The sequence below is a fragment of the Cytobacillus sp. ABV4_503 genome, from assembly GCF_056158445.1.
In genome coordinates, this window is sequence record NZ_JBSWTH010000001.1 from 2,530,534 (window position 1) to 2,588,204 (window position 57,671).

At 42.9% G+C, this 57,671-nt stretch carries 59 protein-coding genes (1 of these 59 running past the window's edge); 8 read left to right on the forward strand and 51 right to left on the reverse strand.

The window, feature by feature from the left end; genetic code table 11:
- Positions 1-1,209 carry the 3' portion of an amidohydrolase gene (locus ACXAD1_RS12680; protein WP_474910202.1) on the forward strand. The gene continues 225 nt to the left of window position 1, outside the view, so only the last 1,209 of its 1,434 coding nucleotides appear in the window; its start codon lies beyond the left edge, outside the window; the stop codon is at positions 1,207-1,209.
- Between the two features lie 290 nt (positions 1,210-1,499).
- Here ACXAD1_RS12680 and ACXAD1_RS12685 read toward each other — a convergent pair whose 3' ends face one another.
- From ACXAD1_RS12685 to blaOXA, 5 genes are all read right to left on the reverse strand, one after another.
- Positions 1,500-1,904: a RidA family protein gene (locus tag ACXAD1_RS12685; RefSeq protein WP_474910203.1), complete on the reverse strand. Its 405-nt coding sequence runs from the start codon at positions 1,902-1,904 to the stop codon at positions 1,500-1,502.
- 333 nt (positions 1,905-2,237) lie between these two features.
- A complete protein-coding gene (locus ACXAD1_RS12690; RefSeq protein ID WP_474910204.1) occupies positions 2,238-4,475 on the reverse strand; it encodes an alkaline phosphatase D family protein in 2,238 nt (745 codons plus the stop codon).
- A gap of 620 nt (positions 4,476-5,095) precedes the next feature.
- Positions 5,096-5,668 (reverse strand): glycerol-3-phosphate responsive antiterminator, encoded by a 573-nt coding sequence (locus tag ACXAD1_RS12695; protein WP_474910205.1) that lies wholly within the window; start codon positions 5,666-5,668, stop codon positions 5,096-5,098.
- 247 nt (positions 5,669-5,915) lie between these two features.
- The gene (locus ACXAD1_RS12700) at positions 5,916-6,935 is read right to left on the reverse strand and encodes an SDR family oxidoreductase (RefSeq protein WP_474910206.1); all 1,020 of its coding nucleotides are present in this window, start codon (positions 6,933-6,935) and stop codon (positions 5,916-5,918) included.
- A gap of 198 nt (positions 6,936-7,133) precedes the next feature.
- On the reverse strand, positions 7,134-7,931 hold the full coding sequence (gene blaOXA / locus ACXAD1_RS12705) for a class D beta-lactamase (protein ID WP_474910207.1): 798 nt from the start codon (positions 7,929-7,931) through the stop codon (positions 7,134-7,136).
- Positions 7,932-8,075: 144 nt separating this feature from the next.
- On the opposite strand from blaOXA, the gene ACXAD1_RS12710 reads away from it, so the two are divergent.
- On the forward strand, positions 8,076-9,422 hold the full coding sequence (locus ACXAD1_RS12710) for an aminotransferase-like domain-containing protein (RefSeq protein ID WP_474910208.1): 1,347 nt from the start codon (positions 8,076-8,078) through the stop codon (positions 9,420-9,422).
- A gap of 103 nt (positions 9,423-9,525) precedes the next feature.
- Complete coding sequence (locus tag ACXAD1_RS12715; protein WP_474910209.1) at positions 9,526-10,029, forward strand: hypothetical protein; 504 nt, start codon at positions 9,526-9,528, stop codon at positions 10,027-10,029.
- A gap of 114 nt (positions 10,030-10,143) precedes the next feature.
- Here ACXAD1_RS12715 and ACXAD1_RS12720 read toward each other — a convergent pair whose 3' ends face one another.
- The 18 genes from ACXAD1_RS12720 to ACXAD1_RS12805 all read right to left on the reverse strand — a co-directional run bounded on the left by ACXAD1_RS12720 (position 10,144) and on the right by ACXAD1_RS12805 (position 27,652).
- Positions 10,144-11,229 carry a YkvI family membrane protein gene (locus ACXAD1_RS12720; protein ID WP_474910210.1) on the reverse strand — a complete coding sequence of 362 codons (1,086 nt, stop codon included), beginning with the start codon at positions 11,227-11,229 and terminating at the stop codon, positions 10,144-10,146.
- 362 nt (positions 11,230-11,591) lie between these two features.
- Positions 11,592-12,698, reverse strand: coding sequence for an o-succinylbenzoate synthase (menC, locus tag ACXAD1_RS12725; protein WP_370223232.1), 1,107 nt, complete (start codon positions 12,696-12,698; stop codon positions 11,592-11,594).
- A gap of 21 nt (positions 12,699-12,719) precedes the next feature.
- On the reverse strand, positions 12,720-13,538 hold the full coding sequence (locus tag ACXAD1_RS12730) for a GNAT family N-acetyltransferase (RefSeq protein WP_206844426.1): 819 nt from the start codon (positions 13,536-13,538) through the stop codon (positions 12,720-12,722).
- Positions 13,539-13,540: 2 nt separating this feature from the next.
- A complete protein-coding gene (locus tag ACXAD1_RS12735; RefSeq protein ID WP_206844424.1) occupies positions 13,541-14,668 on the reverse strand; it encodes a M20 peptidase aminoacylase family protein in 1,128 nt (375 codons plus the stop codon).
- Complete coding sequence (locus tag ACXAD1_RS12740) at positions 14,665-15,528, reverse strand: MurR/RpiR family transcriptional regulator (RefSeq protein ID WP_206844422.1); 864 nt, start codon at positions 15,526-15,528, stop codon at positions 14,665-14,667. The genes ACXAD1_RS12735 and ACXAD1_RS12740 overlap by 4 nt, the downstream gene beginning before the upstream one ends.
- Before the next feature lie 172 nt (positions 15,529-15,700).
- The gene (locus ACXAD1_RS12745; protein WP_206844419.1) at positions 15,701-16,780 is read right to left on the reverse strand and encodes a Ger(x)C family spore germination protein; all 1,080 of its coding nucleotides are present in this window, start codon (positions 16,778-16,780) and stop codon (positions 15,701-15,703) included.
- Complete coding sequence (locus ACXAD1_RS12750; protein ID WP_474910211.1) at positions 16,777-17,865, reverse strand: GerAB/ArcD/ProY family transporter; 1,089 nt, start codon at positions 17,863-17,865, stop codon at positions 16,777-16,779. Before ACXAD1_RS12750 ends, ACXAD1_RS12745 begins: the two co-directional genes overlap by 4 nt.
- A 36-nt stretch (positions 17,866-17,901) precedes the next feature.
- Complete coding sequence (locus ACXAD1_RS12755) at positions 17,902-19,428, reverse strand: spore germination protein (protein WP_206844415.1); 1,527 nt, start codon at positions 19,426-19,428, stop codon at positions 17,902-17,904.
- A gap of 232 nt (positions 19,429-19,660) precedes the next feature.
- On the reverse strand, positions 19,661-19,810 hold the full coding sequence (gene rpmG / locus ACXAD1_RS12760; RefSeq protein WP_474910212.1) for a 50S ribosomal protein L33: 150 nt from the start codon (positions 19,808-19,810) through the stop codon (positions 19,661-19,663).
- A gap of 26 nt (positions 19,811-19,836) precedes the next feature.
- Positions 19,837-21,003 carry an FAD/NAD(P)-binding protein gene (locus tag ACXAD1_RS12765; RefSeq protein ID WP_474910213.1) on the reverse strand — a complete coding sequence of 389 codons (1,167 nt, stop codon included), beginning with the start codon at positions 21,001-21,003 and terminating at the stop codon, positions 19,837-19,839.
- A 60-nt stretch (positions 21,004-21,063) separates the two neighbouring features.
- The gene (locus tag ACXAD1_RS12770) at positions 21,064-21,429 is read right to left on the reverse strand and encodes a hypothetical protein (protein WP_474910214.1); all 366 of its coding nucleotides are present in this window, start codon (positions 21,427-21,429) and stop codon (positions 21,064-21,066) included.
- 33 nt (positions 21,430-21,462) lie between these two features.
- Positions 21,463-21,714, reverse strand: a complete 252-nt coding sequence (locus ACXAD1_RS12775; RefSeq protein WP_206844404.1) for a type B 50S ribosomal protein L31 — start codon at positions 21,712-21,714, stop codon at positions 21,463-21,465.
- Between the two features lie 23 nt (positions 21,715-21,737).
- Positions 21,738-22,007 (reverse strand): 30S ribosomal protein S14, encoded by a 270-nt coding sequence (gene rpsN, locus ACXAD1_RS12780; RefSeq protein ID WP_370223225.1) that lies wholly within the window; start codon positions 22,005-22,007, stop codon positions 21,738-21,740.
- Positions 22,008-22,528: 521 nt separating this feature from the next.
- Complete coding sequence (locus tag ACXAD1_RS12785; protein ID WP_474910215.1) at positions 22,529-23,014, reverse strand: peptide ABC transporter substrate-binding protein; 486 nt, start codon at positions 23,012-23,014, stop codon at positions 22,529-22,531.
- A 387-nt stretch (positions 23,015-23,401) separates the two neighbouring features.
- A complete protein-coding gene (locus tag ACXAD1_RS12790; protein ID WP_474910216.1) occupies positions 23,402-25,003 on the reverse strand; it encodes an ABC transporter permease in 1,602 nt (533 codons plus the stop codon).
- Positions 25,003-25,905 (reverse strand): ABC transporter ATP-binding protein, encoded by a 903-nt coding sequence (locus ACXAD1_RS12795; protein ID WP_474910217.1) that lies wholly within the window; start codon positions 25,903-25,905, stop codon positions 25,003-25,005. The genes ACXAD1_RS12790 and ACXAD1_RS12795 overlap by 1 nt, the downstream gene beginning before the upstream one ends.
- A 2-nt stretch (positions 25,906-25,907) precedes the next feature.
- Positions 25,908-26,510 carry a TetR/AcrR family transcriptional regulator gene (locus tag ACXAD1_RS12800; RefSeq protein WP_206844386.1) on the reverse strand — a complete coding sequence of 201 codons (603 nt, stop codon included), beginning with the start codon at positions 26,508-26,510 and terminating at the stop codon, positions 25,908-25,910.
- A 392-nt stretch (positions 26,511-26,902) separates the two neighbouring features.
- Entirely contained in the window at positions 26,903-27,652 is a 750-nt protein-coding gene (locus ACXAD1_RS12805; RefSeq protein WP_474910218.1) for a phosphotransferase family protein, read from the reverse strand.
- A gap of 190 nt (positions 27,653-27,842) precedes the next feature.
- Between ACXAD1_RS12805 and ACXAD1_RS12810 the strand changes: the two genes are divergently transcribed.
- On the forward strand, positions 27,843-28,961 hold the full coding sequence (locus ACXAD1_RS12810) for a YibE/F family protein (RefSeq protein ID WP_474910219.1): 1,119 nt from the start codon (positions 27,843-27,845) through the stop codon (positions 28,959-28,961).
- Entirely contained in the window at positions 28,958-29,734 is a 777-nt protein-coding gene (locus ACXAD1_RS12815; RefSeq protein WP_474910220.1) for a YibE/F family protein, read from the forward strand. The genes ACXAD1_RS12810 and ACXAD1_RS12815 overlap by 4 nt, the downstream gene beginning before the upstream one ends.
- Before the next feature lie 120 nt (positions 29,735-29,854).
- On the opposite strand, the gene ACXAD1_RS12820 is transcribed toward ACXAD1_RS12815, so the two are convergent.
- The gene (locus tag ACXAD1_RS12820) at positions 29,855-30,844 is read right to left on the reverse strand and encodes a DUF3231 family protein (protein WP_474910221.1); all 990 of its coding nucleotides are present in this window, start codon (positions 30,842-30,844) and stop codon (positions 29,855-29,857) included.
- Positions 30,845-31,086: 242 nt separating this feature from the next.
- Here ACXAD1_RS12820 and ACXAD1_RS12825 point away from each other — a divergent pair, with 242 nt between their 5' ends.
- The gene (locus tag ACXAD1_RS12825) at positions 31,087-31,578 is read left to right on the forward strand and encodes a CBO0543 family protein (protein ID WP_282172349.1); all 492 of its coding nucleotides are present in this window, start codon (positions 31,087-31,089) and stop codon (positions 31,576-31,578) included.
- 87 nt (positions 31,579-31,665) lie between these two features.
- Here ACXAD1_RS12825 and ACXAD1_RS12830 read toward each other — a convergent pair whose 3' ends face one another.
- The 6 genes from ACXAD1_RS12830 to ACXAD1_RS12855 all read right to left on the reverse strand — a co-directional run bounded on the left by ACXAD1_RS12830 (position 31,666) and on the right by ACXAD1_RS12855 (position 37,153).
- Positions 31,666-32,469 (reverse strand): DUF817 domain-containing protein, encoded by an 804-nt coding sequence (locus ACXAD1_RS12830; RefSeq protein WP_474910222.1) that lies wholly within the window; start codon positions 32,467-32,469, stop codon positions 31,666-31,668.
- 68 nt (positions 32,470-32,537) lie between these two features.
- Positions 32,538-32,747 carry a helix-turn-helix domain-containing protein gene (locus ACXAD1_RS12835; protein ID WP_048008671.1) on the reverse strand — a complete coding sequence of 70 codons (210 nt, stop codon included), beginning with the start codon at positions 32,745-32,747 and terminating at the stop codon, positions 32,538-32,540.
- A gap of 9 nt (positions 32,748-32,756) precedes the next feature.
- Positions 32,757-33,239: a DUF2975 domain-containing protein gene (locus ACXAD1_RS12840; RefSeq protein ID WP_206844373.1), complete on the reverse strand. Its 483-nt coding sequence runs from the start codon at positions 33,237-33,239 to the stop codon at positions 32,757-32,759.
- Between the two features lie 255 nt (positions 33,240-33,494).
- Positions 33,495-34,754, reverse strand: a complete 1,260-nt coding sequence (locus tag ACXAD1_RS12845) for a M20 family metallopeptidase (protein ID WP_244671288.1) — start codon at positions 34,752-34,754, stop codon at positions 33,495-33,497.
- A complete protein-coding gene (ggt, locus tag ACXAD1_RS12850; RefSeq protein WP_474910223.1) occupies positions 34,675-36,357 on the reverse strand; it encodes a gamma-glutamyltransferase in 1,683 nt (560 codons plus the stop codon). Before ggt ends, ACXAD1_RS12845 begins: the two co-directional genes overlap by 80 nt.
- 241 nt (positions 36,358-36,598) lie before the next feature.
- Positions 36,599-37,153 (reverse strand): DUF3231 family protein, encoded by a 555-nt coding sequence (locus ACXAD1_RS12855; protein ID WP_206844369.1) that lies wholly within the window; start codon positions 37,151-37,153, stop codon positions 36,599-36,601.
- Positions 37,154-37,246: 93 nt separating this feature from the next.
- Between ACXAD1_RS12855 and ACXAD1_RS12860 the strand changes: the two genes are divergently transcribed.
- The gene (locus ACXAD1_RS12860; protein ID WP_206844367.1) at positions 37,247-37,822 is read left to right on the forward strand and encodes a CBO0543 family protein; all 576 of its coding nucleotides are present in this window, start codon (positions 37,247-37,249) and stop codon (positions 37,820-37,822) included.
- A gap of 41 nt (positions 37,823-37,863) precedes the next feature.
- On the opposite strand, the gene ACXAD1_RS12865 is transcribed toward ACXAD1_RS12860, so the two are convergent.
- Positions 37,864-38,544, reverse strand: a complete 681-nt coding sequence (locus ACXAD1_RS12865) for a lysoplasmalogenase (protein ID WP_474910224.1) — start codon at positions 38,542-38,544, stop codon at positions 37,864-37,866.
- Between the two features lie 53 nt (positions 38,545-38,597).
- The gene (locus ACXAD1_RS12870; protein ID WP_474910225.1) at positions 38,598-39,164 is read right to left on the reverse strand and encodes an MOSC domain-containing protein; all 567 of its coding nucleotides are present in this window, start codon (positions 39,162-39,164) and stop codon (positions 38,598-38,600) included.
- A 210-nt stretch (positions 39,165-39,374) separates the two neighbouring features.
- Here ACXAD1_RS12870 and ACXAD1_RS12875 point away from each other — a divergent pair, with 210 nt between their 5' ends.
- Positions 39,375-39,959 carry a hypothetical protein gene (locus ACXAD1_RS12875; RefSeq protein WP_474910226.1) on the forward strand — a complete coding sequence of 195 codons (585 nt, stop codon included), beginning with the start codon at positions 39,375-39,377 and terminating at the stop codon, positions 39,957-39,959.
- 120 nt (positions 39,960-40,079) lie between these two features.
- Here the strand turns inward: ACXAD1_RS12875 and ACXAD1_RS12880 are convergent, their stop codons facing one another.
- The 19 genes from ACXAD1_RS12880 to cobJ all read right to left on the reverse strand — a co-directional run bounded on the left by ACXAD1_RS12880 (position 40,080) and on the right by cobJ (position 57,662).
- The gene (locus tag ACXAD1_RS12880; protein WP_206844359.1) at positions 40,080-40,574 is read right to left on the reverse strand and encodes a CBO0543 family protein; all 495 of its coding nucleotides are present in this window, start codon (positions 40,572-40,574) and stop codon (positions 40,080-40,082) included.
- A gap of 157 nt (positions 40,575-40,731) precedes the next feature.
- The gene (locus ACXAD1_RS12885) at positions 40,732-41,928 is read right to left on the reverse strand and encodes a CbiX/SirB N-terminal domain-containing protein (RefSeq protein WP_474910227.1); all 1,197 of its coding nucleotides are present in this window, start codon (positions 41,926-41,928) and stop codon (positions 40,732-40,734) included.
- 227 nt (positions 41,929-42,155) lie between these two features.
- A complete protein-coding gene (locus ACXAD1_RS12890; RefSeq protein WP_474911304.1) occupies positions 42,156-43,136 on the reverse strand; it encodes an ABC transporter substrate-binding protein in 981 nt (326 codons plus the stop codon).
- A 24-nt stretch (positions 43,137-43,160) separates the two neighbouring features.
- Positions 43,161-43,925 (reverse strand): ABC transporter ATP-binding protein, encoded by a 765-nt coding sequence (locus tag ACXAD1_RS12895; protein ID WP_474910228.1) that lies wholly within the window; start codon positions 43,923-43,925, stop codon positions 43,161-43,163.
- Between the two features lie 2 nt (positions 43,926-43,927).
- The gene (locus tag ACXAD1_RS12900; protein WP_206844349.1) at positions 43,928-44,968 is read right to left on the reverse strand and encodes a FecCD family ABC transporter permease; all 1,041 of its coding nucleotides are present in this window, start codon (positions 44,966-44,968) and stop codon (positions 43,928-43,930) included.
- Complete coding sequence (locus tag ACXAD1_RS12905; RefSeq protein ID WP_474910229.1) at positions 44,965-45,801, reverse strand: class I SAM-dependent methyltransferase; 837 nt, start codon at positions 45,799-45,801, stop codon at positions 44,965-44,967. The genes ACXAD1_RS12900 and ACXAD1_RS12905 overlap by 4 nt, the downstream gene beginning before the upstream one ends.
- Positions 45,802-45,866: 65 nt before the next feature.
- On the reverse strand, positions 45,867-46,406 hold the full coding sequence (locus ACXAD1_RS12910) for a cob(I)yrinic acid a,c-diamide adenosyltransferase (protein ID WP_206844344.1): 540 nt from the start codon (positions 46,404-46,406) through the stop codon (positions 45,867-45,869).
- A 13-nt stretch (positions 46,407-46,419) separates the two neighbouring features.
- Complete coding sequence (locus ACXAD1_RS12915; protein WP_474910230.1) at positions 46,420-46,974, reverse strand: nitroreductase family protein; 555 nt, start codon at positions 46,972-46,974, stop codon at positions 46,420-46,422.
- A complete protein-coding gene (gene cobA / locus ACXAD1_RS12920) occupies positions 46,968-47,729 on the reverse strand; it encodes a uroporphyrinogen-III C-methyltransferase (RefSeq protein WP_206844340.1) in 762 nt (253 codons plus the stop codon). The genes ACXAD1_RS12915 and cobA overlap by 7 nt, the downstream gene beginning before the upstream one ends.
- Entirely contained in the window at positions 47,726-48,355 is a 630-nt protein-coding gene (locus ACXAD1_RS12925) for a precorrin-2 dehydrogenase/sirohydrochlorin ferrochelatase family protein (protein WP_474910231.1), read from the reverse strand. The genes cobA and ACXAD1_RS12925 overlap by 4 nt, the downstream gene beginning before the upstream one ends.
- Positions 48,324-49,709 (reverse strand): cobyrinate a,c-diamide synthase, encoded by a 1,386-nt coding sequence (locus tag ACXAD1_RS12930; RefSeq protein WP_474910232.1) that lies wholly within the window; start codon positions 49,707-49,709, stop codon positions 48,324-48,326. The genes ACXAD1_RS12925 and ACXAD1_RS12930 overlap by 32 nt, the downstream gene beginning before the upstream one ends.
- The gene (locus tag ACXAD1_RS12935) at positions 49,706-50,842 is read right to left on the reverse strand and encodes a cobalt-precorrin 5A hydrolase (RefSeq protein ID WP_474910233.1); all 1,137 of its coding nucleotides are present in this window, start codon (positions 50,840-50,842) and stop codon (positions 49,706-49,708) included. Before ACXAD1_RS12935 ends, ACXAD1_RS12930 begins: the two co-directional genes overlap by 4 nt.
- Positions 50,835-51,617 carry a precorrin-4 C(11)-methyltransferase gene (cobM, locus tag ACXAD1_RS12940; protein ID WP_474910234.1) on the reverse strand — a complete coding sequence of 261 codons (783 nt, stop codon included), beginning with the start codon at positions 51,615-51,617 and terminating at the stop codon, positions 50,835-50,837. Before cobM ends, ACXAD1_RS12935 begins: the two co-directional genes overlap by 8 nt.
- Positions 51,614-52,318 carry a precorrin-2 C(20)-methyltransferase gene (gene cobI / locus ACXAD1_RS12945; RefSeq protein WP_206844331.1) on the reverse strand — a complete coding sequence of 235 codons (705 nt, stop codon included), beginning with the start codon at positions 52,316-52,318 and terminating at the stop codon, positions 51,614-51,616. The genes cobM and cobI overlap by 4 nt, the downstream gene beginning before the upstream one ends.
- The gene (gene cbiE, locus ACXAD1_RS12950; RefSeq protein WP_474911305.1) at positions 52,319-53,512 is read right to left on the reverse strand and encodes a precorrin-6y C5,15-methyltransferase (decarboxylating) subunit CbiE; all 1,194 of its coding nucleotides are present in this window, start codon (positions 53,510-53,512) and stop codon (positions 52,319-52,321) included. It abuts the gene before it with no gap.
- On the reverse strand, positions 53,487-54,623 hold the full coding sequence (locus ACXAD1_RS12955; protein WP_474911306.1) for a cobalt-precorrin-5B (C(1))-methyltransferase: 1,137 nt from the start codon (positions 54,621-54,623) through the stop codon (positions 53,487-53,489). Before ACXAD1_RS12955 ends, cbiE begins: the two co-directional genes overlap by 26 nt.
- A complete protein-coding gene (locus ACXAD1_RS12960) occupies positions 54,598-55,272 on the reverse strand; it encodes a precorrin-8X methylmutase (protein ID WP_370222422.1) in 675 nt (224 codons plus the stop codon). Before ACXAD1_RS12960 ends, ACXAD1_RS12955 begins: the two co-directional genes overlap by 26 nt.
- Positions 55,260-56,030 (reverse strand): precorrin-6A reductase, encoded by a 771-nt coding sequence (gene cobK / locus ACXAD1_RS12965; RefSeq protein WP_474910235.1) that lies wholly within the window; start codon positions 56,028-56,030, stop codon positions 55,260-55,262. The genes ACXAD1_RS12960 and cobK overlap by 13 nt, the downstream gene beginning before the upstream one ends.
- Before the next feature lie 9 nt (positions 56,031-56,039).
- Complete coding sequence (cobJ, locus tag ACXAD1_RS12970) at positions 56,040-57,662, reverse strand: precorrin-3B C(17)-methyltransferase (protein ID WP_474910236.1); 1,623 nt, start codon at positions 57,660-57,662, stop codon at positions 56,040-56,042.
- Positions 57,663-57,671: the final 9 nt, after the last annotated feature.

Here is a 57,671-nt window from a genome sequence, read left to right on the forward strand (position 1 = left end):
ATTCTTGGCGAATTCGATGCCCTGCCTGGATTATCACAGCAAGTCACTCCAAATCATTCCCCAGTAATTCAAAATGGACCGGGACATGGCTGTGGACACAACCTGCTCGGAACAGCAGGGGTAGAAGCTGTGATTGCACTAAAGGAAAGCATAGAATCAGAAATGCTGCCAGGAACCATTCGCTACTATGGATGCCCGGCAGAAGAACTGCTCTCAGGTAAAACATTTATGGCCAGGGCAGGTGTATTTGATGATCTGGATTGCGCCCTTACTTGGCATCCCGGGAATAACAATTTGACATCGAATTTCCGGACACAGGCCTTAACCGCCATTGAATTTTTCTTTTCCGGACGAACTTCCCATGCCGGTGCGGCCCCTCACCTTGGACGAAGTGCATTGGATGCAGTCGAGTTAATGAATGTCGGTGCCAACTATTTGCGCGAGCATGTGCCGGATGGGACGCGCATTCACTATCAAATAACGGACGGCGGAATGGCGCCAAATATTGTGCCGGATCATGCGAGTGTCTATTATTTCTTGCGCGGATCGGACCGTAAGCAAGTGGATGAATTGGAAGGAAGATTATTAAAAGTGGCCAAGGGCGCTGCGATGATGACAGAGACTTCTGTACGTTGGGAAATCAAATCGGGATGCTATGATACATTACCAAATGAAACGCTAAATGAGCTCATGTATACGCAATCAGATGCAGCAGGAACAATGGTGTTTACGCCTGAAGAAGAGAAATTCGCTGAAGAACTCCGCCAAACAATCGATCCTTCTGTTTTGGAAGCAGCGAAACAGCTATTCATTAGTGCAGGCGATAACAACGTACTTGATGGCGGCTTTTATCATCCCAGGAAACTTTTCGGGAAAACGATGGGAGGGTCTTCTGATGTAGGAGATGTATCTTGGATTGTTCCAATGGGACAAATCATGACTACATGCGCACCGCTTGGAGTTCAATTCCATACCTGGCAGGCCACTGCCTCTTTTGGGTCATCAATCGGCATAAAAGGAATGCATTATGCAGCAAAAATCATGGCCTTATCTGCCTACGAATTGCTGAAGGATCAAAATGGCATACTTGAAAAAGCAAAAGCTGAATTCACTGCAAGTAAAAGAGGAGCGACTTACAATCCTGGCATTCCTGCTGACGTCAAGCCGCCTGTTCCAAAAAAGGAGACTGATCCTATTCCGGCATTATGAAACACTGCTTATTTAGCTGATTAATAGCACCCAAGCTTTTCGGATTAATAGTTACTAAAAAAATTGAATGTGCATCCCATTTGAACATCAACTTAAAAAAATGAAATAAACCAGAGAAAGTGAAAAGGATCTGCCTGCTATGACAGGGTTGGGTCCTTTTCACTCTGGCCAAATGTTCCTCCGTAAACTAACAAATAAAGAACTTGCTGAAGTTCTTCAATTTTCAGTTTCTATCGGATAAAATGCAATTATTTTAAGATAAAAGTTAATTTTAACTTCTCCAATATACTCTACTGTTTAGATAATGCAGCAACCGCTTCTATCTCAACTAATTGGCCGCTATAACCCAAAACGGTGACACCTGACAATGTACTTGGAACATCATGAGAACCGAATTCTTCTCTAATTGCCTGCCATGCGGCCACCAAATCTGACTGGTCAGAAGATGCGACGAGGACTCTTGTATATGCCACATCCTTTAATTCAGCACCACATTCCTTTAAGGCAGCTTTCAGGTTATCAACACACAGTTTGGCCTGTTCTTCATATCTGATTCCCTCAGGCACTTTTCCCTCTTGGTCGAGCGGGCAGGCTCCTGCCATAAAATAAAGATCCATTCCAGCAGGGACATGGGAGGCGTAAGCATAGTCAACTGCAGGCAACATCGACGAATGTATTAACGAAATATTTTTCATTTCTAAAATTCCTTTCAAACCGTATTACCTATTTAAATTCTACCTATTTGCATGATTTCCTTTTTAGATAACTGTTATAGGGCTTCCTGACGGGTGGAAATATGGGATGTATATAGATATGATTTTAGTTTTTCCGTTCTCCAAATGTTTGAATGTCCAAATAAAGCTGTTGAAGAAACTGGTTTTCCTCCTTTGCGCTTTTTTTCTTTCAAAAGAGTCCCAGCACAATATATTTTCCTATTGTTAACTGTTTCACCTTTAGAGTTCCTGAAATCCCTTTGTATCTAGCAGGTGGCGGCAATGTGGAAGCCACCTGCAAATGACCTCACTATCCTACTTCATCATTAGGGAAACCAGTCTCCACCATCCATCTCCAAGCTCCCCCGTAATGGACAAGTCGATTTCTTTTCCGCTGCTGCCTCCATCTAAATCAAAATGGAGCCATTTGAATTGTCCCGGTGCCAGCGTTCCGCCTGTCTCAGCAAGCATCTTGTTATCTGAATGAATGATCGTGTTTGCTGAGGTATAAATGGCATCTCCTGTTAGGAAATAAATGCGATGAATACCCGCTGGAATCGCCAGCCTTAACGTTGCTGGAGCATCCCGGCCCACGATCATATCACGCTGCAGCTCATCCAGCTTATTTCGATCCCTCGCCGAATGGGAAGTTCCGATCCATCCATACCCCTTCACATTATCCCAAGTATCTTCTGGAACAAAGCGTTTAAAGGACGTATAGACAGGCGACGTTGAAACTCCGGCATCAAGAGCGAGCAGAAACTCGTCTCCAGCGGGGACAGAGACTGCCTGAACATCTCTTGGCCGGCCAAAAACAGTTGTTTTGCCGGCGTCCACCTCTACACGAAGTCTTTCTGCAGCTGGAACAGCTGCTGGAGGTGTTGCCATTACCTCAACCGTTAATGAAGATTGCGCTTCAATAAGCGCAGTCACACTCTCACTCTTCCAGCCCATAGGAACTGGAATGCTTACATGAACTTTCGCTGCTTTTTTCGTCCCATTGCTGAGGGAGACGGTAATAGGGCTTGGTTTTCCTGCTATCATCGTGTTCGCTTGAATGTCTGTTACATCCACTCCGCCTATTCGCATCGCCCCAGCCTTACCATTCTTTACTTCAAAGGAGGCGATGGTGCTTGCGGCAGCATCTGGATTACTAGGTGATGAGACAACTCGATAATCACTTTGCCATGATTTATGTGTGACGTGAAATCGTACATATCCACGATATTCACCATCAAAGAACTTGACATGCGGATTAACCGATAATGCTGCTTCAACCTGATCCTTCCAGCCACAACCAGAGCTAATCGACGTCCCGACAAACTCGGTAGCAAGTGTCTTGGATTTTGGATCATTGAAATCATCCTTTAAATCATTTACCCAGCTTGAATGCCAATCCCCGCCTAGAACAATTGGATTGGATGGTCGACGCTTCTTAATAAATTCGAAAAGGCGATCACGATCTGCCGAGTATCCATCCCACTGATCATGGTTAACACTAATTCCCTCACCTGGATCGTAGTCATATTGAGCCATCATTGTTTGCTGTGCCAGCACATTCCATTTTGCCTGTGAACGGTGAAGATTTCCGATGAGCCATAATCCTTGTTCAGATCCTACCATCGTTCTTTCCGGATTAGAAGCTTCAGGATCAAGCGGACCGCCTGGAAATCCTTTTCCTACTTGATTGTCACGGTATTGTCTTGTATCCAGCACACTGAATTCTGCAAGATCTCCATATGTAAATTTACGGTAAAGAAGCATATCTGGGCCATTCGGTTTGGAGCGGCGCCTTAGCGGCATATGCTCATAATAGGCCTGGAACGCAGCCGCACGCACTGCCAGAAAACGTTCACGCTCTCCTTCCGGATAGTTCGGATCAGAAATATCATTGGACCAATCATTATCTACCTCATGGTCATCAAACGTCACAATAAAGGGGAAAGCGCTATGCGCTGCCTGCAAATCTGGTGATGTTTTGTATTGTGCATGAAGGAGGCGATAATCTGCCAGTGTTTCAGTATCCCCTTTTTCATAAATATAGTCACCAAGGTGGAACACAACGTCCAGGTCCTCCTCAGCCATATTTTTGTAAGCGGCAAAGCGTCCACCTGCCCATGCTTGGCAGGAAGCAATTGCGAATGAGATACTCTTAAGATGTGAGCCTTCATCAGGTGCAGTTTTTGTTCTCCCCACGGGACTAATTTCATTACCAGCCTTGAAACGGTAATAATACTCTCTCCATGGCCTTAAGCCAAAGACTTCAGCATGCACTGAATGACCTAGTTCAGGCCCTGTAATTTCTTTTCCTCTACGAACAATCTTCTTAAACGCTTCGTCTTCTGCCACTTCCCATTCAACAGAAACATAGCGCTTATCCATCCCTCCATTTCCGTCCTCTGCAAGCGGATTAGGAGCAAGCCTTGTCCATAAAACAACACTATCCGAAAGCGGGTCGCCAGAGGCAACACCCAGCGTAAATGGATAAGCTGAAAAGTCTGGTGTTTCCTCTGCGTTTACTGACGTAATGACAGGCAGCGAAAAAGGCTGCAACTGCGGCTGTTTTCCCTGTAACTTCTAAAAAATTTCGGCGAGTCATCTTTTTTGCGGTAATGTCTTTTAACCATTTTTGGTTATTCAATGTACTCTCTCCCTTTTACTAGATTTAAATAACTTTAAACGATCTGGCAGGAAATTTTTCCAAGCTGACTATGCAGCTTCTAAGCTCGCTTTCTAGCTATTTCGATAACGAAAGCAGCTGCACTTAATAGGTGCAGCTAGAACCGTTTATTTAGCGTCCTTATTTGATTCTTTGTCTTATTTGCTCAATTAGCGCTTCCTCCCTTTCAAAAATAAAGGTTTCTATATTGAATCCACATTCGTGGAGGTCAATTGACAAAGACAAACGAAGCAGTATAGGCTATCTCCTCATCCTATATTGACTAAAGAGAACAAAAAACCCAAGTATAGCCAGCCCTAAAAAGCATTCCTATGCTTAATAAAACTAGTAACTATACCTGGGTTTTCTCCATTTACTCCACCCTTGGCAGTTAGATAATATGTAATTTTTGACATATAAGTATTCATCATCTACATTGTCATAGTAAAACTTCATTATTAAAACAGTATTGTTATTAAGTAAAATAATTGTTAAAGATTTCTTCACATTTCAACTAGAATTTAGAGTCTAAACTCCATAAATCAGGTTCACCGATCGCTACACCGTGTGCTCCAGCCTCTAACACCTCTTTTATCTCATTCGGATTTTTAATTAATCCAGCTGTAATAATAGGACAATCTATTTTTTCGTAAATCTCCCTTATGACTCTTGGCATTAATCCGGGCATAATCTCAATTGCATCAGGCTGTACATTAGATACGTTTCGAATTCCATTTTCATATGCTTGTGTATCCAGCATAAATAAATGCTGGATCGTTAATAATCCCTCTTTTTTAGCAGCCTGAATCAATTGATTTTTTGTCGAAACAATCCCATCTGGCTTTACTTTTTGAGACAAGTACTTTATTCCTTCTCGATCATTCGCTATGCCTTTGATTAGATCAACATGCAGAAAAATAGACTTGTGATACTTTCTGCTTTCTTCAACGCAATGCTCAATTGAGAAAATATCACCTGTCATTAAAAAGATCGTCTCAACAGGTGAAAGAACAGCTCTCTCAATTAATGAGACATCGCGTACGGCAGCTATGATAGGATTATTTTTCACTAAAACTTTTTTCTCCATCACTTCCACCTCCAATAATATGTTTATAGCACTTTGTCATTAAGAAATAGGTACCCTTTTGTAAAGGTTTATTAAGTTTCTGAGTAAACAGAAGGAGGGTAACTGATAGTGTACAAACAGATGGTAAGTGTAAAAAAAATGACAGTTTAATTTGTACCTGTCATTTTTCATTAGCATTATTATTAGTAAGGTAAGTACAACCTAATATGGACATTGGGATAATACCCCATCACAAAGTATCCTTTTTCTATTTTTGAAACCAGGCATCCAGCAGTTCTTGCTCTTTTTCACGAGATATTCCAGCTTTTCGTCCGGAATCCTGTCTCCCTTTCTCCCATTGATATACATCCTGAATTGTATCTTCAAGCGGTCTGAAGGAAAGTCCGTTTTCTATGGCCTTTTTTACGCTGATGCACATGTGCCACGGTTTATCTTCTCCATCTAACGGGAAATGTTCAGGAATCCATAACGGCATTTCAGTCCATGGCTGTATTTGATGATCCAATACAAATTGTTCATCGGCCCAGACAAATTTGGCATTGCTGTTTGTAACTGATTTACATGTATTCAAAAGCTCTTCCATCGTCAATTCATAATCGGGGCCTGTAATATTATACGTTCCAGCTTTGCTATTTTCCGCCATATTAAAGCCCCATGCTGCTATATCTTTCACGTCGATCAATTGAATTGGACGATCCGGACGTCCCGGCACCACTATATTTCCGCCTTCCGAGACACGCTGAACCCAGTATGGGAGCCGATCTGTATAGTCAAACGGCCCAACCAGCTGACCTGCCCTGATATGCAGCACTCGCCCCGGCCAATACTTTTCTGCTTCAGCTTCGCATAACACCTTCAACGCGCCGTAATACTCATAAGGAGAAATTCTGCCTTCCTCAACATCTTTCAATCGATCCTGCGGCATAGACTGTAAATGATAGTCTTCCGTGAGATTGAGCGGGATCCAGTCTTTATATACAGAGATGCTAGAAATGTACGTATAATGTTCGATGCTATCTCCAAGCACTGCTGCGATTTTGTTAATTTGGTGCGGTGCGAATCCGCATGTATCCATTACGGCATCCCATTTTCTGTTTTTGAGCTGCGACACATCACCATCTCTATCACCTGCGAGCTGTTCCACTTCGGAAAAAGCTTCTTTATTATTCCCGCGATTGAATAATGTGATATCGTGACCTCTTTTCAAACCTTCTTCGGCCAGCGCTTTTCCTAAAAAACGAGTACCTCCCAATATTAAAACCTTCATACTTTTCCCCCGTTCCTTTAATAGCTGCAATAAATACATTCATCTTATATAACGTTTTTCCTTCTTAATAGGATACGGGGAGTATTAAGAAATTTGGGAATTTTGGTAAAACATTTTATCTATAAGCTATTTATTCTTGCATCCTTTTTACAATTGGGAAACCATAAACATGGTTTCCCTCAATAGGATCAGTTAAAATTACTCATTAATGATCACTTTCTCCTTCAGTACTTCTACAGCAATATTCCTGGCCTCCGTACCTGTTCCATCGATATTCACCGCAAACACCCATGTGCCCTTCTCTGTTTCAATAAAACCAACGTACCAGCCCAGTCCCATGTCGGACAGCCTTGTCCCCGTTTTCCCATGCAGTATGAAATGATCCTGTTCATCCTGAATCATCATTCTCTTGACAGTTTTTTGATTTTTCTCTGTAAAAGGCAGCTTCTCCTCCACAAGCTTTTCTATAAAATCAGCTTGCTCTGCTGCGGAAATTTTCAGGCTGCTGTCCAGCCAAAAGGCATCAATTCCTCCTGAAATGTCCTGGTTTCCGTACTGGATATTTGAAACGTATTCCTGCATGTTCTTTTCACCAATCGTTCTCGCCAGGTCCTGATAAAACCAGATAGCTGATTCCCTCATGGCAGAAGCCAGCGAATGGTCCCTGCTCCAGCTTTCGAATTCGCGTTCAACTCCATCCCACCTTTTCACTTCGTATTCATCCCTGACAGCGGCAGTTTCCAGCCCGATCAGGGCATTGGCGATTTTAAAGGTTGATTCAGGCGTCAGTCTCTCTTTGCTCCTCTCCTTGTTGTAGACATAAACCTTGTCATTCTTAAGATTTTTGAGGACCATGGTGCCCTCTGTTCCTGCAAAAGCTTCTTCAATGTACAGGTCTTTTATGTTTTCTTGCCCGCCTAATGCCCCAGCTCCTGTACCCGTCAGCAGCAGCAGCACGGAAAGGGCCGCAATACCCGCTCTTCTCATCCACTTCATCTTTTCTTCCTCCTTCATAAAATAGGATTTCCGTCATGATGTCAGCTCTGTATTTGTCACTTATACTATAAACAGCATGATGGATACAGAAAAGAACAGTTTTGGCCATCTGTACCCATACAAATCAACGAGAGGAGTGTAAACTTGGGCACTAAATATGATGAAATCATAGGAGAAATCCAATCGAGATTGGCTGATGAACGCTTGAAATCCGGAGAAAAGCTCCCTTCCATCCGCAGCTTTGCAAAAGAATACAGCTGCAGCATCAACACTGTACTGAAAGCTTACAGTGAATTGGAAAAGGCCCATCTGATTTACTCTGTGCCAAAAAGCGGCTATTTTGCGGTAGGCACCGATTTGCCTAAAAAACACAAACCTGCAATCATTGACTTTGTCTCAGCAGGACCGGATAAAAGCAAGATGCCATACCGTGATTACCAGCATTGTATGAATCAGGCAATTGAGCTTTATAAAGAGGAAATGTTTCAGTATTCCCATCCCCTCGGTTTGCCGAGTCTTCGGCATCAGCTTTCAGCTCAGCTTCAGGATCTGCAGGTTTTCGCCCCGGCTGAAAGAATTGCGGTGGTATCCGGCTCCCAGCAGGCTCTGGATCTCTTGGTCTCACTCCCTTTTCCCAATAATAAAACGGAGATCTGCACAGAACAGCCAACCCACTTCAGTTTCATAGATTCCATTACTTCCCGCGGCTTGAAGCCTATTGGCATAGAGGTGAATCAGAAAGGCATTGACCTCAATTACTTAGAAAAGATATTCAGAGAGAGAAACATCAAGTTTTTCTACACTGTTTCCAGATTTCAAAACCCTACAGGTTGCAGCTACTCCAACCAGGAAAAAAAGGATATGGTCGAGCTCGCTCAGAAATATGATGTCTACATAGTGGAGGATGACTACATGGGTGATCTTGATACAAGAAAAAAGGCAGATCCCATGTTTGCCTTTGATCCTTCCGGAAGAGTCATTTACACAAAAAGCTTTTCGAAAGTTTTGCTGCCAGGGCTGCGATTAGGATTGGCAGTCCTTCCAGAAGCCTTAATGAAAAGTTTTACACAGGCCAAATTTGCAGCGGACGTCCATACACCCGTCCTCACACAAGGGGCACTTGAGATTTACTTAAGCAGCGGTATGTTTAAAGCCCATATTGAAAAACTCCGGCGGCAATACAAAAAGAAAGGTTCCATTCTCAAAAAGGCATACCTGGAGCATTTGCCTACCAATACTTCATTTACTGGCGGGGATTCGGGATTCTATTCGACAGTTGTCCTCCCGGGCAGAATGAAAGCCAAGAATCTTGTGAAGCATCTCCAAAAGAAAAATGTATTGGTTCAGGATGCTGCACCAATGTATCTTCCAGAATATCTAAAGGAAAATAGAATTCGATTGAGTGTCTCTCAGGTGGAGGACCGGAAAATTGGAGTTGGAGTGAAGAAGATCGGGGACGGGATTCGTGCGTTAACCTATTCTTATATCTAAAAGGTAAGCTTAAATATGGACTAGCCGCCACCGCCCAAAATGACATGACCCCCGATTAACAATCATATCTATAATGATGGGGTTCCAATATCCATAAAAGGAGATGGTTCGATTGAATCCTTATTATTATTATCCATATTATCGGGCAACTGGCTGGGGAGATATATTAACACTGCTGCAGCAAAGTTTATATGCTGAGGAAATGGTTTGTTCCATGAGTTCTGAACTTTTTCATATTCCAGAGACCAAAGATTTAAAAGGAAATGCAGAGATGCACAACCACCTCGTTCCGGCTTCGTATCACCGCGTGACCGCTGTTGGATGTGCACATAGACTAGTAAATGGAGAACAGCGGCAATCGATTATCACCACAATGGCGGCTTGCATCGTGAATGCGGAAAATCAGGATAAAAAGGTGCGGGAAGGACTAAAAACGATGGAGGAAAATGCAGGTCCAGAGTATAAGGCGTTTATAAGTTTAATCATCAGATGGCAGGACCAGGCAGAAAATTACCTCTCTCAAGCTAAAGAAGCTTTGCGAACGATGGGTGTAACTTTTCCTTCAGCTGGAGGCGGACCGGAGAACTCAGAATATAATCTTTATTAATGAATAAGGAATCCAGCCACTGCAGGTACAGTGCCCCAAGACAAGTATGAGGTAAATTTGAGAAGGTATAGAAAGCTCAGGGATACTGAGCTTTCTATTGTTTCAGCATAGTTTTTATTGTTTTAAAACAACTTCACGCCCTATACTTCCAGACGTCTTCCTCTTCCCCCTAAACCAGGCAACCACAATCGCCGCAATCAGTGTAAATCCCAGGTATCCCATCAAAGGATAAACCGTCCCTACCAGTGTAATGAAGCCTGCGAAACTGGCACCGAATGCTGCTGCACCAAATAATACGGCAAAAAGATTGAATTTAGGATTTTCTCTTTTCACGACCCTGGCCGTGAAAGCATACAGCATACCAACAGCTGTGTTGTAAATCATGCCCAGCAATACAACGAACATCAATAATCCAAACACAGGTGAAATTTCATTGGCAAGAGCAAGAATTGGCATGTCTGAGCCACTCACCACATCCATTTTGACCAGCATGGCTGCATTGATAAGCAAAATAAGTATACCCAGTCCAGCACCGCCCAGGATGCCGCCTACCCCTGCCTGCTTTTCATCTTTCGTTGTTCCGCCCATGACAGCCAGCATCGCGGCCCCAGCCGCAATATTGTAAGAAACATATAATAGTCCGCCCATGAACCAGTTGGAAGCGGCAGGCGTTTGGCTTTCCGCCAGTTTCTGAACTTCTGATAAATCCACCCCCATCGTGCTGAGAGCATAACCGCCAATGATCACCACCATGATTAATAGAAACGGTGTGACCAGGCTGATAATTGAAATCACTTTTTGGATATTCAGGCAAACGGTCAGGACCGTCAATACGGCCATGATGATATTCCCCGCCATACTCGGGATTCCAAACTGTTCCTCAAAAATGGATCCCGATCCCGCAAGCATGACAGCTGCCACCCCAAAAAGAAAGAAGGTAATGATGAAATCAACAGCCATCCCCAGATACCTTCCGCAAATATGATATATCACGTCTTTGTGAGAATCTGTCTGCAGACGGCTTCCAAGCTGAGTTAAATTCATGCCAAGAAAAGCAAAGAAAAAGGTTGCAAGTATAGCTCCGGCAATCCCCATCCAGCCAAAGCCCGTGAAAAACTGCAAAATCTCCTGGCCTGAAGCAAATCCCGCTCCGACTATGACCCCAATAAAAGCACCGGCAATTTGAATACTCTTTTTCATTCTGATCCCCCTTTTATATATTTGAATTTTTTGACAATTTAGCTTAAAAGAGAAAGAGAGAATCTCTCTCTGAGCCCACTCGCGGTTATTTATTCGACTTCAGCGGAGCTATTCCTGGCGTTGGGTGACACTCACATTTGACTATCTGACTTAAGCGGAGCTATTCCTGGCGTTGAGTGCCACTCGCGTTTGATTTTCCGACTTAAGTGGAACTATTCCTGGCGTTGATTGCCACTCGCGTTTGATTTTCCGACTTAAGTGGAGCTATTCATGGCGTTGAGTGCCACTCGCGTATGATTATCCAAATTAAGCGGAACAATTCCCTCCAATGAGTGCCTCTCGCGCTTGATTATTCAGCTTGCTTAAGAAAAGCTTTTTTCAAAAACAGTAAACTGTTTAATGGTCTCATAATTTGGTTCATATCCCAAGCCTGATTTATCAGGAACCTTAATCATTCCCTCTTCAACAGTTACTTCAGGGTCAATCAGATCCTTCTCCCAATAGCGGGATGATGCGGCTGTGTCCCCTGGCATAATAAAGTTGGAAAGTGTGGTTAAGGCAATATTGTGCGCCCTGCCAATTCCGGATTCCAGCATGCCTCCGCACCATACCGGAATGCCACGCTCCTTGCAGAGATCATGAATTCTCCTGGATTCTGTCAGCCCCCCAACCCGGCCGATTTTGATATTAATAATTTTGCAGCTTCCCAGTTCAATCGCCTTGCGCGCATCATCATAGGAATGAATGCTTTCATCGAGGCAGACAGGCGTTCTGAGTTCTCTCTGAAGAACGGCATGATCAATAATATCATCTGATGCCAGCGGCTGTTCGATCATCATTAAATCGAATTCATCCAGCTGTTTTAATAGTTCGATATCTTCAAGGGTATATGCTGAGTTTGCATCTGCCATAAGCGCTATATCCGGGAAATGCTTTCTCACTTCCCTCATGACCTCAACATCCCAGCCTGGCTTGATTTTCACCTTGATGCGCTTATAGCCTTCCTCTACATATTCTCTAATAAGGTTCAGCAGGTCATCAACACGATCCTGAATCCCGATGCTGATGCCAACCTCAATTTCATTCGCTGTTCCGCCAAGGGCCTTTGCAAGCGAAATTCCCTTTTGCTTGGCATATAACTCCCAAACCGCCCCTTCGAAGGCTGATTTCGCCATATTGTTTTTCCGTATGTAGGAGAGAGTTTCCGAAACCTCATCAGGGTGTTCGATTTCTTTGTTTAATAGATTCGGGATGATGAAATCTTCAAGCATATGCCAGTTTGTTTTCAGCGTTTCTTCGTTATACCATGGTGAATGAAAGGCAACAGACTCTCCCCAGCCGCTCACACCATTTTCGTCCTTGGCTTCCAGCAAGAGAAATTCTTTATCCTGAAACGTGCCGAAGCTTGTTGTAAATGGAGCTTTCATTCTCATTTTCATATGCCGCAATACGACTTCTGTCACTTTCATATTCATTCCCGCCTTTTCCTGTTAGTTGAGTTTAAGCTGATTCCTCTGAACGAATACATAATAATGCACCGGGCCTTCCAGCCCTTTTTGAAATCCTGCCATGGCGTACCCTTTAGAAAATAACTCCTGAAAAATCCTTCTTGTTTTAAAGCGCCAATCGATCGCAAGCTCGAAATTCTTATTTTTAATAGTCTGGAAGTTTGCCGGAATTGGAACTAGCACTGGACCGGCAGCAGCATCCCATTCAGTATTTAATAAAACAGGAAAGTCATCCTCCGATACTCCCCAATCGTAGGGATTCTCTGCGTGCGCTGTTTCAATGCCCAATGGCTCCTCCACATGTGAACTGGTGATCCACCATTCTGCCTTTAAACGGTCTGTCGGCAGCCCATGGTTCAGGCTATCATCCATATCTCCGTAGCAATTCTCCACATATGTGGAACAAACCGCATTCAGCTTGGAAAGATTCAGGTAAGCATTCCGGCTTTCAAGCGGATCAAAAGTCCAGGTGATCAGGTCATAGCCCATCCCGGAAGCCAGTTCTTTTTGTTTCTGCTTCAATAATGCCCCCATTCCCTTATCCTGGTGGTCAGGATGAATGCCCAGCATATGGGAGCATAAATAGCCTTTGCCCTTGTGAAAGCCGGGAAATCCGTAGCTGAATCCCACAAGATCATCTTCAATAAATGCCCCGAGGAGCAGCCCTCCGTTCTGGGCAGCTGTGATGGTTTGATGAACCGGAAGGGGAGCCATATTCCAGATTGTCTTCTCCAGCTTTTGAATGAGATTCATATCGGATGCTGTCTTTAATACTCGTACATCCATTGTCACAGCAGCCATCTTCACTCCTCCTTTTCCAAAGTGGCCATTACCGCTTTGGCCAGTATTTCCATTCCCGAGTAAATCGCTTCCCGATTGAACGTCATGTCCGGATGATGAAGCCCCGGCTTTAAATCACAGCCCAATCCGAGCATCGCGGCCTTAATATTCGGCTTCTTGAGAGTATAAAAATGGAAGTCCTCCCCGCCTGAAGTCAAGATTGGCTCCCTTAATTGTCCGGCTCCAAGGACATCAATTATGGCCTTCTCCAGAAAATGCTGAGCTTCCTCATCAACTTCAGCTGCTGCCACATTCGCTTTTGTCTCAAGAGTAATCTTGACTCCATACAGCTTGGATAAATACTCAGTGATCGTCTCAATTTTTTCTGCCAGTGCATGAATGACTTCATTTGTTTGTGCCCTCAGATCCAGGCTAAAGGATGCTTTTCCCGGAATGATATTGCCTGAGTCACTGCCGGCATGGAATTTGGTCATTTTAGCCGTATGCGGAACCATCGGATCCAAATAAATATTTTTAATTTCATGGATGAAAGAAGCACCGATCTCGATGGCATTCTGCCCAAGGTGCGGGCGGGCCCCATGGGCATCTTCCCCGATAATTTCCCCGGTCAGAAATCTTGCAGCACCATGGTAAATGGCTGCAGACGCTTCTCCATCCCTTATTTCCTGGATTGGCCTAAGGTGTACACCGTACAGGTAATCCACATCATCCAGCACGCCATGCTCAATCATTTTCAGGGCACCAGTGCCCTTTTCTTCAGCCGGCTGGAAGATGAATTTCAGTTTGCCTTTTTTAGGAAAGCCTGCCTTTTGAAGCAGCAGCATGGCCCCAACCCCCATTGTCATGTGGGCATCATGTCCGCAGGAATGATTAGCCTGGAACTTGCCGTCCACCTCCTGCCAAAGTGCGTCCATATCCGCTCTAAGCGCAACGCATGGACTCCCTTCCCCCACTTCAACAGCCAAACCAGTGCAATCCCCAAACAGCTGAACCTGGAACCCCCGGCATTCCAGGAATTTTTGCAAGTACTCAGTGGTTTTATATTCCCTCCAGCTCACTTCCGGGTTTTCGTGCAAATGATCAAAAACCATATCCAATGCAGGCTTAACCTCTTTAATAATTTCCTTCAATCCATCTTCCCTCCCGGCTGAATAAAAAAATGTTCACTTTCAAGCTTTTCATATTGCTCTTTCCTTGTTTGAAACCGGTCACAGTCTTGAATGGATACACCCGCAATCACCGCATTCAGAAAGGAAAAGAGTGCCGGCGCCGCATCAATCGTCGATTTTTCCGATGAATGGATTTGAAAAAGCAAGTCGGCATGCTCCTTAATCGGCGCGATAGCTGAATCTGTTATGCCAATTACAAATGCTCCCTGCTTTTTCGCCAGTTCCGCCATTTTAATCGTATCTTTCATGTAGCGGTCAAATGAAATGGCAATGAACGTGGCTTCTTCATCCATTTCAGTGATCGTCAGCAGCAGATCATCCGTATCCGGCCGGATCAGCTTCGCATTTCCCCTAACAACACCAAGGGTAAAAGAAAGCCAGCTTGCTGCCGCAAAGGAAGACCGCAGACCTGTAACATATATTTTTTTCGTTTGGATCAAACGCTCCACTAAAACATCAAAATCGTCCTGACTTATATTCTGAATCGTTTCCCTGATATGGAGACAATCCTTTTCCATCACACTCGCAAGGAACTCCGGCTTTTCTGCCAGTTCCACCTTGCTGGTAAAATACTGACCAAGTGTGCTATTCGCCTTCAATAGCTGTTCCCTTACCATCTTCTGCAGCTCCGAATACCCGGAAAGCTGAATGGAATAACAAAATCGAATGACTGTCGTTTCACTGACCCCGATTCTCTTGCCGATCTCACCGGCTGACTTCACGGCGAATTCCTTTGGATGATCGAGCAAATACTTTGCTGCCTTCTGCTGTCCTTTGGAAAGGTTATTAAACTCTTTTTCTATTGTTTCTGTTAATATCATTAGACTCACCTTAAATCAATGAAGTTTATGCTTTTTTTTTATATTTTTGAAGTCTGAACTTCGTTTTAACTAAACTATCACATATCCCCTTGGAAAACAATAATAATTCTGAAAATTTTATAATTAAAAATGACACCCGCACGGATGCCAATTTCAATTATAGTTCACATGATCATTCAATAATCCCGGACTGAACAGCATTTACATCTGCTTCGATCTTAATTTCCATTTCACTATACTGCTCTCTCCATTCCTTCCGATTGAAATCGGAGCGCTGCCTGGCCTTTTCACCGATGCGAAGAGGATCTGTGTTCAATTCCTGAAACCTCCTGACCATTTTCTCCGCTCTCTCAGTTATTTCTTTTTCCACTGCTTTTTCAATTCTCTCAATCGTTTTCTTGTCTGTAAGATCTAAATCAACTCCTTCCATTGCTCTGCCGTTTACTTTCACCTTAAAAGTGGCTATATATTTTCCATTCCTCTTGTCCACCATTATTTTAGGTTTTGATGACAGGTTTTCCAGACTTACATCTTCTCCGCTGCTAAGTTCAACTTCAAATTGGCCCCGCCGGAATTTTTCATAAAGTATTTTAAAGATATAGGCATCACCAAAGCTGATTGTATCAACAAGCTTATCGTCTTTAAAAATTCCCATTCCGCTGACTTTTAAATGCTTACCCTTTTTCTCTATTAAAGGTAAAAAAGGGTCTGCATCTTTGCTGTAATAGTGAACAAGAAAACGGTGTAAATTGATCTTTGGAATGGTCTGCTCAAGATTCTGTTCAACTACATCGATTAAATACTGTGATACAGAATCGCTTTGCGAGTAATTAGAATCAATGATGTCTTTCGCCTTCTCCTTCGATACAACAAGCAGCAATTTCCGGCCGATGCTGGGGTTTCTCTGCAAACTGTCTATTTGATTTTCAATCCCATGCTCTGCGAGTTCCTGATTGAAAATGACTAGTCCCACCCTGCCGATGACTATGGGCCTTGCTGCTTCCGCCTGAATCTTTTGCCTGATCCGTTTACTTGTCTTCCCTGTTGCGGTAAAAACCTCATTTACCGGCAGTGACTGTTCACCTGGAGGGATATTGGAAGACCCTGCTGTTCCTTCAAATTCCTCACCATTGACATAATCATACCCAATGGTCTGCACCAATTGGAGATCCTCCAATACTTTTGGACTTGGAGTACAGCCTGCCAGGAGGATTGGAATCAAGGAACAGCATAAATAGTTTTTAACATTCATCCTTTTTTCACCTTCATGATGATATATTGTAAGACCAGTAAGCATGGTAAGTAAAAGTAGATGGTATATAACCCGATTTGGGAGACTGCTTTCTGCAGCAAATCAATTTGCTGTCTATTTGTTAATAGAACGCTGATGAAAAACAGCAATAGGCAAAAAATCCTCAAGGCACTTCTTTGAGAGACGGGAAACAGACGGTTCAACCCTCGGCTGGCACACCAGAGACCGATGCAAATATTCGGAAGAATGGTAAAGAACCATACGGAAATTCCTATGTATTCGAACCTTTCCACAATGATTAAGTCCACGATTTTCCATAGTGTGAGTGTAGCCCAAATGGTGCCTTTCAACTGTTCCTGGTTGAAGTAGACAAACGTAACAAAAGCAGTCAGCAGGTAAATAAATATACTGAAAAGTACGCCGAAATAGGCCCACTTTTCAGATTTCGACCCATCTTTAATAAAAGGATAGAACATAAAAAGCGTCTCGAACCCGAGAAAATTAAGGGTCATCTCTTTTGAAGCTTTAAATAATTCTGCAGGAGAAGCATTCAGGATTGGCAGGAGATTTCCATAATCGGCATACTGTAAAGGATAAAATTTCACCAATAATAATGGCAATCCGTATAAAATCCCTAAATAGCTTACTCCTGTTACAACCCGGAAACCTCCTGTAACATAGGAATAGGCTAAAAAAATGATAATAAGTATGAATATCCATTCAGAGACTTCTGGAAATACCCATACCTGGAGCACTTCCACATATGATCTCAGTACAACCAATGCAAAGGAAAAGAAATATAAAGAAAATAAAAAGCTGAAAAAACCGCCGATCCATTTTCCCATAATTTCAGCATGTATGGCTACGATGTCATTGTTCCCCTTATTCAGGATGCGATAGGAAACCCACACCAATCCGATAATGGAGGCGCCGGATGTTAAGATTGCGATCCAGGAACTATAACCGGCAGACTGGACAATAATTCTTTCGAAGCCCAGGATGCCTACGCCTATTTGCATTGCATGTATTAAATAAAATACAAAATAGGGAGATACCTTTTTATCCTCTTTAGGCAATGGAAACATCAGCTATCCTCCTTTATCGGAACATATTAACCCCAATTAATCTTCTATGTCTGTTTTCGATTTCTCGTGCTTTTTAGGCTGAAAACGAGCTCGTACAGGTGATCTGACCTGCAATGGCCGCTTCGTTTGCATGAAAAACGGAAGTCGGAAGAGAGAATCCCTTAAATCATCCAGCCGCAATGGATAGACGGGTGCCAGATAAGGGCGTCCCAGAGAAGTCATCTTTAGCAAATGGCTCAAAATGTATGAGAAACAAAAGGTAACTCCGAGAAGTCCCCATAATTGGGCAGTGATTAAAAAAGGAAAGCGGATTAATCTGATCGTGTTGCCCATTTGGTATACAGGCGTTGTAAAAGACGCCAGGGCCGCAAGCGCTACGATGATCAGCAGCACATTACTGGTCAGCCCAGCCTGTACAGCCGCAGTCCCAATTACGATACCGCCTACGATACCAATCGTCTGTCCGATTTTTGTCGGCAGCCTTGCTCCAGCCTCACGCAAAAGCTCAATGGTCAATTCCAGAATAATCGCTTCCAGTATCGGCGGGAACGGGATGCCGCTCCTTGAAGCGATGAGCGGATTAAGCAGGTTCTCCGGAATCATTTCGTAATGATAGGTTAGAACGGCGACATAAAGAGAAGTCGACAAAACGGAAAAGAATACCGCAAACAACCGGACAAGACGAAAAATAGAAGCAATATGCCACGATAGAAAATAATCTTCAAAAGCGGAAAAAAACTCTACTAGAGTTGTTGGGCCGGTTAGAGCATGGGGTGAGCCATCTACAATGATCGTTATCTTCCCTTCCGAGAGCACACTCGCAACCCTATCAGGCCTTTCCGTGTCAATTAAATGCGGAAAGGGAGAATTGTGGTTATCAGATATGATCTGGTTAATAAAGGAGCTGTCCACGATTTGATCAAATTGAATTTCATTCAGGCGCTGAAGAATCGTATTCACGTTTTCTATATCTGTAACTCCTTTAATATAAAGAACAGCCACCCTTGTTTTTGTCAGGCTTCCAATCTTCACTTCCTCCACGATGAGATCAGGAATAGGCAGCCTCTTCCTGACCAGATTGATGTTAGCATCAATCGATTCGACAAAGGCTTCTTTTGGCCCCACAACACTGTACTCGACTTCCGGCATACTGACGGGCCTTTTCTCAAGCGATACTGCAGAAATGACAAGAGCCTCTTGCAGTGAACCTTTTACTTCTATCACAACACAGCCCGTCAGCAGCTTATCCCTTATTTCATGAACATTATCTATAATTTCAGTATTATCAATGGGAATAGCCTGCTGCAGATCAAAAAGAGTCTGGCTTTCATTCTCTTTGATATAAGGCAAGACATATTGATGCAAGATATTAATATCTACAATTGTCTGGTAATAATGAATATAAAATGGGCTGGATTCTGAATATCTGTAGGAAACAAAATCTGTAGATTCTTTACAGCGATGAAGGAGTTCATCTATCCGCAGTTCATGCTCACTATTTTCATTCTTCCTTTGTTTATTGTCCCTATTAAACCTTTTTAATTTTGATTTAAAAAAACCCACCGGACACTCCTCCAAAACTTAACAAATCGTAGTTTTAGTATGTGCCGGCGGGTTTTTAATATTCTATTTCAATATGTTAGCTTAATTTTTACTTTTAGCGCTTTGAAAATCAATATTACCATTTAATAAAGATCTACAATTCGTTTTCTAAAGGTGCCTACATGACTCTAACCTTTAAACTTTCTGCAGCTATTATGCTTACAAATAGTAATTAAAGTATTACATTTAACCCTTACTTCGTCTCACGGTGCAATGTATGCTTCTTTAAACGTGGAGAATATTTCATTAATTCGATCCGGTCAGGATTGTTCCGCTTATTTTTGGTGGTAATATAATTCCTGTCCCCTGTTTCTGTACAAGCAAGTGTGATTGTTACTCTCATTATAAAACTCCTCCTATAGTTACTTCTTATACACTTCTGACAATTCTCTCTGCCGCCTGGCGCGCTCCTGAAATATTTCGGGCGATCGGCCCAATTTCCAATTCTGCCAGTGGTCCTGTTACATATAGATGCTGGCACCATTCAAGGGATTGACTTATGATCGGATATCCGCACTTTGCACATGGAAGGCCAAACGTTTCAATGGCTTTCTCGAGCCAGCTTCCGCCAGGTCTGTATGGCCTGAACCCGGTTGCAAAAACAATTGACTGCACCTTGACTTCCTGCGTGTCCACGGAAAGAATCAGTTCCTTGTTTTCTCCTTCCTTCACCGAAGTAACCTCTCCGTCTGCCAGCTTAATCGTTTGATTATTTTCAAGCTTCCTAAGCTTATGAAATAATTCTGAGGGCAGCGATCCCCGGTTTCTTGCCTTTTTGATTACATCTCTTCGTTCGGAATAATCCGTGATTCGCTGGTAGTTTTTTTGATATTTGGGTCCCAGCCATCCCGGATCACTGTCAAAATCACAAACCTTAAAGGGATGTCTTTTTATTAAAGTGACTTGACCTGGATAGAGTGCCGAAAGCTTGATGACTGTATGGGCAGCTGTAATCCCTCCTCCAATGACCGCAACTGGCGTCCTCAATTCAGTAAAATCTGCAGCTTCATCAAAAATATGAAACAGCTGATTTTGGGTGTTTTTAATAGAATCTGCCCATTCCGGTACATGCAGCTGGTCGTTTATGCTTAACGCCAGTACGACTTTATTGGATTTTAGACGTTCTCCTTCAGCTGTGCTTACAACCCAAAAATTGTCCTCTCTATCGAGACCTTTTACATATCCCTGATGCCAGCTGGCCCCTAACCCAAGATCATGGAGCAGTGATTGACTGTGCTCATTGAACATTTCCAGGGATGGTCTTTTATAGACCCCATAGAACTCACTTTTCTTCCATTGGTGATTTGCTGCATAACTTCTTAAGCTGAACGGATCGACATCAAGGTGATGTACAAAGGGTGAGCGCAGAAATTTCATGCCAATCCGTTCCGTACTTTTAGTCCACTTAAATAATGGCATTTCATGTGGATCAATAATGCGCAGCTTATCAGTTGATACCTTATTATTCTTTAATAAGAAGGCTGCAATGGTACTGCCCTGAATGCCGCCTCCTACAACGATCCAATCATAGATCATATGACCCTCCTGATGCAGGTTTTAATACGAAATCATTACGATTTAAAGAACAAAATTTTTTTACGATTTACTTTCGTTTAAGGAGAAATAAAAATATTTAACTTTATTCCTTTTCTTTCTTGCCCGTACACTGTCTGTTAATTCGACCCATGTTACATGTTTCAATTTATTCTCAAGCTGCCTGTTAATCATGTCTTCAATTTCATGCATGGTCATCATCAGCTGTCCAAATGAAAGGTTAAAATGTGCTGCAGCCTGCGTATGAGGTGAATGCTTCACAAGAAGAGCCATAAATTCTTCGGAAGTCGAAGCCTTTTGAGCCAGCTCTTCTTCCAGGCCAACGACAAATTCATAAATCTCCTTTTGCTTAGGAGGGAGTGACTTTACAATCTCTCTTGAGATCATTTCCATAAGATGTGAATTCATATCTTTCACCTCACCTTGCCAAGTGGAGAAACCTTACTTATTATTCATGTTATATTTCTTCATAAATCGTTCAGCACGTCCGCCGCGATCCGTGAACTTCTGAACACCAGTATAAAAGGGATGTGTGTCTGAGCTTACTTCAACTTTAATTAATGGGTATGTGTGTCCATCTTCCCACTCGATTGTTTCATTTGTAGTCTTTGTTGATCCTGTCAAAAATTTATAGCCGCTGTTCATATCCATGAATACTACTTTATGATATTCCGGGTGAATATTTTCCTTCATTTTCATTCCCTCCACATTTTATTTTACCAGCTGGATTTCTTTACTCCCGGAACTTGCCCTTTGTGAGCATATTCCCGGAAAGCGATTCGGGACATTTTAAATTTGCGGAGATATCCCCTTGGTCTGCCCGTCACCTGGCAGCGGTTTTTCAGCCGTGTCGGTGATGAGTCTCTTGGCAGTTTCCTTAGAGCCTCATAATCCCCTTTTTCTTTTAGTTCCTTTCGTAATTCTGCATACTTTAATACAAGCTCCTGACGTTTTAATTCCTTAGCTACTTTTGACTTTTTCGCCAATGAATTCACTCCTTTCTGATGAAAATCGTAATTATTACGATTTGAATAATGCTATTTAATCACAAAAATTTTGATATTGCAACACATGTAACTTCAGACCTCCTTTAAGCTGATATTAGGTATGTAATAATGTTTTTTGCCTATTAATGTTGTCCGTTGATTTCCGCTCCAGGCTGCTCGCTTTCCGCGGGGCGGGCGGTGAGCCTCCTCGACGCTGCGCGTCTGCGGGGTCTCACCTGTCCCGCTACTACCGCAGGACTTTGAATAATCTTCCTTGAGTAAACACCGCACGAAGAAAATGCGAATGTATTTTCGAGGATCTCGCACCTTCCGCTACAATCAACTCTTTAAAATATACAAAAAGCAACAAACCTTGCGAAAATAGCCTAAATAAAAAACGCAATCCTTGTATGGTAACGAGTTTGATATTAAGTACAAAATATTAAAAATAACCATCAGAAAAGAGGTGCCAATTCTCACCTATTTTTTGTTTACCGTTTGAATAGGAATTCGCACCTCAATTAGCTTACCCAAGTTTCTTTCGACTCTTTAATTTTCCATTCTCCATTTTTATAATAAACTGTACTCTCTACACCGATTGCACCTTTTCCCGACTTAAATTTAGAGCCTTCGAATAATACATTGTTATTGAGTTTAAAATCAACTTTCTCAATCCTAAGATGCACACCTTCCAATGCCTGTGTGTCTGAGTTGTAATAACCTTGTTCTTCTAGTTCATCCATTGTGGCATTCATTACCTCAACCTTATATTTATCTTTAAAATAGTTTAAAATCGCTTTTTTCTGTTCCTGATTTACTCCATCAAAATTACTCATATCAAAAGCTATAAATTCCATATCGCTATTCAACTCTTTATCCTTTTGCATAATGGAGTCCAATGCAATGGTGTATATTTCTTCCAAGTGGTCCTTTGGATTTTCCCCAATGTTACAAGCAGTAAGAAGAGTTGTTAAGATAAATAGAATAGGGAAAAATCTAAATTTCAATTTAATACCCCCTTTATTTATAAGACGAAAGTTGTTGAAAAAGATTACAATTACCTTATTTAAATAATAGCATTTAAGCTCAATACCTTGTTAGAAAATCCCAGTCTATATAAAGTGTGGTGCAGTACAATTAAACTTACGATTCAAAATAAATTTGGTGTTGTAATTAACAAAGGTTTTGGCAAGCTGCCATTGGCTTTTGTCAATTCTTCTAATGTATTCGTAAATTCAGGTGTTTATTTATAGATAAAAAATCTGAATACATAGATATATCAACAAAAATTAAAGGTTCAAATCGTATGCGATTTGAACCTTTAATTGATATACTAATTTATTTTTTGTACTCTTAAACAGAACCCGTTTCCTATATGGAATGCGTTTTATTTATTATTGCTCAATATCCCGCTTATTAAATCCTATAAACCCGGCTAACGCCAGCACCCCGCCAGCTATACATAAGCACAGCAGCGGGATAAGTGTAAATTCCTCTATCGGCGCCTGCGGAACATGGCCAAAAGGAGAAATGCTGCCGATCCAGTCAGAGAATTGGAACAACCCTCCTAAATACAGCACAATAAAAGAATATAAAACATAAAGCCAAATAAAACCCGTGAATTTTGGCAGGAATCCAATCAGAAAGACAGCCAGGCTAATCATGACCAGCATGGCTGGATAATAGGACAGTGCTGCCCCAAAGATCATTCCAAAGGATAAACCTCCTTCAACTGCTGCAGTTCCCGCAGACCATAGCCCGAGTGCTGCCAGCGAGATCATGAGAAATCCATTAATGACAGAAATTACGAAATAGCTGCCTAACAGTTTGGTCCGAGAAACAGCTCTGCTTAAAAGATGAACAATTCGTTCCTTCTTCTCTTCACCTCGAAGTTTATTCATGGCCATCACTGGAGGAATAGTTGCCATCAGTGAAATAACAATCATCAGCATGGGAATGAATTGTTCCACCAATGTTACCCCTTCTGTTGGCTTAAGGAGCTGCTTCATGGCTTCATTATCGGAGAAAAATGATTCCAGATCCCCTAATACTGAACCGTAAGAAGCCCCCAGGACCAACATGCCTATTGCCCATGAAATGATTCCGGTCCGCTGCAACTTTAACGCAAGGCCGATTGGACTCTGTAAAAAGCGGGATGCATATTGTTTTCCGGGCCTGGATGGCAAAAATCCGCGATCCAGATCCCGAATAGCGTTCAAATAATTCGCAACAGCAAATAGAACCATGGCTGCAGCAATCATTAAGACAATTGGCCACCAATTATTAGAATCATACACTTCCGCTTTTGTTACCCACGCGAGCGGCGAAAGCCAGGATAATGATTCATTGCTGATGTCTGTGATCGCTCTAAAAAGATAAGAAATTAGAAGAATGGCTATCGAATAACCAATTGTTCCCCGTGAACTATCTGAAGCTTGAGCAAATACGGCTGTTACACCTGCGAAAAAAATACCCGCCGCCCCTAATGCTGCACCATAAAGCAATGACCCTTCCAGATCCATGCTTTCAATTCCAAGGGCATAAAGGCCAAATCCATTAATCAGAGCCAATCCGATGCAGGCTGCCGATACTACAAGCAGTGATGCATTTAAATAGGATAGACGCCCTACTGGCAGTGAACGGAGCAATTCCAGGCGTCCATCCTCTTCATCAGCCCTGGTATGCCGCGCAACCAGCAGGATGCTCATTAAGCCGGTTACAGCAGCAGTCATTAAAAGCATTTGATGAGCTGTCATGACACCAATTGTATAATTGTTTAAATCCGCAGGACCAGTCATGGCAGTCATTGCCGGGTTGGCCATCGTTTGTGCCATAGCGTCTCTTTCCTGCTGAGAACTGTATAATCCCTTGAAGGCTGTTGGGACAATTATCGTAAAAAAGGAAAGTGCCACCACCCAAATTGGAATCCGCAAACGGTCCAGCCGGAATATAAATCTTGAAAGGAAAGCGGTTTTTGCCAAGTGATTGCCTGCCATCAGAGGACACCTCCAGTATCCTTTTCTCCTTCATAATGACGCATAAATAAATCCTCTAATGTTGGCGGAGCACTTTCCAGCCTGCTGATGCCAAATTGGCTAATATGCCTGATAACTTCATCTATTTGCATCGTATCAACCTGAAACTTCATTCCATGCTCACTTTCTTCAATGCCGTGGATGCCTTTCAGCTCATTTAGACCCGTAATCGGCTGCCTCGTGTCAACGAGCATTTGTGTCCTGGTTAAATGGCGAAGCTCACTTAAGGTCCCAGACTCAATAATCCTGCCCTGGCGGATAATACTAATACGGTCGCAAAGTTTTTCTACCTCAGATAATATATGACTGGAAAGCAGGACACTTTTCCCCTGCCTCTTAACATCCATTACACATTCCTGAAAAACCTTTTCCATCAATGGATCAAGTCCTGATGTCGGCTCATCCAGAATGAAGAGGTCAGCATCAGAGGAAAAGGCCGCAACCAGAGCAACCTTTTGCCTGTTCCCTTTAGAGTAGGTTCTGCACTTCTTGGATGGATCCAGATCAAACTTCTCTATTAACTCCTCACGTTTTGCCTTATTGGCAGTTCCGTTCAATTTTATAAATAAATCAATGACCTCTCCGCCTGTTAAGTTCGGCCATAAATTCACATCACCAGGCACATATGCCACCCTTTTATGAATGTCGACAGCATCCTGCCAGGCGTCCTTGCTGAAAATCCTTACTTCTCCATTTGTCGCCTTTAAAATTCCCAATAACACCCGGATGGTGGTTGACTTGCCCGCGCCATTGGGTCCGATGAAGCCCAGTACTTCACCTTTATCCAACTCAAGATTTACCCCATCCAATGCCGTAAATTTGCCGAATTTCTTTGTCAGGCTGGTTACTTTTAAAAGGCTCATGCTCATTCCTCCCCATTTTTATAAAAACAGCGCTTTAAAATTTCCTTATAGCTGTCCCATTCGTTAAAAAGCTCGATACCGATATCCTCAAATGACTTGATTTTCGCGATTTGCAGTTCTGCGAAACCCGTCATGGTCCAATTCAGGATATTCATCGCTTTTTCAGGTTCTATCTCCTCCCGAAGCTTTGACCAGTCGATATTTTCGTAGATTCTTTTGAAGCCATCTTTTTGAATGTTTGCCAGCAGTTGATTTATATCCGATTTTACATCCTGAGCATCTTCTTCCAGCAGCGATTTTAAGAAATCAAATACAAGGGGATACTTTTTTTGAATGTTTAATTTAATGAACCCCACCTGACTGATTCTTTCAAAAATGTCCCTTTCATTCATGTCTATTTCAACATAGATTTGTTCAATAATGTTTACTGCATTCTTAATCAAAAAGAAGTACAAATCCTTTTTATTGCTGAAATAGTTGAACAATGAGCCTTTGCTTATTTGTGCATCCTTTACAATTTCATTTGTTGATGCCTTCTCATAACCGCTCTTTACAAATTCATTCATGGCTGCATTGATAATTCGTTCCTGTTTTTCGGGTTTCAAGCTGTAAAAAGTAGTATTTATTATATTGCACTCCTTTCACAATAATGACCAATATGGTCATATTAAAAATAACAAAATTGACCACTTTGGTCAATATTATTCCTTCAATCATTTTGACAAAAATTATCAATTTTTTATTCTTAGTTTTATTTGAAAATACAGGGGGGATACATGCTATTAAGGAGGTGATTAAATTGACTTTGCTTTTCTATAAAGCAATGGAGGCTTTCAAGAAGGATGCTGAAAATCAGAAAAAAGAGAAACAGCAAAAAGAAATGTTGAATGTGCAAAAGAAATAATGACATGAATCAGCTCTTTCATCCTTTTGGATGATTTTTTTTTGCAAATGCATGATAAGTTCTACTTTAGGCGATAGGCAATCACAAACAGGATTACATTGTTTGCGTAACAATCTCCAGCAATCTCTTATATTGTTCCCCGGAAACATTTTCAGATAGCCTTGCAGCAGCAATAATAGGAGCCCACTGGAAGATTTCGTCTCTTGTTAAGCCTGTATTTCTACAATAAATATGCACATACATTTCTGCTAGCTTCACCGAAGCTTCTGATAACAATAGAAATGTTCGGATGACATCAGCACGTACATCGCCAGAACTCGAATCAACCCAATCTATAATGCTTACAGTACCATCATTCAATATCAAGTTAAATGGATGAAAGTCTCCATGGCACAGTCTTGGTTTAAAAATCATTGATCCTAATTTTTTCAATAGAAAATTTTTCTGAGTTCTATTTAGTGTTTCCGCTAATTCAATCTGGTATTGCAGCTTATCTGTCATAGAACCAATAACAGACTCATCGGCTGGCAAAGCATGGATCTTTTGCTGCATATCCACACAAATGTTTAAATAATTCTCTGCGGATTCCATATTACCGAGTATCAATTCACCAGCTGTTTTACCTTTTACATACTCCATAATAATTGCCTGTCTGCCCTCTATTTCTGTTACTTCGAAAATATCGGGAACAGGCAGCCCACATGAGGAGGCATATTCTTGTTTTTTTGCTTCATGTAAATGTTCAGAAGGCGGTAAATGCTTTTTAAATACTTTAACGATTTTGTCATCAAAATGATAGATTTCAGCGGTATTTCCAATAGCTATCGGATTGACTAGATTCACTTTTTTTCTCTCCTAATAATAAATAATTTTATACATTGATTAAGGTTATTCGATTTCCCTAATTTAGAATCCTTCTTTCACAAATTTCTCCAAAGATTTGAATCCCGATAAACTTGACTATCCGAAAAAGTTACTGATATCCTTATTCCGTTGCAAAGGTCTTGTATTTTTATACTCCTGGAGGTTTATTTTGAAAAACATCCCTATTAAAAAGTTCTATTTTTATATCATATTGGCAATATGCATAGCTGCCTCCGTACTGTTTGTCCAGAACAATGATTCTTTCTATGAACGGACAATAGCTGAAGTAAAGGAAATCCAACTTGTTCACTCTGAAGAAGTAACGGATATTTATGATAATGAAGACCGCGTATATGAACAGCGGATCATAGCAGAAATTACGAATGGAAAAGCAAAAGGACAGCATATTCTCTTAACAAATCAGTATTCGAAAGCCAAAGCATATGACTATGAAATTCAAAGCGGCCAAAAATTATTTGTGTCCATCAAGGAGAATAAAGCGGATGCTGCAGAATTAAGCGGAGATATCCTTGATCTGAAGCGGGATCATTACATACTGCTAACAGGATGGATCTTTATCCTTATACTTCTTTTTGTGGGTAAAAAGCAAGGTCTCTTTTCCATCATCAGCCTGGCAGTTAATGCCGTGCTGCTTTCGTATGCATTAGATGTTTATCTGAAGAATCCGGAAATAAGCCTGCTGCTGATATGCAGTGCGGCAGTCATCTTATTTACCGTTACCTCCCTTCTGCTCGTAAACGGCTTTAACGAAAAAACTTATGCTGCCATTATCGCAACGCTTGCGGCAACATTCTTGTCATTATTGATCACTTATCTGGTCATATGGCTAACTGGCGGGAAGGGTCTTAGATACGAAGAACTCCAATTTATAACCAGGCCCTATCAGATGGTTTTCTTAGCCGGTTTATTTATCGGCTCGTTAGGAGCGGTTATGGATGTAGCCATTACCATGTCATCTTCACTGTTTAGCTTATATGAAAAGAATAACAGCATTCCAGTGCAGGATCTTAAACGCTCTGGAATGGAAGTGGGCAAAGACATTATGGGCACCATGACGAATATCTTGTTTTTCGCTTATATCAGCGGCTCCATTCCGATGCTTATTTTGTATATAAAAAATGACTCACCGCTCGGATTCAGCCTATCCATGAACCTTTCATTGGAATTAGCCCGGGCACTTGCCGGAGGAATCGGAATCGTGATCACCATTCCGATTGGCCTGTATACTGCCATATATTTTATTAATAGAAAGAGGGCACCAAAATGAATGCAATTCTAGTGCTGGCAGCCATATTATTTATTCTGATGACCCTTATAGGCGGAAAAAAAGGAGCCAGATCATTTTTTGCGATCTTCCTCAACTTCGGAGTGATTATTTTCGTCCTTTTCTTCATGAACGATCCAAACATCAATCCAATTATCGTTACATTAATTGCCTGTGCCTTCATTGGCTGTATCAATCTATTTTTTATAAATGAAGTGAACATTAAGACGACAACCGCCTTTCTGGCTTCTATCATTACTACGGTCGTTCTCATTGTGTTCATTGTCATCATTGCAGAAAAGGCCATGATTCAGGGATTTGGTGAAGAGGAAATAGAAGAGTTAAGCATATTTTCGCTTTATATTGGGGTTGATTTCGTTAAAGTGGCAGCGTCTGTCATCATCATGAGTACTATCGGAGCCATAACGGACGCTGCCATGGCCATCTCTTCCCCCATGAGGGAAATTCATTATCATCACCCGGACATTAGCAGAAAAGAATTGTTCCAGGCTGGCATCAGCATCGGTAAGGATATTCTCGGAACAAGCACCAACACGTTATTTTTCGCCTTCTTTGGCGGATATTTAGCACTGCTTATATGGTTTAAAGACCTATCTTATTCACCAGGTGAAATTATCAATTCCAAGATTTTCAGCGGCGAGATGATTACGATCTTCTGTGCAGGAATTGGGGTAACAATGGTGATTCCTATTACTTCGTGGATTACCGCACTGTATTTAGTGAAAAGAGGAAACTCTGCTGATTCCTCTGAATAGGCCTTGAAGCTCAACTGCAGTCCCAGTGAATGACTGCAGTTGAATATTGCTGGGCAAACCCATAACTGGAGTAAAATTTTTCTGATTTCTTACTACTGCTTTTTATGTATCAGCATCTTCCTATTTGTTACAAGCGGGGGCTGTTCGAGCCATTTTTGCTTTACCACTATCAAAGGTATCCTTTGCATAAAGCATGACTTCTGCAATGATCTTACTATATTGAGATGTTAGATCAGTTCTCATGGACACTGACATGGCATGTGAAATTAAACTAATGTCTACGGAATTCAAAACATTGATCATTGAAAAAATAAGTTTATCTGAGAAAGGTGATACAATCGATTCTGTTACTTCCATTCCGACAGTCACGGTTCCAAGAAGCTCTTCCTCCATTAATAAGTTATTGAAAAAGGATATCTGTTTTTCGCTGATCGTTTTTCCTTTCATGATATGCTTCTTTAATTCTTTATCTTTAACCACTTGAGCAAACGCAAGCATGATGAGTACTGAAAAGTAATTTCGTTCAATGTTGAAGAAGATTTCCGATAATTCAATTGCATTCAAGGGACGCTTAGTCCCTATGATTCCTGTAAGAAAGGATTCTTTTTGAACATATTCAATTTCTTTAGGATAGTTCATTTTTGGAGGGCGATCATAAATGCCCTTAGACAGCATCATCTTGACAGCTTTACCAAACATTTCAGTTGAGGTATGTATACATTCTGTAAAAAAATCCAGTACATCAAGACGAACATTATTTGATGCAGTATAGCTGAAGTTAATCATTCCCAATCGATTCATCATATAAATGTAGCTTAAGGTGAACACATCATTAAATAATGGAGGGGCTGACAGATTGATATCCCCTTCAGAAAAAGCAGCAGGCACTGGAAAATTTTCAGCAAGGAAGATTTTTTTTATCTTATCTAATCTCCCTTGCGAAATGTTCAATGACACTTCTGCTAATGGAATGATTTCCTCATCTTGAAGATGGTGTAAAAAATACTTAAGAAAACAGGAACTCATGCTTTCTTGTAAGTAAACTCCCCAAAGGCCTCCAATTTCTGTGCAAGACAGTTCAATATTTACCTTCTTACTCTCGAATTCCACAGATAACCCCCCTACAATGTTTTTGTAGGTTTAGTATTTCATAAAGGCTTACAAAAAAAACCATATTTTATAAAGTAAAGTACCCTATGAATATGACCATCACTTTTATCAAACAGCTGCTGTTCAGCATCTTAACCTAACTCACAAATAGATTTTTTAGGATAATTTATCCATTTTTACATATATTGGTATTTTATTTCAGATGTCGTCAATACTAATTACCAGAAAAATGAGGTGAACGTATGCATTGCATCCTTGTTATACTGGTCATTATCTTTGCTTATTTTAGAGGAGACTGGAAAAGTTGGGAAAGTTATTATCCGACCATGCTTTATATATCCGTGGCTTCTTTCATTTATGAATTTATTTCACATAGCCATTTTCACTTATGGGAACTTGAAAAAGGTCTTTTAAATCTAATGGGAGTTCATCTATTGCATAATATAGTGATCAATCCTTTAATGGGGTTTGTGTTTTTATCTAAGTTTCCCAGCCAGTTTAAAGATCAAATCTTCTATTACGCAAAATGGATTGTCTTATTTTGGGCTGCTGAATGGCTCGCATCACGATTTAGTTTCATAAGCTACCATAATGGATGGAATATTTGGTGGTCTTTTTTATTTGTCGTCATTATGTTTCCTATGATCCGACTGCACTATATCCATAAACTGCGGGCATTAATTCTTTCGGTTCCGATTGCAGCCCTTTATTTATTTATCTTTGATTACCTATAAATAACGTACCGAGGGATGCCGGTCAAAAGCATAGCCTTTGAAAATGACACTTGAACGCAAAAGTTATAAATTGTGACAAGAAGCTCCCTAAGCGGAGTTTTTCCCCTTAACCTGCTTTAGCGTCGCCACTATAAGGAAGCTGACAATTACTAATAGAAGCCAGGAACTCACCTTCCCCAGATGAACGAGACTCCATGTATCGGTCTGATTGGGATACTCCCACGCCCCAAAGAATGTTGCGATATTTTCCGCTATCCATATGAAGAATCCGATAAGCACAAAAGATAGTGCAAGCGGCATACGGTACAGGATACCGCCTACCTCGTAACTGACCCAGGATCTCCAAAAAACGACCAGAACCATTCCGGAGAGCCACCAGCGGATATCGATCCAATAATGGTGGGTGAAAAAATTCAGATAAATAGCAGCGGCAAGAGGCACTACTGCGAGAAATGGCGGCCACTTGACCAGGTCAACCTTGAGCCTCCTCCATGCCTGGCACAGATAACTTGCTACACTGGCATACATGAAGCCGCTGTACAAAGGAACCCCAAAAAATTTGGAATAACCCTCCTCCGGATAAGCCCATGAGCCCATATGTACCTTAAATAGTTCAAGTGCAAGGCCGATAATGTGGAACAAGGTAATAACCTTCAATTCATCCTTTGTTTCAAGCCCTGATTTCACCATCGCCCACTGCATTAGAAGACAGATGATCAGCAGCCAGTCATACCGCGGCAGAATGGGCAGCGGCAGAAATTTGGTCAAAGCTAAAGAAGCAAAAATGACAACAGGAAACAAACAGGACAAAGCCTGCTCCCAGCCGAAACGAAAAAGCTGCTTTAGGAATCTCGTCGGCTGGGCTTCTAATTTTCGAATAGTCAAATGCATTCTAATCCCTCCCTTTTAGGACAGGTTCTTCGTCCGTCTGGTACAAGGAACCTGTCCCCTAGTCCCGCTTATTCATCACTTCGATATTCCAGGATATCTCCAGGCTGGCAGTCCAATGCCTTGCAAATGGCCTCCAAAGTTGAAAAACGGATCGCTTTCGCCTTTCCATTTTTCAAAATAGAGAGGTTTGCCATGGTGATTCCTACCCTCTCTGAGAGTTCTGTTACACTCATTTTCCTTTTTGCCAGCATCACATCAACATTTATAATAATAGCCATGTTCTCACCTCAGACCGTTAAATCATTTTCTGATTTGATATCAATTGCTTCTTGCAAAAGCTTCTGCAGAACTGCCGCAAAGACTGCGATAACCATTGAAGCAAAAGGAACCAGCAAGCCAACAAAAATGACACCCGGGGCATCGTCTAATTCTGCAAAAATATAGAATACTGGCAGAACCAGTACATGCAAACCGGCGATGGTGATGGCACAGTATTTAATTTTCTTTAAAGCTATGACGGATAAATCAGAGAAAGCTTTATTTTTGTCAATATAGCGCAAAAGTTTGAACGCCTGATACAGAGCAAAGTAAAAAGGAATCGTTGAAGCATAAAACACGATGTAAACCCAATATTTAAGGAAAGCAAACTTCGGCAGCAATTCACCTGCAACTCGCCCCAGTTCAGGGACCAAAAAAATACACAGAACTAAAATGGGGACTCCTAAAAGAAAAACGGCTATTTTTAAAAACAATGTTGTTACTTTTTCCATAAAAAACACCTCACTTGTTATTTTCAGTTTGATTTTAATCTATTATTTATCGTTTTTCAATAAATAATTAATGTTTTTTATTATTTTTTTATTGAAGGAAAGATAATCCTCATTCTGAAATACTAAAGGAATGGTCTTCATTCTCATAAAAAACTAATCAAAATCAGGAGGTCTAAAGCTTTTATTCTTACGTGGCACATTCTTTTTTTCATCAAAAAACCCGGCCCACTCAGGCCAGGCTTTCACGTTTCTATTCTACACTTTGCTTAACCTCTCGATCGTCCTTGCCAGTAAAGCCGTTCGCTTCGGAAACGTTTTTAAATCGATATACTCATCTGTCTCACTGTGGGAAAATTCTCCGAGCGGCCCCATGCCGTCCACGGTTGGGACGCCTTCAGTGGAAGTATACGCTGCATCCGAACCTCCGCCCGTGCTGACTTCCCTAATAGACATTCCTAGTTCTTCCCCTGCAGCCTTTATTTCCTCAATCAATTTATCTGTTCCTGCGACTTTTTCCATTGGCGGCCGTCCAATTTTGCCTGATAAGCTCGTTTCTGTTCCCTGCACTTCCTCCTCCTCTGCAATTTCTGTGATTTTTGCCGTAATCTCCTTTGCCTGTTCCATATTCTTCACTCGAACATCCACTTGCGCTTCTGCATCTGGGGCGACGGTATTAGAAGAGATGCCGCCGTCAATTAAGCCCACATTGACTGACAAGCCTCTCTCGTAATCATTTAAATCATGAAGTTTAACTACTTTATGTGCCAGTTCATCGATGGCGCTTCTTCCTCTTTCGGGTTCAACCCCGGCATGGGCGCTTTTTCCTTTAACATCAAAGATAAATCTTCCAATTCCCTTTCTTTCTGTGACTATGCCATCATCTGGCCTTCCGGATTCAACAACAAGTGAGAATTTTTTACCTATCGACGCCTCTTTAATAATGGCTTTTGATTTTCGAGATCCGATTTCTTCATCACTATTAAAAATCAAGTGTACATTTTTATATGCGTCCGAGCCATTTTCCTTAAGAAGTTTCAATGCGTACAAAACGGATACATGGCTTGCCTTTTCATCACTCACTCCCGGCCCATATGCTTTATCCCCGATCATTTTGAATGGGCGTTTTTCTGCTTCGCCTTCCGGAAATACGGTATCCATATGGGCGATAATAATAATATTGGGGTCACTATCCTTTTCCGCTTTTATCTCCAGATGGTCCCCATACTCTGATTCACGGTGAACAAGTACATCCATATCCAATTCCTCAAATTCCTTTCTCAAAACAGTGCCAACCTTGTCCACTCCTTCTTTATGATAAGAGCCGCTGTCTATATTCACCAGTTCCTCGAGCAAGTTCATCATTTCAGGCATCTTGTCTTCAAAATAGGCTTCATATTGATTCAACGAAATCACTCCTTTGTAAATAATCACAGGGTTACGCTTCGTTAATTCCAATGGCTGATCCTGGCCTGCTTGAATCAGCAGCTCCATGCAGCATTCCAGTTTTTTGGTCAATGAAGATCGCCTGGACGTTGCCAATGGGCCTGTCTGTATCATCAAACTGAAATCCCATTTGACGGAGCTTGTCAATTTCACTTTGGCCAATGCCCTGCTCAGACCAGACATCCGGTCCCACACTGTTATAAATCCTGGGTTCTTCGATTGCAGCTTTTACATCCATTTCAAAATCGAGAATATGACTGATAACTTGTGAAACTGATGCAACAATAGTTGGACCGCCAGGAGAGCCCAGCGTTAAAACAGGCACCCCATCCTTGAATACTATAGCAGGTACTTTTGCGCTGACCGGCTGTTTATTTGGTGCCAGGCTATTGATATGGTCCGGTTCCGGGGTAAAATCGGTCAAATCATTGTTCATCAAAAATCCGTAACCTGGTACCATGATGCCTGAGCCCATAATATGCTCATTCGAAGACGTGCATGCAGCAATGTTCCCCCATCTATCAGCTGCGGTAAAATGCGTAGTATCTTTTCCTGTTTGATGCACTTTTACTTCTCCCCTGGGACAATCGCTGCCCTGGAACTTCCAGGGATTGCCGCATTCAATTTCCGGATTTCTCGATTTCCAGTCGATCATTCCCCGCCGTTCTTCTAAATACTCTTCTTGAAGCAGACCTTCAACCGGAATTTCAGAAAAATTAGGATCTCCCATATAAGCCAGCTTATCAGTGAATGCCAATCTCATTGCCTCTGAGAATAAATAATACTTTTCCCAGGAAGATACTCCATACCTGTTAAGCTCAAACCCTTCCAGAATCCCTAAAATCTGCAGCAGTGAAATTCCCCCGCCATTAGGTGGTCCTGGAACGGCAATTTCATAGTCTCTGTAGGTTCCTATCACCGGTTCTTCTATAGGAGCCCGATAGTTTTGCAGATCCTCATTCGTCATAATACCGCCCTGCTCTTTAAGTGTCTTGATGATAGCATCTGCAATTTCACCTTCATAAAGCGCTTGTATTCCTTTCTTTTGCAGGATTCTAAGAGTCTTTGCCAGGTCTTTGTTTTGAACCCAGTCTCCTTTCACTAAAGGAACTCCTTCCGGCATAAAAAACTTCTTTGCTTCTTCCCCCAATCTGATATGAAGAATTTCGATGACTTCGTCCCATTGCCAGTTCACCCTAAAGCCTTCTTCAGCAAGTTTAACGGCAGGCTCAATCAGGTCCTCCAGCGGCTTTGTCCCAAACTTTTGATGCCCTTCATCCATAGCCTTCATGATTCCGGGAATGCCTACTGACTTGGCATCAATGGTCTGCTGAAAGTAAGGAGTAATCTCTCCTTTTTTATTTAAGAACTGATCTTTATCTGCCCCTGAAGGGGTCTTTGAATGACCGTTGATCACCTTCGTCTTTTTTGTTTTCTGATCATAATACACGATATATCCGCTTGCTCCAATGCCAGTGTTAAACACTTCAACCACACTAAGAGCAAATTGGATTGCGACCAGGGCATCCATGGCGTTGCCGCCGTTTCTTAAGATTTCGGCACCAGCTTCTGTTGCTTCATGAACCGCAGAAGCAGCCATCCCATGAGTGCCAGTCGCCTTCTGCCGCTTGTCCTCGGTGTCTCTTGCCATATGCCTGGTATCTACCTTATCCATTGATATCCCTCCTATGGGGTACAGCCAAAATCTCATTCATATATCTTAAAAGCTTTTCATTTCTTGTACCCGGCTAAAAATAGCTGAAACATACAAAAAAAGCCACCTTACCTTAAGCCATTTAGATGACTTAAGATCCGGGCACCTGTTATAAATGGATCTTTTATTTGAATTTATAATTCCACTCAAAAAAACTCATCCTAAAAAGTAAAAATCCAACTCAAACCTTTGAGTCGGATTTCTACCTTTGTGGGGAACCTGGAGCATAGTAATAGGGCGGAACTTTGAGCCATCCCCTTTTCCTCATCAAGGTTTTTACAGTTGCACCTATTGCTGTCCATTCTAAAAAGAATTCAGTCCACATGAGACCTACATCATTTCGGACAGCATCAACCTGGCCCGTTGCACATGCTTGTGAACATATTACTAATTTGAATGCGACGCCATTGGCAATTTCATCATCCGTTAACTTAACTCCCAAAGGAATATCCTTCGGGTTTGAATTTGGTTTTGAAGATGTTACGTCAGGTAAAGGAATCCCTTCGTTTTTCATGAATTTGCTTAATCTTTTTACTTGCGCTTCACATACCTTTACTACATCTGTAAGCATTTCCCGCACTTCATCATCTGTAGTTGTGTTTAAGCTCATTTCTTCATACCGGATAAATTCTTCTACCAGGGTTAAATACTTCCACAAGTCTCCGACTTCAATCACATGCAGCGGAGATTTCGGTTCATTAGTATTATCAAATGAAATTCTGAGCATATTAAAGATTGCTTCTAATGGGTTAGGCATCTTTTGACCTCCTTACTTTTATATGTTGTCTATTGGTGGAAAGAAAATACAAAAAAGCAATTGAAAATAAGTAAAAAGAATGGGGGCGCAGCCATGGCGTTTGAAAAAGGACTGGCCAAGTCTGAACAAGCATACGAACAATATACGGAGATAAGCACAGCATTCGCGGATATAGTGAAAAACGAATTTATTACTACGGGGCAATGGTGGGCTGGTCTTGCTTTGTTTATCATTCCCTGGCTGATATGGTTTAAGTATAGGAAGAAGGACAGCACCGGGCGTCTTCTCTTAGCTGGCTTATTAGTCATCATAATGTCTCTTATTATCGATTTAGCTGCGTTATCTATGGGATTATGGTCATACCCTATGATCATTATTCCACTGGCACCATTTTTATTTTTGCCATATCACTTTTCATTAGCTCCAGTCGGAGTAATGTTTGCCCTTCAAATAATGCCTAAAATGAATAGCTTCTTTAAAGGAATACTCTTCTCTGCCATTGGAGCTTTTGGAGGGATGAATTTCTTTGATGCCATCGACTTTTATAACCCAAAAAACTGGTCTACTTTATATGACTTTGTCATCTTCCTCACTCTTTACTACAGTGGGTATTGGATAACGAGAATGGAGAGTTTTCATGGTCTGGAAAAAGGATCAGGAAAAGAATAAAAGACTTTCTTTTTATAGAGAAAGTCTTTTGGGCATACAAATCACAGCTGCTGTTTTACATCCAGTATTGCTGCCTTTTCCCCTGCCGATTCTCCAAATGAAGCAAGGCTATCGGCAATCAGAAATTGGGCAGAGTAGTAAGTAGTCATAATAAACACATCTGAATAAACAATATCTGAAACAAACATATTCCATGAAAGGATTGAATCCGAGATAACAAACAAAATGCTTCCGGCAATGGCCCTCTTGTTCCCGGTTAGTATGGTTGATAAGGCCATTAATGAAATGACAAGCATGTAGGCCATAACCGGGATCACTAATGCATCATTTCCTCCTTCAGATAAGGAAGCAATCAGCTGGCTGCCAATAATCAAAGAATAGAAACCTATCGGAATGATGGCTGAAAGGCGCAGCTTTGACATCCGAGACATTTTCAAAAATCCAGTCAAATAAAAAAGATGCCCTACAAGGAAAGCACCAAGACCTGCAACAAACGAAACAGCAATGAATCCATCACCAAGCATGCAGAAAAACAGGCCAATAACGACAAAACGCAATGCCGGCTCTGGACTGGCAGGGAGTCTTCGGAATGCATAAAAAATAATGAGCACCATAGGAATCAGCTTAAAGATAATTTTGATTGCCAGAGGCTCATGGGGAACAATGAAAATATAGAAGATAGCCGTCAGTACAATTAAAATAGTAATCAGCATTTTTTTCAATAGAAATCCATCTCCCTGTGTCCGAATGAAAGTTGCTATTTGTTTAAAAGGTTTTAAACCCTTTCCAGCCTTGTAAAAGGCTTAGGCGGAAACTGAACGCGGATTTCATCGCCTGGCTTCACTTCTCCGCTCTCCAGCACGATCCCCATAATACCAGCCTTTCTAATGAGTTTTCCATTTTCATCCTTCTCTATTACTGCATGTAAAAGGCCAGGCTGAAATTGATCGATTTGAGCACAGGGATTGCGCAATCCTGTTATCCTGATAACAGCAGATTGCCCCAAAAAAAGGATTGTGTTTACAGGCAATTCAAGAAGATTGATTCCGGAAGTTGTAATATTTTCACCCATTTGGCCTGGTTCAATAGGGAAACGGTCTGCTAACTCCTGAAATAACTCACTGTGGATTAAATGAACCTGTCTTAGATTCGGCTGGTCAGGGTTTTGTTTCACTCTGGACCGGTGTTTAACTTTTGAACCAAAATGGGCATCTCCTTCAACCCCTAAACTCTTCACCAGCTTTATGATATTTTGATTTTTTTTACTGAAAGTATGCTTTTGGCTTAAGCTAACCGCTATGACTTTACCCACTAGTGAAAATTTCTTTATGTCATCCTGCATTTATTCCACACACCTTTTTTTTCTTTAGTCTCCTGTTAGTTATTTATTCCATAAAGAATTAATTAGTCCTTCACTACTTCAACATTGTTTGATAAACGATAAGTTAATGATTAATCCTTTCTCAATATCCTTTTATAATCACACATATAAAAATAAGAAATTTGGAAATATAGACATAACTAACTCGCAGCTAAAAGGGGTTCATTTGCCATGGAGGAAAACCGGCTAAAAGAATTTGATCATATTGTCAAAATGGGTAAAGAAGGACAAAAAGCTTTACATGATTACTGGTTGGAATTCAGCATTTACACTTCTTTTGAATACTGGTTTATGGTTATGCTATTTATTGTTCCTTTACTTGTGTTATTTTTTAAAATTGATAAAAGGAAATTATTTTTTATAGGATTTTATGGTTATAGTATTCATATGCTTTTTGGCTATATCGACTTGTACAATAAAAATTCCGGGCTGCTGAATTATCCTTTTCCAATGATTCCAATGATTCCAGGTATATCCCTTGACTCAAGTTTCGTTCCTGTTACATTTATGCTTGTTTATCAATGGACATTGAATCATAAAAAAAATTACTACGTTTATACTGGGCTGACTTCTGCCGTTTTAGCATTTGTTTTTAAGCCTCTTCTTATAGGTCTCGGTCTTTTCAAGTTATATGGAGGCACGAATTATTTTTTTCTCTTTGCATGTTACCTAATCGTAATTATATTAGCTAAGGTAATAACGGACGTTTTTTTATGGACAGAGCGTAAATTTAGTAAAGCTGACCATTCACATTAAACGTGGAATCCCGGTTGTGCAATCTTAGACTTTGCAAGGAGTAAGAATCACATAAAAAATGCTGCCGTAATGGCAGCATTAACTTTTTATGGAGATAATAAGGCAGTTTGCAGAACATCATTAACCTTCCATCTCAGATAAGTTCCGATTATTCTTTAATCGATCCAATGTTTTAATAAACCCGACAAATCCTCTTATAGTGAATAAGGTAAAGTTCACACTGCCAAATGTATGGAAAATGGACCATTTCCTCCACCTAAATAGTCTCGTGTTTCTTTCAAAGAACCATTGGGCAATGCTCATTGGCACACTGAACAGCAAGCTTTTGAGAAGAATATTGCCTAACTTGTCATTGTAAGAAATTTTAACCCAAATCACACTTAAAAGCGGGAAGAACAAAATATCATAAATCAGATTCGTTTTAAAAATTCTTGAAAAAGGGCGGACTGGATATTCTACTCTTTTTGTTCCAACAACATAGGCATCAATCAGAGTGGCAAGAACGCCTTTCGAGAAAAAAATAACTAATGTCTCCCTCATTTTTTTCCCTTTAAACAAAAACGGAACTGAACAAATGCACAATCCGAGAAGCAGGTTTAATAATTTTTTCTCCATTGAAGACCAGCCTTTCTATTACAGATAGTACTAAATTCACCCATTTTGAATTTATTTATTCTTTGAACCTGTTAATTCTAATTTGCACCTAAGCTTTTAGAAAAAAATAAAGCTGCCATTTGGCAGCCGGATCCATTATCATATAGAATTATTCATTTTAATGATGGTGATGATGTTCATAACCGTGTTCTTCTGCATACTTACGGAAATTTTCCAGGTCCTGCATTCCAGTCGAAGTGCCGTCAAGGGCTTGGTTCATACGCTCTAATAGCACAGTTCTCAGCTTTGGATGGTAGCCGAAGTATTCAGCAATATCTATGGTTATTTGAGGATAGGTTTCTTTAAACTGTTCGGACATTTTGTTCATTCTTTCCATTAAAATGCCGGTAAATAAGAAATACGGCAGCATGATGATTTTTTTGGCGCCCAGTTTAATGCAGCGCTCTATCCCATCCTTGACGGTTGGGGTTGTAACCCCCATGAATGCACATTCAACGAATGATACATTTAACATTTCCCACAGCAATCTGCTGATCTTATAAAAATCAGCATTGGCATATGGATCGCTGCCGCCTCGTCCGATTAATAAAATGGCTGTATCTTCATGCGTCTGATTTACATCAAAGCCGGTTTCTGCAAGTCTTGTTTTTAATATTTCAAGAACCTCATCATGAACCCCTATCGTCTGGCCATAGGTAAACTGAATATCCGGGAAGTGCTCTTTGGCATGTTCAATTTCTGCTGGAATGTGCAGCTTGGAGTGTCCCGCATGCAATAGGATGATGGGAATGACATGGATTTCATTTGCCCCTTTTTCAGCACAAATCTGAATTCCGTCTTCAATATTGGGGGATGCAAATTCTAAGAAGCAGGTTTCTACCAAGAGGGCTGGGTCAATATAGTCTCTCATTTGATCGACGAATTGGCGGACTTCGTGATTCCCTGCCTCCATCCTGCTGCCATGGCCGACAAATAGGACAGCTTTTTTCATTGTTCCTTTTCCTTTCTTGTATTTATCGATTCCTTTTATGCGGTTTTCATTGCGTTTGCGTTCGCCGTGTTCCATGGAGTAAATGATTGACTCTTCCTTCACTGCTTCATGAACAATATCGCGGGCTGTTTCTTCCTGCAGGACTGAATACCAGGTTCCTTTTGGGTAATCAATGACGACGCATTTGTCTTTGCAGCGGCCGTTGCAGCGGGTACGGGATGTGTGAATATGCTCGTCTAAACGGTTTTTCCGGATTTCATCGCGTATTTGCTGTGTGACTTCTTCTGCTCCAGCACCCATGCAGGTTGCGCCGTTGCATATTAGCAGGTGACGCTGCATTTGCGTTAGGTTCCAGGTTGTCATTAGGTGACCTCCTTCTATTAAGTTTTGCTTATGAATAATGCCCGTTGCTTTCCGCTGCGGGCACTTGCTTTCCGTGGGGCGTGCGGTGAGCCTCCTCGGCTTCGCCTGTGGGGTCTCACCTGTCCCGCTGCTCCCACAGGAGTCAAGTGCCCTCCGCTCCAATCAACTCAGCGGTTATATTTAAATAACCGTTCAAAAGCAACAAAGTTCTCATAAACACCCAAATGTTAAAAAGCCTCCAGATAGAAACCCTTGGCCAAAACCTCAAGCGCTTCCCCGACACGAACTCCTTCAGATGCTGCCGACAGCGGCAGGACGACAAAGCGTTCGTTTTGTACGGCAGGTGTCTGGCTTAATGCAGGGTCCTTTTTAAGGAATTCTATTTTTTGTTCGGCAGTTGTTGAGCCATAATCTATCACTACGATGACATCAGGCTGGCGATCTACTGCGTCTTCTTTTGAGACGGTGGCCCAGTTTCCTTTTACATCACCAAAGACATTGTGCCCGCCTGCCATTGTGACAAGTGTGTTCATGAAGTTTTGTGTGGCCGTGAACACGTCTGTTTCGCCGCTGTCGTAAACCAGCACATGTAATGGCTCTTTTACTTCGGGCAATTGGGATGTAATGGCATCAATTTCTTGATTCATTTCGTTAATTAGTTTTTCACCGCGTTCTTCCACCCGGAAAATTTTTGCGATATTGCGGATGTCACTATAGATATCTTCCAGGGTTGGTGCCACTTTCACAGATGAAGATTGTAAGTAGCTGTTAATGCCTAATTCCTTTAGTTCTTCACGTGTTGCAATGTTTTTCTCATTGAAGGCACTTTCCCAGCCGCCATATAGAAAGTCTGCTTCTGATGAGATGACTTGCTCTTTTGATGGATATTGTTCTGCCAATACTGGTACTTTGCCGTATGCCTCCTGTAATGGCTCATAAATTTCGTTATCCAAGAATGCAGTACCAGCCATTGAATCTTCTAAGCCAAGTGCCAGCATGATTTCTGTCACATGCTGATTCAATGATATCGCACGCTTTGGCGCTTCTTCGTATTCATTCACAAAGCCTTCATTTTCAATAACCACTTTCTCCGTCTGCTCCGCTTGTTCACTTTTCACCTTTGCTGTGTTTGCTTCCTCTGCTGAGCATGCGGCCAATAATAATGCTGCCGCTAAAACCAGGAAAGCCCAAATTCTGCTGCTTTTCATTTTCATAGGTCCCTCAATTTCACGTTAATAGTTTGTATGAAAAAATAGATGAAGTTTTTTGGTAAATGGATTTTTCGAAACACCCGCCTGCATATGGAAGACTTCCTTCAATGTCTCTTCTGTCAGGACTTGCTCCGGTGTTCCCGACATATAAAGAGCTCCATCGTTCATGACAAGGAGTTCATCGCAATACCCTGCGGCCAGGTTTAAATCATGAAGGGCAGCCACAATGGTGATAGGCAAATCCTTCACTAAATCCATTAATTGATATTGATGTTCAATATCCAGATGATTGGTCGGTTCATCCAGAATTAATATGTTTGCCTGCTGTGCCAGGGCGCGTGCGAGCATCACCCGTTTCTTCTCGCCGCCGGATAATTGGTTAAACATGCGGTTTTCCAAGTGAAGCACATTTGCGAGCATCATGCTTTCTTCGGCAATGGCAAAGTCCTCCTGTTTATCAGCGGCAAGCCATTTTTTGTACGGCGTCCGCCCCATCATGACCAAATCTTTTACTGTAAAATCGAAGAGCACCGGTGTTTCCTGACTGACAGCAGCTAACTCCTGAGCAAGCTTTTTCTGCGGAAGATCGAGAATATCTTTTTCATATAACGTCACGAAACCGCTCGTTTGTTTTAAATGACGATAAATGATTTTTAGCATCGTCGATTTTCCGCTTCCATTCGGTCCAATGATTCCAACGAATTTTCCCTGTTCCACAGAAAAAGTGATATTATTTAAAATTTGCTTGTCCGGCACTGAAAAGGACATATTTTTGACCTGGAGCATCCTTACTCACCGTCCCCAAAAGAATAACGCTTTCGCCTAAGCATCCAGATAAAGAATGGGCATCCGCAAATAGCGGTAATAATCCCGATTGGCATTTCTTCAGGCGCCAGCACCATACGGGCGGCCATATCCGCCCAAACTAAGAAAATGGCACCGATCAGTGCGCTTATCGGCAGAACCAGTTTGTAATTAGACCCCACCAACATCCGCACGATGTGAGGAATAATCAGCCCGACGAAGCCAATGCTTCCGCTGACCGCGACGACCACACCGGTCAGAAGGGATACAAAGAGAATGATAAAGATTCGAAACCGGTCCAGATTAACGCCAAGTGTCGCGGCCGTTTCCTCTCCAAGCAATAAAGCATTAAGCTGCCGATAATTCATGAGCAGCAGAATAAAAACGAGCAGCAGTGAAAAAAACGGGATGCCAAGATTGGACCATTTCGCGCCCGCCAGACTGCCGAGCATCCAATGCATGACCGCTTGAATGCCGCCCTGCTGCTTGGACATCATCAGCATAAAATTGGTAATGGCGGATAACACCATCGAAACCGCAATTCCTGCCAAAAGGAGACGAATGACCGATACGCGTCCATTGACGCGTGCTAAAAAAAACACAATCATGACCGCAAAAATGGCGCCTAAAAATGCGGCCAGGGAAATGGCATAGACGCCAAGCACGCTGAATGCACCAAGTAAAATAACAGATGCAGCTCCAACAGATGCACCGGAAGATACACCCAGAATGTAGGGATCTGCGATTGAATTCTTTACTAATGCTTGAATGGCTGCCCCGCAAATGGCCAGTGCGGCACCTACTATGGCCGCAAGTACAATACGAGGGAATCGTATATCCCAAATAATAACCGCCTGTGCCTTAGAAGAATCTGTTGCTATGAATATACCCAGCTTGGAGAACAGCACTTCCCAAATAAGGCGCGGGGTAATGTCCACAGATCCCACCATCACGGCAAAAGTCATGGAAGCAAGCAGCCCCGCCCCCAGTGAAGCCAACAGTAATGCAAACCGTCCCCTTGTCATATATGCTTCACAGGCTCCCAGCTGATGATTGCCGCATGGAAAGGATAACGGTACACATACCCGCCATCCTCTTTGGAAATAAATCGTTCCAATGAAGCTTCTACATGTGCCTGCTCAAACCGGGGAGATAAGATTTTCTTGCTCCCGGCATCAAGTAACTGCTGCCATGTATCATAACGGTGCTCCCGCTCAAGCTTTATTATTTCACAATCTGCATAAATGCCTAACTGGTACAGCATGTTGACGATCATGATATAATCCCTGCGCGGGTATTTAATGTCATAGCCAAACTGTTCATCCAACAGGACGTAATGCGGCTGAATAGGACCGGTCGTTAAGCCGATAATGGCACGCTTTTTTGCGAGCCTGTTCATTTTTTTCAGCGCTTCATTCATTTCATACATTCGATAAAAGCAGTTCACCCCCACCACGACATCATGCGGCTCCAATTGTGCTTCTTCCCATTTACTGTGGACAAACTGGATAGGGGCCTCCTCTTCAAAATACTGCTTTAAGTAACCGAGCACACTCTTTGAACCATCCACGAGCGTTAAACTTCTGACATCCTGGCTGAGCGGAAAGGTATAGTTGCCCCATCCCGGACCGAATTCAATACAGCTTGAGTCTTCCGGGATATGCTTCTTCATTTTTTCGTAGACCCTTTTGGCATACTCATCTGTCTGCTTGTATTTCTTTTTCTTCATGGACTGCGTCCAAAAGGCTTCCTCCAGTCCATCATCTACCATTCGCTCCGGCATCCTGCCATGCCAATCCAGCATGCCTTCTTTCCAGAGCTTCTCAAAATCGTATTGCAAAGGGGATTCTTTTATCATTGAAATTCTCCTCAATTTCCAAAACCTAACTAGATACAGGGTCCTAAATAGCCCGGGCAGGCTGCTTAGAACTCCAGCCCCTTCATGGCTTTAACATCCTGTTCGGCATAATAATGTTTGGTGGCATCAATGGTAGACGCTAAATCGGCTAATTCGAGAATGGCAGGATGTGCAGAACGCCCTGTGATCACCAAATGCATCGTTTTGGGACGGTTTTGAATGGCCTCCAGCACCTCTGCTAATGGCAGCACATCATCAATGGGAAAACGTGTGATGGCCAGGGCATTATTCAGTTCGTCCAGCACTAATACATCTGTTGTTTCATCTTTTAATTCTTCTTTTACCGTCTGCCAGGCTCTTGCAAGTGCTTCACGGTGCTCCTCCGGTGTTTTCGTCCAGGTAAACCCGATTCCCAGCTGCACAGTTTCAACACCCAGTTTCCTGAGGGCCAGCTTTTCACCATATGTACGTTCCGGTGATTTAATAAATTGATAGTATTTTACCTTCATGCCCCGGCCAATTGCCCTTAATGCGACACCAAGCGAGGCGGTTGTTTTTCCTTTGCCATCGCCTGTATAAACCAGCAGCATCCCTTTTTGTGCCATAGACCATACCTCCTTAAAGCCACGTAGTCTTTTCAGCAAATGGTGTACGCTTTTTCTCGGAAGCAATTTCTTCTGCCGGGTAGCCGATGCATAGCGTTCCCACTAATTGCTCCTGCTCAGATGCACCAATAAAATCATGCAGTGAGGTATCATGCACCAGACCAACGCCTCTTGTACGCCATACCATGCCTAATCCCAGCTGTTCTGCCATCAGCCACATCGACATAATGGCACTGCTTACGGCAAAGACATTATCTTTTGTCGCCCCTTCATCGCCTTCAACAATGGCGGATGTCACAACAATAATCAGGGGTGTGTTCGTGATGGCTTTCATGGAGCTTTCCACTAAATGCGGCTTCGCCGGAAAGCGTTTTTGCAGGTAATCAAGTGCCACCTGCTCGAAGCGTTTTAAGCTTTCTCCCTGCAATACATAGAAATGCCACGGCTCACGCATGCGGTCATTTGGTGCGTATGTGGCTGCTGCTAATAATGTCTCGATTTTTTCCCGTTCTACTTCGCGCGATTCAAAATTTCGAATCGCACGGCGTTTTTTCAAGGCTTCTAACATAATTCATGCTCCTTTTCTATAAACCAGGCAATTTGATCCCGTACTCCAACCACATCTCCAACCAAAATCATCGATGGATTCGAGATGCCATGAATCCGGATATCCTCTGTAATCGTTTCGAGTGTCCCTGTAATCGTCCGCTGCCTGGCAGTTGTGCCCCATTCAATCACAGCAGCAGGGGTTGTTCCGCTTTTACCATTGGCTATTAAGCTTTTCGTAATGTGTTCAATGTTGCCAATGCTCATATAAAAGGCGACCGTGTCAATTTGAGCAAGCGCAGACCACTTAAGAAAGTCCTGCTCCTTTTCGGCGCGGCCATGGCCAGTTACAATCGCAAAGCTTGCCGCATGATCACGGTGTGTCACAGGAATTCCTGCATAAGCAGGCGCAGCAATTCCGGCAGTTATACCAGGAACAATTTCAAAGGGAATACCTGCTTCCCGCAATATGGCCGCTTCTTCAGCACCTCGTCCAAAGACAAATGGGTCGCCTCCCTTTAAGCGCAGCACCTGCCTGCCAAGGTTAGCCTGTTCTACCAGCACCCGATGGATTTCATCCTGAATCAACCCATGCCTTCCCGGCTCTTTCCCGCAATAAATCAGCTCTGCATCTGCTTTTGCGTGTGTTAACATTTCCACATTCACAAGACGGTCATATAAAATCACATCAGCCTGCTGGATGCATTCCAAACCGCGAATTGTCAGCAGTTTGGGGTCACCTGGTCCAGCTCCAACAATATAGACAAATCCGCTCATTGCTTTTCTCCTATACGCTTAAGCAGCCAGTCTTCACATTTTTGCTTATCGCCTTGCTCTATCCACTCCAAAATTTGAGGATCCAGAAGCTCTGCCAATAGCTGCTTTTTCTCATCCCCAGTATATTTCTCTAAGATACGCTGACGGGCATCCTTTAAAAATGATACATACTGCGCGTAATGCTCTCCATATTGCTCTGCTAATTCTGACTTCACCTTGCGGGTAAAACCGGGGCTTGCGCCCGATGTAGATACCGTCAAGATGAATTCGCCGCGGCGGACAACTGCAGGATTAATGAAATCCACACGTCCCTTTGCATCTGCGCGGCTAAGCAATTGCCAATGCTGTGCGGCTTCCTCCACTGCATTGTTTACTTCTTCGTCGTTTGTTACGGCAAAAATAAGGGCCGCGTCATCTAAATCAGCCGGTTCGAACGATTTTTCTTTCCATGTCACAAGTCCTTCATGGATATACTGCTCTAATTTTTCAGTAACCACCGGGCTGATCACAGTTACTTGGGCTTTTGTCGGCAGCAGGGCTTCAGCCTTCTGGCGTGCCACATGTCCGCCACCGACAATAACCACCTTTTTATAATCAAGATTCATTAATAACGGAAAATAATTCATGTTCTGCCTCCAAACAAGCTGCCAGCCAATTTTTCACAAGCTGCGGATTCGATGCAAAGTGAAAGTGTGTATAGCCGGCTACAAGATTATCAGTTAAATAGCCTTCCTTCTGAGAGCGGAAGCGGCCCTTGCTGAAATAGGCCGGTGAAGGATGATTCCCTTCATATGCCGAGTAATGGAATTCATGCCCTTTTGCCTGCTCTCCTTCATTCATCAGGAAGTTGCCCGGAACACCTGTAATTTCCCGATACCCGAGTGCAGCCAATTTATCCTGCATCCTGACCCGGCCCGGAATCACACCGATCATCGGGAATGCCTGTCCTTTTCGATCCACAATTTCTTCTGTTAAATACATAAAGCCGCCGCATTCTGCCAATGTCGGCACTCCCCGCTCCAGCGCGGCCTTTATAGATAGCTTAGCTGCCTCATTTTTAGCCAATGCTTCAGCAAACTCTTCCGGGAAGCCGCCGCCGATGTAAAGCCCCTGCGCTATTTCAGGAACTTCCTCGTTGTCCAGCGGAGAGAAGAAATGCAATGCGGCACCATGGGCCCGCAGCAATTCTAAGTTTTCTTCATAGTAAAAATTAAAGGCCGCATCTCTGGCAACCGCAATATGTACTTCCTGTCTTTCCGGCTGTGCATCAAAAATGGAAGAGGAGACCTCCAATACCTTGGCTTTCGTTAGTTCCAGAAGCTGATCAATATCCACTGTTTCTTCAATCGCTTCTGCCAGACTTTCAAAATAGGAATCTAAATCACCGCGTTCTATGGCCGGCACCAGCCCTAAATGACGGCTTGGCATCTCGGCTACAGCTCCTTTTGGGAGATAGCCAATGACAGGAATTCCGCATTCTTGTTCAATCGCTGATTTGACAATATCAAAATGGCTTTTGCTTCCTAATTGATTGGCAAGGACTCCAACGATATGGGAGCTTTCATCCAGCATTTGAAAACCTTTGACAATCGCCGCCGCACTTCTTGCCATACTTGCCGCATTGACAATTAAAATGACGGGACTTTTTGTAATCCCGCTAATATGGGCAGCAGAACCTTCATTGGATAATGGTGATTTTCCGTCATAAAAGCCCATCACTCCCTCAATCACCGATACGTCTGTATCGCGGCTCGCTCTTGCGACAATGGCACGCACGGTATCATGGGACATCATGAAACTATCAATATTTCGGGAAGGGCGTTTGGTGACAGCTGTATGATACGCAGGGTCAATGTAATCAGGGCCGCATTTAAAGCCCTGTACGGTTAACCCGCGCTTCATCAGCGCACGCATTATGCCGATGGTGAAGGTTGTTTTTCCGACACCGCTTCCTGTTCCGGCCAGAACAAATCGATTCATCCTCTTCCCTCCTCAAAATTGATGCGTGCAATACTGATGGTCACATTGCCGCTTTTCTTCTTCTCCAGCAGCAATTCCTTCGCATTCGCATACCTCATGGCCGCCGGCTCACTGACTCCATACGCGCCCGTATATTTAAAGACGGTGTCCGACGGATTTTGCATCGGAATCTCATTCAGCTCTTCAGGTGTGTATGTAACAAAAGGCCAGTTATATTTAGCTGTTAATTCCAGCAATCCTGCCTCGTCTTTTTTCAGATTAATAGATGCAATCGCTTTGACGCTTTTTTTGCTCAAACCTAGCTCCGCCAATGTTTCATCAATTACTCCTTCAATCTCTGCCAATGACGTGCCTCGATTGCAGCCAATACCAAGAACTATTGATTTTGGACGGTACAGGACCCCGTTCTCAAGCAGCGCCTCTTCATACGGTACTAGAATGCGATCTGTAATAAGCAGTGCTGCTTGCGGCTTTGCCTTGATGGCTTCCTCTATTGATGGATAAATTTTTAGATTGTCCGGCATTTCCCTGTCATACGTCCACCAATTCTTTTCCCCGGTTTCCTGCACGATCGCCACATGCTCTTCATTAACAACCGATGCACTGACAGGTGTTAATTTTTCTTCGCTATCCCACATCCAACCAAATTGGGCGCCAAATAAATCGACCGGAATTGTTTTTTGAACATCTGATGCGGTGGTCACAACAGGCGCCGCCCCAATCGCATGGGCAAATTCATGTGTTAATGCATTGGCACCGCCAATATGGCCGGATAATACGCTGACGACATACTGGCCTTTATCATCAACCACCAGCACGGCTGGGTCCTTCTTTTTATCGATCAAAAGCGGGGCAATCATGCGGACAACAGCACCGAGGGAAATGATGCAAATAATCCCTTTATACTGCTGGAACAATGCGGGCAATAATAGGCGGACCGTTCCATCAAATAATTGAATCTGCCGAGCTTCCTCATCGCCCTGTTCGAATTTTTTCATATAATATAGATCTGCATATGGGAATTTTTCCGCATAGCTTCTTGCATGCGCCACCCCATGCTTTGTAATGGCAACAAGGACATAGGGTTTGCGCTTTTCGATTACCGGGATTTCACCTTCGCGCAAACTAATCATTCGCCGTCACACCTTTGCGGAAGCCATGTGTGAACGTTTTGTCATATAGCTTCGAGCGGTATTCTTTCTCATGGATATGCGGGTCCAATGCCCAGCCTGCCAGAATCATCGCATGCTTGCGGATGCCGTTGACACGCATCGCTTCGTCCAGCTCAGACAATGTGGTGCGGACAATTTTTTGATCCGGCCATGAAGCACGCTGCACTACCGCCACCGGTGTATTGTCTGCCCAACCGGCTGCCTGCAGTTCTTTTGTGATTTTCTTTGTTAAGGTCGCACTTAGAAACATCGCGATGGTACAGTGATGGCTGGCCAATGCCTGTAATTTTTCACGCTCCGGCACTGGTGTCCGCCCTTCAGCCCTTGTTAATATAAGGGTTTGCGTTAAATCCGGAATGGTCAGCTCTGCCCCGACTGCTGCTGCGGAAGCAAAAACAGAACTGACGCCCGGCACAACCTCGCAGCTGATATCGTGCTGCTTCAATAGTGCCACCTGCTCCATCGTTGCCCCGTACATGGCAGGGTCGCCTGTATGTAAACGTACAACCGTTTTGCCTGCATGGACTCGTTCAACAATGCAATCCACCATTTCTTCAAGATGCATCCCGGCTGTGCGGATAATCTCTGCCGCCTCCTTGGCTTCCGCCACTAAGGTCTCGCTGACAAGAGAGTCGGTATACATGACAACATCGGCTTCTTTTAATAGCTTTAAGCCTTTTACCGTAATTAAATCGGGATCTCCAGGACCTGCCCCGATAATCCAAATTTTCTTCATTTGCGCACCACCATACATGACAAGTAATTTAATTCTGCACCCCGGAGCTCATGGACATTCCATATGACCTCTTCGTCAGATGTAACCTTTGTTACAACATGTGTTTTGTCCAATAAATCCATTTCCTCCAGCAGATTCAGCATTTCATCCAATACCTTCGCTACTTTAATGAAGACAATCGCATCATGAGTTTCAATCACCCGCCGCATTTCCTCCATATTCTCGGTTGCCGGAATCATCGCGACATGGTCATCGCCATCAGCCAGGGCAATTCCTAAGCGATTAACAGAACCATTAAAGGACGATATGCCAGCTACCGTTTCAATCGGAACATCAGGATGCATTGCCTGCATCAGCTTCATTAAATGGATAAATGTGCTGAACAGCATCGGATCCCCTTCCGTCACGAATGCGACATCTTTTCCCTGAGACAAAAAGCCATATATGGCTTCAGCGGATTTTGTCCACTCAGCCCTTAGTGTATCTTCATCTTTTGTCATTGGAAAAACCAAACCGAGCATCTCTTTTTCTTCGGGATTTATATACATGTCTACAATGCGATGTGCGTAGGATTTACTGCCTCTTAATTTTTTGGGATAAGCAATGACCGGGCTTTCCTGCAATTTGCGGAATGCTTTTACCGTGATTAACTCCGGATCTCCCGGCCCGACTCCTAATCCATACAAAGTTCCAATTCTCATTTAGTTCTTTCCTTTCTTTGCAGTCACAATAAAAATGGGATTTAACGGTACGAAGCGCGTTAAATGCAGGATTGGCTTGCTTTTTGAAATCTGCGCCTGCAATACGGATACTTCGCAGCCCAGATTTTTCAAATGCTGCATCGCTTCAGCGAGATTTTCGATTGTGGCAATATTCATAACGAGCCGGCCGTTTGGCTTCAGCCGTGAATGGCATGTCTGCAATAAAAGCTCCATATTGCCGCCGTTGCCTCCAATGAAAATCGCATGCGGATCAGGAAATTCATCCAGCCTCTCAGGCGCCTTTCCAAGGACGGCCGTGAAATCTGTCCGGTGTTTTAATTGATTTTCCAGGCAGTTTTCCAGATCGCCCTCATTCTTTTCAATCGCATACACGGCACCTTCCCGGGCTATTTTAGCCGCTTCAATCGCAACGGAGCCTGTGCAGGTACCAATATCCCAGACGATGCTGTTTTCCTTTAACTCCAGCTCCTGGATACAAAGAGTCCTGATCTCCCTTTTCGTAATCAAGCCTTTATCCGGTTTTCTCTGCACGAACTTATCATCCGGAATTCCCAGTGAGGCGCGCTCCACTGCCTCACGCTGCTTTAAAATCACTACATTCAATGGAAAAAAAGACGATTGTTCCATTTCGTCCAAGGTGAGAAACTGGCAGCGCTCCTCGTCCCCCTGCAGATTCTCAGCAACAAAGGCATCATACTCCGTCATGCCGAACTTCTTTAAATACTTCGCAATGGCCTGCGGTGAATTCTTTTCATCTGTTAAAATAGCAATCTTTTTCCGCCCGTCGATTCTTTGGGCAAAGCCTTTAATTGAACGGCCGTGCAGGCTGACAATATACGCATCCTGCCAGCTCTCCTGCATTTTTGAAAAAGCGAGCTGAACAGAGCTTGTGTAAGGATAAATCTCCAATGGAAGCTTTCTCGCCAATACACCGCCAAGCCCATAAAACAGCGGATCACCTGATACCAAAATAACCGTATTGCGTGTTTCCTGCTGCAGGTCAGCCGTTAATGCCGACAAGCCCCCTTTGATTACTTTTTTCTCTCCAGTAAATTCCGGGAAAAATTGTAAATGGCGTTCCCCGCCGACCAGGACTTCACATTCATGAATCCAGTCTATGTATGGGGGGAGCAATCCTTCCGCGCCATTATCCCCGATACCAATCATCTTCATCCAATTTGTCAATATTCTCAGCCTTTCCTAGACAGCTTCCGTTCATGGCATACAGAGTTGTCGACACTTTGACGTTTGCGTTCATATGATTCAGTGCATAATAGCAGCAGTTTCGGCAAAGGGCTTCAAAAAATTCTTCGTTTCCCTGAAGCATTTCACCAACCTGTGAAGCCGTATTTGCCTGTAAAATGTCCTGCTGAATTTCCTCATTGACTTCCACTTTATTGGCCATACCTGCTAAAAACTCGAAACTGACTGGGGCACTTTTCGAGTGCACCATCATAACTCCCTGTGCAACCTTTGAGAATTTCCCCATCATCCCTACAAGAGAGACTTTAGGAATCTTCTTCCTTGCTATATTCTTCAAAGTAAAACCGACAAAGTCGCCCATTTCGATAAAGGCTTCTTCCGGCAAATGCGGATACTGCTTCATGGCAAATTTTTCACTGCGGCCGCCTGTGGTAATGACTAAATGCTCACAACCTGCTTCTTTTGCGACATTGATCGCCTGAGCGATACTCGCCATATACGCGGAACTGGAAAATGGCACCACCGTTCCCCGTGTACCTAAAATTGAGATACCTCCAATAATGCCTAATCGGCCATTCAATGTTTTTTCAGCTATTTCGACACCGTCCGGAACCGAAATGACCACTTCAATGCCCCGATTTACTTTATATTTGTCCATTGCTTCCTGGACTACACCATGGATCATTTTACGCGGCACAGGGTTGATCGCTGCCTGCCCTACCGCTACTGGCAGCCCTGCTTTTGTGACTCGTCCCACACCGATCCCGCCATCTAAATGGATGCCTTCTTGTTTTGCATATGTGACCGTACTTTGAATTCGTGCCTGATGTGTGGCGTCCGGGTCGTCCCCTGCATCCTTGATCGTTTCGCACATGACACGGCCTTCTGACCGATCAAAAGCCGTCACTTTAAAAGTGGCATACTGGCCAACCGGCAGATAAATCGTAACTTCATTGGGCACCTCTCCGGTCACAAGCGCCTGCAGTGCTGCCTTTGTCATGGCTGCGGCACAGGCACCAGTCGTATAGCCGTGCCGCATTTGGGAAGGATCTTTTTTATTTCGCTGCTTTTGCCCGTTCATCCGCCATAATCGAAATGGCATTCAGTGCAGCGACCGTCACTGTACTGCCACCCTTTCTCCCTGCATTCGTTATAAATGGGATTCCTTCAAGCACGGCCAGCTCGGCTTTGGACTCTGCCGCTGATACAAAGCCGACTGGCATGCCAATAATCAAGTCAGGTTTGGCGAGCCCTTCTTTCACTAAACGAATCAATTCCAGGAGCGCTGTTGGCGCATTGCCGATGGCATAGATTCCTCCTTGATGCAGACTCGTTGCTTTTTGCATGGAAATGATCGCACGTGTTGTTCCCTGGGCCTTTGCTTCCTTTGAAACATCTTCATCCGCAATATAACAATGCAGGTCCCCGCCATGCTTTTGAAATCGCTTGCGTCCTGACCCGCTTTCAATCATCTGTACATCTGCCACGACATGACGGCCAGCTAAAATCGATTGAACCCCTGCTTCAATGGCATCTGAAGTAAAAATCATGCTGCGCCCCAGCTCGAAATCAGCCGAGGCATGGATGACGCGCCGAACCACCAGCCACTGCTCATCTGTAAATGGATGCTCGCCCATCTCCTCTTTAATAATCGCGAAGCTGTGGTCATAAATTTTATCCGGATCTACCGTTAATGGTACAAATGTGGTATTAAAGTTCATGTTTGCCATGTGTAAAGCCCTCCCAATCTTTGAGTCACTTCTTCAAAAGAAGTGCAGAAGTTTTCATATACGAGCGGCGGCCGCTTAATCAAAATAACAGGAATCCCCAATTCCAGGGCAGCGGTCATCTTTTCATCCACTGATCCCACTTTGCCGCTTTCCTTTGTAATCATCAGGGTCACTTCATACTGCTCACAAAGAGCTTTGTTTAATGATTCGGAAAAAGGTCCCTGGATCGCAATAATGTCCTTTTGTTTAACGCCAAGCTTTTGGCATTTTTCCATGTTTCCTATATTTGGGAGCATCCTGCATACAAGCCGGATCTCATCCCGCATCAAATATTTTGTGAAGATTTCGAGCGTTTTGCTGCCGGTTGTCAGCATGATTGTCCCTTTATGCGATTGAGCCAATTTTGCTGCTTCCTCATAGCTTTCAGCTTCAGTAATGAGCGGTGAGGTAAACTGTTCATTTGGCCTTTCGTAACGTATGTAAGGAATGCTGCATGCTTTAGCCGCTGACATGGCCGTTTTTGATGCTTCTTCCGCATAGGGATGACTGGCGTCAATTACAGTGGTCATCTCGTGCATCTGAATTAATTCAATCATGTCATTTTCAGACAGCCGCCCCACTTTATAAGAAATGCCTTCAGCTTTCAAGCTGTCTGCTGCCGATTCTGTGACAACAGTTGCCAATAAGGGATAACCTTGAATTTTCAATTGAATGGCTAATGCTCTCGCATCACTTGTGCCTGCTAAAAATAAAATCATGAGATCCTCCTAATCCCCGCATGGAGCCGGCTCTACTTCGATCCTGGAGCTCATATCCTGATAGGTAAAATACTGAATTTTTTTCACGCGCTTAAAATATTTAAAAAGCCGTTCATTTGGATGCGCATTTTCCTTGTATTCTTCGATAATCTCCTTTAATAACGGCACCAGCTGATCGGGCTCAATTCCCTCTGCCACCGGCTGGGCAGCATGGGCTGTCCGGCCAACCGGCTTTGCCCCGATAAATAAATCAAACTTCTTCTTTCGGTAAACAATGCCGATATCATCAAATACCGCCCGATAACAGGCCATACCGCAGCCATTAAAGCCAATATGCAGTTCCTTTGGAAGCTTTAAGCCTCCGAGTTCAGCTGCAATTTCCTCTGCATACGGAATGGATTCTGCCTTCTCCCCGTAGCAAAAATCGCACGCTTTTACATTTAGCACATCACCCACCGGCATGACTGTCAGAGCGTGCTGTTCGAGTTTTTCCACAATCGACTGTGGCCGCCCGGTTGGAATCTTGATTAAGAATCGGTGATCCGGTGTATATTCCATGGTGCCTTTCTCGCCAACAGCCTCTGCCAGTACACGCATTTGGTCAGCTGTAATAAATTTATTGGCTACACCAGGCGAAACCGCAAATTCAAAAATATCTTCGATTGGCTGCTGCACCAAATGAGTTTGGTCAATCTCCGACTTCGTCACCATCGATAATGCCTTAAAAGCCATATCCAGTGAGCTGTCTGCTTGTTTTTTGCTTTCAATCTGCTCGTAGCCGGCCTGGGCTTCCCCGGTTTCCTGATTTAATGCCCATGGCTCCGTTTCCTTTTTTAAACGCTGATGCGGCTTTAAGGTTTGCTTCTCTTCCCCAAGCGTGTACTTGCGCTGATAGCCTCTCGGCGTAATGATCTTGTTGTCATAAAAGAAAGTGGAGGAATTCCCGATCACAACTGTTGTCAGCATGCCTATATCGTGATCAAGCATTTCCGCCAGTGTCGTCAGAATGACATTCTGATTTTCACGGTAAGCACTTTTCACAAGCCCCACTGGTGTATCAGGAGAACGATATTTTAATAGAATCCTTTGTGCCTCGACAATCTGCCGTGTCCTCCTGCCGCTTTTCGGGTTATATAAAGCGATGACAAAATCCGCCATTCCGGCTGCTTCAATCCGCTTCTCGATTACCGTCCAGGGTGTTAAATGATCACTCAGACTGATGGTGCAGGAGTCATGCATGACAGGTGCACCCAGTAAGCTTGCACATGAATTAATCGCGGAGATGCCAGGAACAATTTCCACTTGGATTCCTTCTTCTTCCTTCCAGCCCATTTCGATCAGCACTTCATACACTAGGCCGGCCATGCCGTATACACCCGAATCACCGCTCGAAATCACGGAAACAATATGGCCGGCTTCCGCCCGTTTCACTGCATCCTGCGCACGGGATACCTCTTCAGTCATCCCTGTGCTGACAATGGAACTTGCTGTAACGAATGGCATGATCAGATCTACGTAAGTTTTGTAGCCAATAATGCAATCACTCTGCTGCAGCGCATCCACAGCCCGTTTGGTTATATGCTCACGATCGCCCGGACCGAAGCCGACAACAAAGATTTTTCCCTTCTTCATAGGTAACCT

Bases quoted from the DNA above. Each gene is read 5' to 3' on its own strand.
- ACXAD1_RS12685 (WP_474910203.1), bottom strand. From the start codon at position 1,904: ATGAAAAATATTTCGTTAATACATTCGTCGATGTTGCCTGCAGTTGAC.
- ACXAD1_RS12695 (WP_474910205.1), bottom strand. From the start codon at position 5,668: ATGGAGAAAAAAGTTTTAGTGAAAAATAATCCTATCATAGCTGCCGTA.
- ACXAD1_RS12700 (WP_474910206.1), bottom strand. From the start codon at position 6,935: ATGAAGGTTTTAATATTGGGAGGTACTCGTTTTTTAGGAAAAGCGCTG.
- blaOXA (WP_474910207.1), bottom strand. From the start codon at position 7,931: ATGAAGTGGATGAGAAGAGCGGGTATTGCGGCCCTTTCCGTGCTGCTG.
- ACXAD1_RS12715 (WP_474910209.1), top strand. From the start codon at position 9,526: ATGGTTCGATTGAATCCTTATTATTATTATCCATATTATCGGGCAACT.
- ACXAD1_RS12720 (WP_474910210.1), bottom strand. From the start codon at position 11,229: ATGAAAAAGAGTATTCAAATTGCCGGTGCTTTTATTGGGGTCATAGTC.
- menC (WP_370223232.1), bottom strand. From the start codon at position 12,698: ATGAAAGTGACAGAAGTCGTATTGCGGCATATGAAAATGAGAATGAAA.
- ACXAD1_RS12730 (WP_206844426.1), bottom strand. From the start codon at position 13,538: ATGGCTGCTGTGACAATGGATGTACGAGTATTAAAGACAGCATCCGAT.
- ACXAD1_RS12740 (WP_206844422.1), bottom strand. From the start codon at position 15,528: ATGATATTAACAGAAACAATAGAAAAAGAGTTTAATAACCTTTCCAAA.
- ACXAD1_RS12745 (WP_206844419.1), bottom strand. From the start codon at position 16,780: ATGAATGTTAAAAACTATTTATGCTGTTCCTTGATTCCAATCCTCCTG.
- ACXAD1_RS12750 (WP_474910211.1), bottom strand. From the start codon at position 17,865: ATGTTTCCATTGCCTAAAGAGGATAAAAAGGTATCTCCCTATTTTGTA.
- rpmG (WP_474910212.1), bottom strand. From the start codon at position 19,810: ATGAGAGTAACAATCACACTTGCTTGTACAGAAACAGGGGACAGGAAT.
- ACXAD1_RS12765 (WP_474910213.1), bottom strand. From the start codon at position 21,003: ATGATCTATGATTGGATCGTTGTAGGAGGCGGCATTCAGGGCAGTACC.
- ACXAD1_RS12770 (WP_474910214.1), bottom strand. From the start codon at position 21,429: ATGAATTCACATCTTATGGAAATGATCTCAAGAGAGATTGTAAAGTCA.
- ACXAD1_RS12775 (WP_206844404.1), bottom strand. From the start codon at position 21,714: ATGAAGGAAAATATTCACCCGGAATATCATAAAGTAGTATTCATGGAT.
- ACXAD1_RS12790 (WP_474910216.1), bottom strand. From the start codon at position 25,003: ATGGCAGGCAATCACTTGGCAAAAACCGCTTTCCTTTCAAGATTTATA.
- ACXAD1_RS12795 (WP_474910217.1), bottom strand. From the start codon at position 25,905: ATGAGCCTTTTAAAAGTAACCAGCCTGACAAAGAAATTCGGCAAATTT.
- ACXAD1_RS12815 (WP_474910220.1), top strand. From the start codon at position 28,958: ATGAATGCAATTCTAGTGCTGGCAGCCATATTATTTATTCTGATGACC.
- ACXAD1_RS12825 (WP_282172349.1), top strand. From the start codon at position 31,087: ATGCATTGCATCCTTGTTATACTGGTCATTATCTTTGCTTATTTTAGA.
- ACXAD1_RS12830 (WP_474910222.1), bottom strand. From the start codon at position 32,469: ATGCATTTGACTATTCGAAAATTAGAAGCCCAGCCGACGAGATTCCTA.
- ACXAD1_RS12835 (WP_048008671.1), bottom strand. From the start codon at position 32,747: ATGGCTATTATTATAAATGTTGATGTGATGCTGGCAAAAAGGAAAATG.
- ACXAD1_RS12840 (WP_206844373.1), bottom strand. From the start codon at position 33,239: ATGGAAAAAGTAACAACATTGTTTTTAAAAATAGCCGTTTTTCTTTTA.
- ggt (WP_474910223.1), bottom strand. From the start codon at position 36,357: ATGGATAAGGTAGATACCAGGCATATGGCAAGAGACACCGAGGACAAG.
- ACXAD1_RS12855 (WP_206844369.1), bottom strand. From the start codon at position 37,153: ATGCCTAACCCATTAGAAGCAATCTTTAATATGCTCAGAATTTCATTT.
- ACXAD1_RS12860 (WP_206844367.1), top strand. From the start codon at position 37,247: ATGGCGTTTGAAAAAGGACTGGCCAAGTCTGAACAAGCATACGAACAA.
- ACXAD1_RS12870 (WP_474910225.1), bottom strand. From the start codon at position 39,164: ATGCAGGATGACATAAAGAAATTTTCACTAGTGGGTAAAGTCATAGCG.
- ACXAD1_RS12875 (WP_474910226.1), top strand. From the start codon at position 39,375: ATGGAGGAAAACCGGCTAAAAGAATTTGATCATATTGTCAAAATGGGT.
- ACXAD1_RS12880 (WP_206844359.1), bottom strand. From the start codon at position 40,574: ATGGAGAAAAAATTATTAAACCTGCTTCTCGGATTGTGCATTTGTTCA.
- ACXAD1_RS12885 (WP_474910227.1), bottom strand. From the start codon at position 41,928: ATGACAACCTGGAACCTAACGCAAATGCAGCGTCACCTGCTAATATGC.
- ACXAD1_RS12890 (WP_474911304.1), bottom strand. From the start codon at position 43,136: ATGAAAAGCAGCAGAATTTGGGCTTTCCTGGTTTTAGCGGCAGCATTA.
- ACXAD1_RS12895 (WP_474910228.1), bottom strand. From the start codon at position 43,925: ATGCTCCAGGTCAAAAATATGTCCTTTTCAGTGCCGGACAAGCAAATT.
- ACXAD1_RS12900 (WP_206844349.1), bottom strand. From the start codon at position 44,968: ATGACAAGGGGACGGTTTGCATTACTGTTGGCTTCACTGGGGGCGGGG.
- ACXAD1_RS12905 (WP_474910229.1), bottom strand. From the start codon at position 45,801: ATGATAAAAGAATCCCCTTTGCAATACGATTTTGAGAAGCTCTGGAAA.
- ACXAD1_RS12910 (WP_206844344.1), bottom strand. From the start codon at position 46,406: ATGGCACAAAAAGGGATGCTGCTGGTTTATACAGGCGATGGCAAAGGA.
- ACXAD1_RS12915 (WP_474910230.1), bottom strand. From the start codon at position 46,974: ATGTTAGAAGCCTTGAAAAAACGCCGTGCGATTCGAAATTTTGAATCG.
- cobA (WP_206844340.1), bottom strand. From the start codon at position 47,729: ATGAGCGGATTTGTCTATATTGTTGGAGCTGGACCAGGTGACCCCAAA.
- ACXAD1_RS12925 (WP_474910231.1), bottom strand. From the start codon at position 48,355: ATGAATTATTTTCCGTTATTAATGAATCTTGATTATAAAAAGGTGGTT.
- ACXAD1_RS12930 (WP_474910232.1), bottom strand. From the start codon at position 49,709: ATGAATCGATTTGTTCTGGCCGGAACAGGAAGCGGTGTCGGAAAAACA.
- ACXAD1_RS12935 (WP_474910233.1), bottom strand. From the start codon at position 50,842: ATGATTAGTTTGCGCGAAGGTGAAATCCCGGTAATCGAAAAGCGCAAA.
- cobM (WP_474910234.1), bottom strand. From the start codon at position 51,617: ATGAAGAAAATTTGGATTATCGGGGCAGGTCCTGGAGATCCCGATTTA.
- cobI (WP_206844331.1), bottom strand. From the start codon at position 52,318: ATGAGAATTGGAACTTTGTATGGATTAGGAGTCGGGCCGGGAGATCCG.
- cbiE (WP_474911305.1), bottom strand. From the start codon at position 53,512: ATGAAGATGATTGGTATCGGGGATAATGGCGCGGAAGGATTGCTCCCC.
- ACXAD1_RS12955 (WP_474911306.1), bottom strand. From the start codon at position 54,623: ATGAACGGGCAAAAGCAGCGAAATAAAAAAGATCCTTCCCAAATGCGG.
- ACXAD1_RS12960 (WP_370222422.1), bottom strand. From the start codon at position 55,272: ATGGCAAACATGAACTTTAATACCACATTTGTACCATTAACGGTAGAT.
- cobK (WP_474910235.1), bottom strand. From the start codon at position 56,030: ATGATTTTATTTTTAGCAGGCACAAGTGATGCGAGAGCATTAGCCATT.
- cobJ (WP_474910236.1), bottom strand. From the start codon at position 57,662: ATGAAGAAGGGAAAAATCTTTGTTGTCGGCTTCGGTCCGGGCGATCGT.